58 protein-coding genes and 2 tRNA genes (2 of these 60 cut by a window edge) are annotated in these 57,412 nt (G+C 54.1%); 17 read left to right on the top strand and 43 right to left on the bottom strand.

Translation table 11 applies throughout. The annotated features are described in order from the left end of the window. The 12 genes from truB to rlmE all read right to left on the bottom strand — a co-directional run. Positions 1-54 carry the 5' portion of a tRNA pseudouridine(55) synthase TruB gene (gene truB / locus WG891_RS02710; RefSeq protein WP_337261442.1) on the bottom strand. Its footprint begins 891 nt before the window's first position, so 54 of the gene's 945 nt are visible here — the first part of the coding sequence; its start codon is at positions 52-54; its stop codon lies off the left edge, out of view. Then, positions 54-464, bottom strand: a complete 411-nt coding sequence (gene rbfA, locus WG891_RS02705) for a 30S ribosome-binding factor RbfA (RefSeq protein WP_337261443.1) — start codon at positions 462-464, stop codon at positions 54-56. The genes truB and rbfA overlap by 1 nt, the downstream gene beginning before the upstream one ends. A 69-nt stretch (positions 465-533) precedes the next feature. After that, a complete protein-coding gene (gene infB, locus WG891_RS02700; RefSeq protein WP_337261444.1) occupies positions 534-3,221 on the bottom strand; it encodes a translation initiation factor IF-2 in 2,688 nt (895 codons plus the stop codon). Positions 3,222-3,245: 24 nt separating this feature from the next. Beyond that, a complete protein-coding gene (gene nusA / locus WG891_RS02695; RefSeq protein ID WP_337261445.1) occupies positions 3,246-4,754 on the bottom strand; it encodes a transcription termination factor NusA in 1,509 nt (502 codons plus the stop codon). A gap of 21 nt (positions 4,755-4,775) precedes the next feature. Then, complete coding sequence (rimP, locus tag WG891_RS02690) at positions 4,776-5,228, bottom strand: ribosome maturation factor RimP (RefSeq protein ID WP_143555411.1); 453 nt, start codon at positions 5,226-5,228, stop codon at positions 4,776-4,778. A gap of 217 nt (positions 5,229-5,445) precedes the next feature. Next, a tRNA-Met gene (locus WG891_RS02685) sits at positions 5,446-5,522 on the bottom strand. 60 nt (positions 5,523-5,582) lie between these two features. Beyond that, positions 5,583-5,669, bottom strand: a tRNA-Leu gene (locus tag WG891_RS02680). A 69-nt stretch (positions 5,670-5,738) separates the two neighbouring features. Continuing rightward, positions 5,739-6,074, bottom strand: a complete 336-nt coding sequence (secG, locus tag WG891_RS02675) for a preprotein translocase subunit SecG (protein WP_076943019.1) — start codon at positions 6,072-6,074, stop codon at positions 5,739-5,741. A gap of 246 nt (positions 6,075-6,320) precedes the next feature. Beyond that, the gene (glmM, locus tag WG891_RS02670) at positions 6,321-7,658 is read right to left on the bottom strand and encodes a phosphoglucosamine mutase (RefSeq protein ID WP_337261446.1); all 1,338 of its coding nucleotides are present in this window, start codon (positions 7,656-7,658) and stop codon (positions 6,321-6,323) included. A 7-nt stretch (positions 7,659-7,665) separates the two neighbouring features. Next, complete coding sequence (folP, locus tag WG891_RS02665; RefSeq protein ID WP_337261447.1) at positions 7,666-8,499, bottom strand: dihydropteroate synthase; 834 nt, start codon at positions 8,497-8,499, stop codon at positions 7,666-7,668. A 162-nt stretch (positions 8,500-8,661) separates the two neighbouring features. Next, the gene (gene ftsH / locus WG891_RS02660; RefSeq protein WP_076943022.1) at positions 8,662-10,599 is read right to left on the bottom strand and encodes an ATP-dependent zinc metalloprotease FtsH; all 1,938 of its coding nucleotides are present in this window, start codon (positions 10,597-10,599) and stop codon (positions 8,662-8,664) included. A gap of 56 nt (positions 10,600-10,655) precedes the next feature. After that, positions 10,656-11,285 (bottom strand): 23S rRNA (uridine(2552)-2'-O)-methyltransferase RlmE, encoded by a 630-nt coding sequence (gene rlmE, locus WG891_RS02655; protein WP_076943023.1) that lies wholly within the window; start codon positions 11,283-11,285, stop codon positions 10,656-10,658. Positions 11,286-11,429: 144 nt separating this feature from the next. Between rlmE and yhbY the strand changes: the two genes are divergently transcribed. Beyond that, positions 11,430-11,723 carry a ribosome assembly RNA-binding protein YhbY gene (gene yhbY, locus WG891_RS02650; protein WP_076943024.1) on the top strand — a complete coding sequence of 98 codons (294 nt, stop codon included), beginning with the start codon at positions 11,430-11,432 and terminating at the stop codon, positions 11,721-11,723. 116 nt (positions 11,724-11,839) lie between these two features. Here yhbY and greA read toward each other — a convergent pair whose 3' ends face one another. Next, complete coding sequence (gene greA / locus WG891_RS02645; RefSeq protein WP_076943025.1) at positions 11,840-12,316, bottom strand: transcription elongation factor GreA; 477 nt, start codon at positions 12,314-12,316, stop codon at positions 11,840-11,842. A gap of 255 nt (positions 12,317-12,571) precedes the next feature. Between greA and dacB the strand changes: the two genes are divergently transcribed. From dacB to pmrB, 3 genes are read left to right on the top strand one after another with little or no spacing between them, the layout of a single operon-like run. Continuing rightward, on the top strand, positions 12,572-14,005 hold the full coding sequence (dacB, locus tag WG891_RS02640; RefSeq protein WP_337261448.1) for a serine-type D-Ala-D-Ala carboxypeptidase: 1,434 nt from the start codon (positions 12,572-12,574) through the stop codon (positions 14,003-14,005). A gap of 12 nt (positions 14,006-14,017) precedes the next feature. Beyond that, complete coding sequence (gene pmrA / locus WG891_RS02635) at positions 14,018-14,680, top strand: two-component system response regulator PmrA (protein ID WP_337261449.1); 663 nt, start codon at positions 14,018-14,020, stop codon at positions 14,678-14,680. Next, entirely contained in the window at positions 14,677-15,741 is a 1,065-nt protein-coding gene (pmrB, locus tag WG891_RS02630; RefSeq protein ID WP_337261450.1) for a two-component system sensor histidine kinase PmrB, read from the top strand. The genes pmrA and pmrB overlap by 4 nt, the downstream gene beginning before the upstream one ends. Before the next feature lie 45 nt (positions 15,742-15,786). On the opposite strand, the gene cgtA is transcribed toward pmrB, so the two are convergent. The 4 genes from cgtA to rplU form a co-directional block, all read right to left on the bottom strand. Next, complete coding sequence (gene cgtA / locus WG891_RS02625; protein ID WP_076943029.1) at positions 15,787-16,959, bottom strand: Obg family GTPase CgtA; 1,173 nt, start codon at positions 16,957-16,959, stop codon at positions 15,787-15,789. A 16-nt stretch (positions 16,960-16,975) separates the two neighbouring features. Further along, entirely contained in the window at positions 16,976-17,947 is a 972-nt protein-coding gene (locus WG891_RS02620) for a DMT family transporter (protein WP_076943030.1), read from the bottom strand. 100 nt (positions 17,948-18,047) lie between these two features. Beyond that, complete coding sequence (rpmA, locus tag WG891_RS02615) at positions 18,048-18,305, bottom strand: 50S ribosomal protein L27 (protein WP_004933559.1); 258 nt, start codon at positions 18,303-18,305, stop codon at positions 18,048-18,050. A gap of 17 nt (positions 18,306-18,322) precedes the next feature. Next, positions 18,323-18,634 carry a 50S ribosomal protein L21 gene (rplU, locus tag WG891_RS02610; protein WP_037396379.1) on the bottom strand — a complete coding sequence of 104 codons (312 nt, stop codon included), beginning with the start codon at positions 18,632-18,634 and terminating at the stop codon, positions 18,323-18,325. A 269-nt stretch (positions 18,635-18,903) separates the two neighbouring features. Between rplU and ispB the strand changes: the two genes are divergently transcribed. Further along, entirely contained in the window at positions 18,904-19,875 is a 972-nt protein-coding gene (gene ispB, locus WG891_RS02605) for an octaprenyl diphosphate synthase (protein ID WP_076943031.1), read from the top strand. A gap of 260 nt (positions 19,876-20,135) precedes the next feature. On the opposite strand, the gene WG891_RS02600 is transcribed toward ispB, so the two are convergent. Next, complete coding sequence (locus WG891_RS02600) at positions 20,136-20,489, bottom strand: DNA-binding protein (RefSeq protein ID WP_337261593.1); 354 nt, start codon at positions 20,487-20,489, stop codon at positions 20,136-20,138. Between the two features lie 181 nt (positions 20,490-20,670). Between WG891_RS02600 and WG891_RS02595 the strand changes: the two genes are divergently transcribed. Then, complete coding sequence (locus WG891_RS02595; RefSeq protein WP_072010944.1) at positions 20,671-20,931, top strand: helix-turn-helix domain-containing protein; 261 nt, start codon at positions 20,671-20,673, stop codon at positions 20,929-20,931. Positions 20,932-20,994: 63 nt separating this feature from the next. On the opposite strand, the gene mdh is transcribed toward WG891_RS02595, so the two are convergent. Then, positions 20,995-21,933 (bottom strand): malate dehydrogenase, encoded by a 939-nt coding sequence (gene mdh, locus WG891_RS02590; RefSeq protein ID WP_076943033.1) that lies wholly within the window; start codon positions 21,931-21,933, stop codon positions 20,995-20,997. Positions 21,934-22,398: 465 nt separating this feature from the next. Between mdh and argR the strand changes: the two genes are divergently transcribed. The 3 genes from argR to yhcN (WG891_RS02575) all read left to right on the top strand — a co-directional run bounded on the left by argR (position 22,399) and on the right by yhcN (WG891_RS02575) (position 23,920). Next, positions 22,399-22,869 (top strand): transcriptional regulator ArgR, encoded by a 471-nt coding sequence (argR, locus tag WG891_RS02585; protein WP_076943034.1) that lies wholly within the window; start codon positions 22,399-22,401, stop codon positions 22,867-22,869. Between the two features lie 406 nt (positions 22,870-23,275). Continuing rightward, positions 23,276-23,539, top strand: coding sequence for a peroxide/acid stress response protein YhcN (gene yhcN / locus WG891_RS02580; RefSeq protein ID WP_337261451.1), 264 nt, complete (start codon positions 23,276-23,278; stop codon positions 23,537-23,539). Between the two features lie 117 nt (positions 23,540-23,656). Then, entirely contained in the window at positions 23,657-23,920 is a 264-nt protein-coding gene (yhcN, locus tag WG891_RS02575) for a peroxide/acid stress response protein YhcN (RefSeq protein ID WP_156292741.1), read from the top strand. A gap of 341 nt (positions 23,921-24,261) precedes the next feature. On the opposite strand, the gene mpl is transcribed toward yhcN (WG891_RS02575), so the two are convergent. Further along, positions 24,262-25,641 (bottom strand): UDP-N-acetylmuramate:L-alanyl-gamma-D-glutamyl-meso-diaminopimelate ligase, encoded by a 1,380-nt coding sequence (mpl, locus tag WG891_RS02570; protein WP_337261452.1) that lies wholly within the window; start codon positions 25,639-25,641, stop codon positions 24,262-24,264. Positions 25,642-25,812: 171 nt separating this feature from the next. Here mpl and fbp point away from each other — a divergent pair, with 171 nt between their 5' ends. Next, positions 25,813-26,817, top strand: a complete 1,005-nt coding sequence (gene fbp, locus WG891_RS02565; RefSeq protein WP_337261453.1) for a class 1 fructose-bisphosphatase — start codon at positions 25,813-25,815, stop codon at positions 26,815-26,817. A 71-nt stretch (positions 26,818-26,888) separates the two neighbouring features. On the opposite strand, the gene WG891_RS02560 is transcribed toward fbp, so the two are convergent. Next, positions 26,889-27,476 (bottom strand): tyrosine-protein phosphatase, encoded by a 588-nt coding sequence (locus tag WG891_RS02560; protein WP_337261454.1) that lies wholly within the window; start codon positions 27,474-27,476, stop codon positions 26,889-26,891. A 241-nt stretch (positions 27,477-27,717) separates the two neighbouring features. On the opposite strand from WG891_RS02560, the gene ppa reads away from it, so the two are divergent. After that, entirely contained in the window at positions 27,718-28,245 is a 528-nt protein-coding gene (gene ppa, locus WG891_RS02555) for an inorganic diphosphatase (RefSeq protein ID WP_037396357.1), read from the top strand. A gap of 47 nt (positions 28,246-28,292) precedes the next feature. On the opposite strand, the gene WG891_RS02550 is transcribed toward ppa, so the two are convergent. The 3 genes from WG891_RS02550 to tamA are packed head-to-tail and all read right to left on the bottom strand — an operon-like array spanning position 28,293 to position 34,153. Beyond that, positions 28,293-28,643: a gamma-glutamylcyclotransferase family protein gene (locus tag WG891_RS02550; RefSeq protein WP_156292744.1), complete on the bottom strand. Its 351-nt coding sequence runs from the start codon at positions 28,641-28,643 to the stop codon at positions 28,293-28,295. Positions 28,644-28,646: 3 nt separating this feature from the next. Further along, positions 28,647-32,420, bottom strand: a complete 3,774-nt coding sequence (gene tamB / locus WG891_RS02545; protein WP_337261455.1) for an autotransporter assembly complex protein TamB — start codon at positions 32,418-32,420, stop codon at positions 28,647-28,649. Further along, positions 32,417-34,153: an autotransporter assembly complex protein TamA gene (gene tamA, locus WG891_RS02540; protein ID WP_076943042.1), complete on the bottom strand. Its 1,737-nt coding sequence runs from the start codon at positions 34,151-34,153 to the stop codon at positions 32,417-32,419. The genes tamB and tamA overlap by 4 nt, the downstream gene beginning before the upstream one ends. 227 nt (positions 34,154-34,380) lie before the next feature. Between tamA and msrA the strand changes: the two genes are divergently transcribed. Beyond that, positions 34,381-35,019, top strand: a complete 639-nt coding sequence (gene msrA, locus WG891_RS02535; RefSeq protein ID WP_337261594.1) for a peptide-methionine (S)-S-oxide reductase MsrA — start codon at positions 34,381-34,383, stop codon at positions 35,017-35,019. A 177-nt stretch (positions 35,020-35,196) separates the two neighbouring features. Then, positions 35,197-36,528: a hemolysin family protein gene (locus WG891_RS02530; protein WP_156292747.1), complete on the top strand. Its 1,332-nt coding sequence runs from the start codon at positions 35,197-35,199 to the stop codon at positions 36,526-36,528. Between the two features lie 98 nt (positions 36,529-36,626). On the opposite strand, the gene WG891_RS02525 is transcribed toward WG891_RS02530, so the two are convergent. Beyond that, positions 36,627-36,833: a DUF1107 domain-containing protein gene (locus WG891_RS02525; protein WP_076943045.1), complete on the bottom strand. Its 207-nt coding sequence runs from the start codon at positions 36,831-36,833 to the stop codon at positions 36,627-36,629. A gap of 329 nt (positions 36,834-37,162) precedes the next feature. On the opposite strand from WG891_RS02525, the gene WG891_RS02520 reads away from it, so the two are divergent. Next, the gene (locus WG891_RS02520) at positions 37,163-37,717 is read left to right on the top strand and encodes a YtfJ family protein (RefSeq protein WP_337261456.1); all 555 of its coding nucleotides are present in this window, start codon (positions 37,163-37,165) and stop codon (positions 37,715-37,717) included. Between the two features lie 38 nt (positions 37,718-37,755). Here WG891_RS02520 and cysQ read toward each other — a convergent pair whose 3' ends face one another. Continuing rightward, the gene (gene cysQ / locus WG891_RS02515; protein WP_337261457.1) at positions 37,756-38,496 is read right to left on the bottom strand and encodes a 3'(2'),5'-bisphosphate nucleotidase CysQ; all 741 of its coding nucleotides are present in this window, start codon (positions 38,494-38,496) and stop codon (positions 37,756-37,758) included. A gap of 254 nt (positions 38,497-38,750) precedes the next feature. Between cysQ and WG891_RS02510 the strand changes: the two genes are divergently transcribed. Then, complete coding sequence (locus WG891_RS02510; RefSeq protein ID WP_337261458.1) at positions 38,751-40,703, top strand: bifunctional 2',3'-cyclic-nucleotide 2'-phosphodiesterase/3'-nucleotidase; 1,953 nt, start codon at positions 38,751-38,753, stop codon at positions 40,701-40,703. A 44-nt stretch (positions 40,704-40,747) separates the two neighbouring features. Here WG891_RS02510 and fklB read toward each other — a convergent pair whose 3' ends face one another. Then, a complete protein-coding gene (fklB, locus tag WG891_RS02505) occupies positions 40,748-41,368 on the bottom strand; it encodes an FKBP-type peptidyl-prolyl cis-trans isomerase (protein ID WP_076943048.1) in 621 nt (206 codons plus the stop codon). 537 nt (positions 41,369-41,905) lie between these two features. Between fklB and WG891_RS02500 the strand changes: the two genes are divergently transcribed. Continuing rightward, a complete protein-coding gene (locus WG891_RS02500; RefSeq protein WP_337261459.1) occupies positions 41,906-42,598 on the top strand; it encodes an OapA family protein in 693 nt (230 codons plus the stop codon). Here the strand turns inward: WG891_RS02500 and WG891_RS02495 are convergent. The 6 genes from WG891_RS02495 to yjfP all read right to left on the bottom strand — a co-directional run bounded on the left by WG891_RS02495 (position 42,595) and on the right by yjfP (position 45,480). Beyond that, entirely contained in the window at positions 42,595-42,954 is a 360-nt protein-coding gene (locus WG891_RS02495; RefSeq protein WP_337261460.1) for a DUF488 domain-containing protein, read from the bottom strand. The genes WG891_RS02500 and WG891_RS02495 overlap by 4 nt on opposite strands. A 109-nt stretch (positions 42,955-43,063) precedes the next feature. Then, positions 43,064-43,516, bottom strand: coding sequence for a 50S ribosomal protein L9 (rplI, locus tag WG891_RS02490; protein ID WP_076943051.1), 453 nt, complete (start codon positions 43,514-43,516; stop codon positions 43,064-43,066). Positions 43,517-43,555: 39 nt separating this feature from the next. Further along, positions 43,556-43,783, bottom strand: coding sequence for a 30S ribosomal protein S18 (gene rpsR, locus WG891_RS02485; protein ID WP_000135199.1), 228 nt, complete (start codon positions 43,781-43,783; stop codon positions 43,556-43,558). A gap of 4 nt (positions 43,784-43,787) precedes the next feature. Continuing rightward, on the bottom strand, positions 43,788-44,105 hold the full coding sequence (gene priB / locus WG891_RS02480; RefSeq protein ID WP_076943052.1) for a primosomal replication protein N: 318 nt from the start codon (positions 44,103-44,105) through the stop codon (positions 43,788-43,790). 8 nt (positions 44,106-44,113) lie between these two features. Beyond that, a complete protein-coding gene (rpsF, locus tag WG891_RS02475) occupies positions 44,114-44,509 on the bottom strand; it encodes a 30S ribosomal protein S6 (RefSeq protein WP_037404458.1) in 396 nt (131 codons plus the stop codon). A 218-nt stretch (positions 44,510-44,727) separates the two neighbouring features. Continuing rightward, positions 44,728-45,480: an esterase gene (gene yjfP / locus WG891_RS02470; protein ID WP_337261461.1), complete on the bottom strand. Its 753-nt coding sequence runs from the start codon at positions 45,478-45,480 to the stop codon at positions 44,728-44,730. Positions 45,481-45,581: 101 nt separating this feature from the next. Here yjfP and bsmA point away from each other — a divergent pair, with 101 nt between their 5' ends. Next, a complete protein-coding gene (gene bsmA, locus WG891_RS02465; RefSeq protein ID WP_337261462.1) occupies positions 45,582-45,884 on the top strand; it encodes a biofilm peroxide resistance protein BsmA in 303 nt (100 codons plus the stop codon). A 4-nt stretch (positions 45,885-45,888) separates the two neighbouring features. Here the strand turns inward: bsmA and WG891_RS02460 are convergent, their stop codons facing one another. The 10 genes from WG891_RS02460 to hfq form a co-directional block, all read right to left on the bottom strand. After that, the gene (locus tag WG891_RS02460; protein WP_337261463.1) at positions 45,889-47,517 is read right to left on the bottom strand and encodes an isovaleryl-CoA dehydrogenase; all 1,629 of its coding nucleotides are present in this window, start codon (positions 47,515-47,517) and stop codon (positions 45,889-45,891) included. A 250-nt stretch (positions 47,518-47,767) separates the two neighbouring features. Next, positions 47,768-48,499 carry a 23S rRNA (guanosine(2251)-2'-O)-methyltransferase RlmB gene (rlmB, locus tag WG891_RS02455; protein ID WP_337261464.1) on the bottom strand — a complete coding sequence of 244 codons (732 nt, stop codon included), beginning with the start codon at positions 48,497-48,499 and terminating at the stop codon, positions 47,768-47,770. 60 nt (positions 48,500-48,559) lie between these two features. Then, the gene (gene rnr / locus WG891_RS02450; RefSeq protein ID WP_337261465.1) at positions 48,560-51,046 is read right to left on the bottom strand and encodes a ribonuclease R; all 2,487 of its coding nucleotides are present in this window, start codon (positions 51,044-51,046) and stop codon (positions 48,560-48,562) included. Positions 51,047-51,105: 59 nt separating this feature from the next. Further along, positions 51,106-51,531 carry a nitric oxide-sensing transcriptional repressor NsrR gene (gene nsrR, locus WG891_RS02445; protein WP_337261466.1) on the bottom strand — a complete coding sequence of 142 codons (426 nt, stop codon included), beginning with the start codon at positions 51,529-51,531 and terminating at the stop codon, positions 51,106-51,108. A gap of 203 nt (positions 51,532-51,734) precedes the next feature. After that, positions 51,735-53,033 carry an adenylosuccinate synthase gene (locus WG891_RS02440; RefSeq protein ID WP_337261595.1) on the bottom strand — a complete coding sequence of 433 codons (1,299 nt, stop codon included), beginning with the start codon at positions 53,031-53,033 and terminating at the stop codon, positions 51,735-51,737. A gap of 97 nt (positions 53,034-53,130) precedes the next feature. Further along, positions 53,131-53,331: a DUF2065 domain-containing protein gene (locus WG891_RS02435; RefSeq protein WP_337261467.1), complete on the bottom strand. Its 201-nt coding sequence runs from the start codon at positions 53,329-53,331 to the stop codon at positions 53,131-53,133. 59 nt (positions 53,332-53,390) lie between these two features. Next, positions 53,391-54,401 carry a protease modulator HflC gene (hflC, locus tag WG891_RS02430; protein ID WP_337261468.1) on the bottom strand — a complete coding sequence of 337 codons (1,011 nt, stop codon included), beginning with the start codon at positions 54,399-54,401 and terminating at the stop codon, positions 53,391-53,393. A 3-nt stretch (positions 54,402-54,404) separates the two neighbouring features. After that, complete coding sequence (gene hflK, locus WG891_RS02425) at positions 54,405-55,670, bottom strand: FtsH protease activity modulator HflK (RefSeq protein WP_076943059.1); 1,266 nt, start codon at positions 55,668-55,670, stop codon at positions 54,405-54,407. Positions 55,671-55,761: 91 nt separating this feature from the next. Beyond that, positions 55,762-57,042: a ribosome rescue GTPase HflX gene (gene hflX / locus WG891_RS02420; protein WP_076943060.1), complete on the bottom strand. Its 1,281-nt coding sequence runs from the start codon at positions 57,040-57,042 to the stop codon at positions 55,762-55,764. Between the two features lie 98 nt (positions 57,043-57,140). Continuing rightward, on the bottom strand, positions 57,141-57,412 hold the 3' portion of the coding sequence (gene hfq / locus WG891_RS02415) for an RNA chaperone Hfq (RefSeq protein ID WP_076943061.1). It continues 37 nt past the right edge of the window; only the last 272 of its 309 coding nucleotides appear in the window; its start codon lies beyond the right edge, outside the window; the stop codon is at positions 57,141-57,143.

Here is a 57,412-nt window from a genome sequence, read left to right as displayed (position 1 = left end):
ATCCAGCAACAATACGCCGTGGATATCACGGCCACGGCGGCGCGGGCGACTCATTAAGCCTCCTCGTCATCACCTGATGCAGAACGGCGTTCAGCATCATTCTTCACCACGTTGGTCACCAGGTTAGACATACGCATGCCTTCAACCAGTGAGTTATCGTAGGCGAAAGTTAGTTCAGGCACCACACGCAGGCGCATGGCTTTACCCAGCAGCGTGCGGATATAGCCGGAAGCGTCCTGCAACGCTTTGATGCCGTTGGTCACCAAGTCCGGTTCGTGATTTTCAGTCAATACGTTCAGGAAAGTGACATAAACTTTGGCGTACGCCAAATCGCGAGACACTTCTACACCTGAAACGGTTGCCATGCCGATACGCGGATCTTTGACTTCACGCTGCAAAATGATCGCAATCTCTTTTTGCATTTCTTGTGCCACGCGCTGGCCGCGGCTGAATTCTTTTGCCATTTGAGTATCCTCCAGACAAATCGGGGGGCCACGTGGCCCCCCAGAACAAAGTTAAGCGTTATACCAAGCTTAAGCGATAGTGCGCTGGATCTCGATAATTTCAAACACTTCGATCATGTCGCCAACGCGCACGTCGTTGTAGTTCTTAACACCGATACCACATTCCATGCCGTTACGGACTTCGTTGACGTCATCTTTAAAGCGGCGCAGGGATTCCAGCTCGCCTTCATAGATAACCACGTTGTCGCGCAGAACGCGGATTGGGTTGTGACGTTTAATCGTGCCTTCGGTAACCATACAGCCAGCAACAGCGCCGAACTTAGGTGATTTGAACACGTCACGCACTTCAGCCAGACCGATGATCTGCTGTTTGTACTCAGGCGCCAGCATACCGCTCATCGCCTGCTTCACTTCGTCGATCAGGTTATAGATCACGGAGTAGTAACGCAGATCCAGGCTTTCTGCTTCGATCACGCGGCGCGCAGAAGCATCGGCACGCACGTTGAAGCCCAGGATGATGGCGTTGGAAGCGGCAGCCAGAGTCGCGTCGGTTTCGGTGATCCCACCTACGCCGGAGCCGACAATCTTCACTTTCACTTCGTCGGTAGAGAGTTTCTGCAGTGAGTCAGAAATCGCCTCACACGTCCCCTGTACGTCAGTTTTCAGTACGATGTTCAGTTCAGAAACTTCACCTTCGGTCATGTTGGCAAACATGTTTTCCAGCTTAGATTTCTGCTGACGCGCCAGTTTGACTTCACGGAACTTGCCTTGGCGATACAGCGCAACTTCACGCGCTTTCTTCTCGTCACGCACCACGGTCGCTTCATCACCCGCCGCAGGAACGCTAGACAGGCCCAGGATCTCAACCGGGATAGAAGGACCCGCTGAAGTCACTTCGCGGCCCAGCTCGTCACGCATCGCACGTACGCGGCCATATTCAAAGCCACACAGCACGATGTCGCCTTTGTTCAGCGTACCCTCCTGAACCAGCACGGTAGCCACTGGGCCACGGCCTTTATCCAGGAAGGATTCGATCACCACGCCGCTCGCCATACCACTGCGAACCGCTTTCAGTTCGAGAACTTCAGCTTGCAGCAGGATGGCGTTCAACAGTTCGTCGATACCGGTACCGGCTTTTGCCGATACGTGAACGAACTGCGCTTCACCGCCCCACTCTTCTGGCATAACGCCGTACTGGGACAGCTCTTGCTTAACGCGATCCGGATCGGCTTCTGGTTTATCAATTTTGTTAACCGCAACCACCAATGGCACTTTCGCTGCCTGAGCATGCTGAATAGCTTCGATGGTTTGTGGCATCACGCCGTCGTCGGCTGCGACAACCAGAACCACGATATCGGTCGCCTGGGCACCACGGGCACGCATAGAGGTAAAGGCTGCGTGGCCTGGGGTATCCAGGAAGGTGATCATACCGTTTTCGGTTTCTACGTGGTAAGCACCGATGTGCTGGGTAATACCACCGGCTTCACCCACCGCCACCTTGGTGGAGCGGATGTAGTCAAGCAGAGAGGTTTTACCGTGGTCAACGTGGCCCATGATGGTCACAACCGGCGCACGCGCCTCGGCTGCAGCACCGGTATCACGATCGCTCATCAGCGCTTCTTCCAGCTCGTTCTCACGACGCAGGATCACTTTGTGGCCCATCTCTTCGGCAACCAGCTGAGCGGTTTCCTGGTCGAGGACCTGGTTGATAGTGGCCATAGCGCCCAACTTCATCATCGCTTTGATGACCTGGGAGCCTTTCACCGCCATCTTGTTTGCCAATTCAGCAACGGTGATGGTTTCGCCGATGATCACGTCACGGTTCACCACCTGAGCAGGCTTGTTAAAGCCTTGCTGCAGGGTACTTGGCTTACGCTTGCCTTTACCACCACGGGTTACCGCACGGGCTTCTTCGCGATCGGCTTTAGACTCGGAGAGCTTGTTGCCTTTCTTCTGCTTGGTGGCTTTGCCACCGCGAGTGCGGCTGCGGCGTTCACCTTCAACTTTGGCGTCGTTTTCATCTTCGGCTGCACGGGCGTGCTGAGAAGTGGTCACGTGGTAATCGGCTGTTTCAACCGCAGCGCTTGCTGCTTCAGCTTCTGCCCACTTCTCACCATTCTCTTCGGCCATACGGCGCGCTTCTTCCGCTACGCGTTTGGCTTCTTCCTCAACTTTACGGCGCACTTCCTCTTCCGCTTTACGTTTCAGTTCAGCGGCTTCGGCCTCACGGCGTGCTTTTTCTGCCTGAGCTGGCTTGGTCATTTCGTCGGTACGTTGATTGGTCACTTTTTCTTTTTCCGCTGAATTACGCTTAGCAATCTCCGCGGCCTCACGTTTGGCTTGCTCTTCGGCTGCGCGCTTCGCTTCTGCTTCGCGTTTCGCTAGCTCTTCCGCTTCGCGCCGTGCCTGCTCTTCCGCTTCACGCTGTGCCTGCTCTGCCGCTTCAGCCTGTTGAGCTTCTTGCGTATCGCGATTTACATAAGTGCGTTTCTTGCGGACCTCAATTTGCACCGATTTACTTTTACCGCCGGTGCTCGGAATATTCAAGGTGCTACGCGTTTTGCGCTGCAACGTGAGTTTACCTGGTGCACTACCGTGTTCACGGTTCAAGTGCGCCAGCAAGGTTTCTTTCTCATGCTGGGTCACAGAGTCAGTTTCTGACTTGTTGATCCCAGCATCAGCAAACTGCTGTACCAGGCGATCAACTGGAGTCTGAATCTCTGCTGCCAGCGATTTTACGGTTACATCTGTCGTCATGCTGTTCCTTCCTGCTACAGTTTATTACGCGTTGTCGCCAAACCAACAGATATTACGGGCGGCCATAATCAGCTCGCCGGCCTGCGCATCGCTAAGCCCTTCAATATCAGCCAGATCGTCAACACCCTGCTCGGCAAGATCTTCCAGCGTACAAACCCCACGCGCGGCCAGTTTAAAGGCCATGCCGCGCTCAAGCCCTGGGAGGTTGAGCAAATCATCAGCAGGTTTTTGGTCGCCCAGGCTTTCTTCCTGAGCCAGAGCCAGCGTGGTCAATGCAGCTTTGGCGCGATCGCGCAACGCTTCAACGGTATCTTCATCCAGTCCGTCAATTTCCAGCAGCTCTTTGATCGGTACATAGGCCAACTCTTCTAGCGTTGAGAAGCCCTCTTCGACCAAAACGGTAGCGAAATCTTCGTCGATATCAAGATACTTGGTGAAGGTATCAATGGCGGCATGAGCCTCGGCCTGATGCTTGGCCTGCAGATCGTCCGCCGTCATCACGTTCAGTTCCCAGCGATCATCATCACGATGCTGTTTCAACAACTGGGAAGCTAAACGCACGTTTTGGCCATTACGGCCGATCGCCTGTGCCAGATTGCTGGCTTCAACGGCGATATCCATCGTGCACCGGTCTTCATCCACCACGATCGAGGCAACATCTGCCGGAGCCATGGCGTTGATGACGAACTGTGCAGGGTTATCATCCCAGAGGATGATATCAATACGTTCCCCGCCAAGCTCGCTCGAAACGGCCTGGACGCGGGCACCGCGCATACCTACGCAAGCACCGACCGGATCGATACGCTTGTCGTTGGTCTTCACAGCAATTTTTGCACGGGAGCCAGGATCGCGGGCTGCCGCTTTAATCTCAATCACTTCTTCACCGATTTCCGGCACTTCGATGCGGAACAGTTCTTTCAGCATATCCGGGCTGGAACGGCTGACGAACAGTTGCGCGCCACGCGCTTCAGGGCGCACGGCGTACAGCACACCGCGGATACGGTCACCCGGGCGGAAGTTTTCGCGCGGCAGCATGTCTTCACGGCCAATCACCGCTTCGGCGTTGCTGCCCAGATCCAGCGCGATGCTGTCACGGTTAACCTTTTTCACCACGCCGGTGACGATCTCACCTTCGTGTTCACGGAAAGCATCCACCACCATCGCACGTTCGGCTTCACGCACTTTCTGTACGATAACCTGTTTTGCGGTTTGGGTTGTGATGCGGTCAAAGGTGACGGATTCGATTTGATCTTCGATATAGCCACCCAACTCAATGGATGGATCTTCGTACTGCGCCGCTTCCAGCGTGATTTCACGCGTTGGCTGCGTCACTTCATCGACGGCAACCCAACGGCGGAAGGTATCGAAATCGCCGGTTTTGCGGTCAATGCTGACACGCACGTCGATTTCCTGCTCATACTTTTTCTTGGTTGCGGTGGCTAATGCGGTTTCCAGCGCTTCAAAAATCTTCTCACGCGGAAGGGATTTTTCATTGGAAACAGCTTCAACAACAGCCAGAATCTCTTTGTTCATCCTAGTTGCCTCATCCAAACTTTAAAAGTGGGGTACCAGGTTCGCTTTCTGAATGTTGCTCAGCGCGAACACTTCATCTTTCCCTTCCACAGTAACCGTGATCATCTCGCCTTCGACAGACTTGATAATGCCCTGCCATTTGCGGCGGTTTTGTATCGCCATGCGCAGAACCACGCTGACTTCTTCACCGATAAAACGTTGGTAGTGTTCTGCGGTGAACATAGGACGATCAAGGCCAGGAGAGGAGACTTCCAAGTTGTAAGCGACCGTAATCGGATCTTCGACGTCCAATACAGCGCTGACCTGGTGGCTGACATCAGCGCAATCATCAACATTGATTCCGTTCTCACTATCAATATAGATGCGTAGCGTCGATTGGCGCGCCCGAATAAATTCGATACCTACGAGCTCAAAGCCCAACGCCTCTACCGGTGCGGAAATCATCTCTGTTAACTTTTGCTCTAATGTGGACAAGCCCACCCCCAAGACATAAAAAAAGGGCTTAATAGCCCAGTGATTCTGTTGCCAAATAACAAAAAACCCCGAAAATTCGGGGCTTTATGCAACTGGACCCTGTTTGCCGCAAAGCGGCTTCGGTACAACTTTCTAACAAGTGTCATTTTCAAATGTCGTTCGAGAAAAGCGGATTTCAATCGAAAAGTGTATTTGAAAATAAACACTTAAAGGAAAGTGGTTGCGGGGGCCGGATTTGAACCGACGACCTTCGGGTTATGAGCCCGACGAGCTACCAGGCTGCTCCACCCCGCGTCCGAAAACGTGGCAAATACTACGCCGATAATCGCAAAAAAGCAAGTTATCTCTGGGATTTGGTACCGAGGATGGGACTCGAACCCACAAGCCCGTTAGGGCACTACCACCTCAAGGTAGCGTGTCTACCAATTCCACCACCTCGGTACAGATTCTTACTGCTAACGGCTGTTTTTACTGCCTGTGTACCAACAACCGTTTTCAAACTTTTACTGCTTAGCGCGGGATATCGCTGCTCGGCTTGGCTGGTGCTGCCGGTGCGGTAGTCTGCTCAGTTTTCACTGGCTGACCCAGGTTTTCCCACTCGCTGCCTTTCTGGTTCTTGTTGCTGCTCAGGTTACCCAGGATCAGGCTAATGACGAAAAACAGCGTCGCCAAAATAGCCGTCATGCGGGTCATAAAGTTGCCTGAACCGGTCGAGCCGAACAACGTTCCAGAAGCACCTGCTCCGAATGAGGCTCCCATATCAGCGCCTTTGCCTTGCTGCAACATAATCAGAGCCACTAGCCCGATTGAGATCAGCAAGAAAATTACCAGAAGAGCTTCGTACATAGTTGTACCTGTATCCTTGCGGGTTCACCGCGTGCCAAATGCTTCACACCCCAGATGCTTCTATTTCGAAGTCGTGGCATGTCACTAAACAGCCCACTGAAGCGGGTGTGAATACTAACCAAAGCCGCCAGGCCACGCAAGGGCAATTTGCTGCTGCCGATGCGTTTGCAGAAAAAAACATCAAAAACTGACGTAATCTGTGATCTACGCAGGCACGGTAGCCCATGCCTGCGTGAAAACAAGATGTTAGCCTGCCAGTTTCACCGCATCGGCGATGCGGTGCGCCAGCATCTCAACCTGTTTTTCGTCCTCGCCTTCCACCATCACGCGGATAAGCGGTTCGGTACCCGATTTACGCAGCAGAACGCGGCCATGACCAGCCAGTTCAGCCTCGACCTGTGCGGTCACTGCACGTACGGCTTCTGATTCCAGTGGGTTATGCTCGCCAACAAAACGCACGTTAACCAGGATTTGCGGCAGCAGCTTCATGCCACTGCACAGATCGTGCAGGCTCATGTTATTACGCACCATGGCAGTCAATACCTGCAACCCAGCCACAATACCGTCACCGGTGGTGGTTTTATCCAGCAGGATCACGTGACCGGAGTTTTCCGCCCCGATACGCCAACCCAGCTCCTGCAGTTTTTCCAGCACATAACGATCGCCCACTTTCGCGCGGGCAAACGGGATACCGAGTTGCTTCAGTGCCAATTCCAGGCCCATATTGCTCATCAGCGTACCAACTGCACCGCCGCGCAACTGGCCCTGACGCAGACCTTCACGGGCAATGATATAGAGGATCTGATCGCCATCCACTTTATTGCCCTGATGATCCACCATCATCAAGCGATCGCCATCACCATCAAACGCCAAACCAACATGTGCCTGCTCTTCCAGCACCCGCGCCTGCAGTTGGCGCACATCAGTGGCACCGCACTCTTCGTTGATATTCATACCATCTGGTTCACAACCGATGGCAATCACCGTCGCACCGAGTTCACGCAGTACGCTTGGCGCGATGTGGTAGGTTGCACCGTTCGCACAATCCACGACAATTTTCAGGCCATTCAGGCTGAGTTCGCTTGGGAAAGTACCCTTGCAGAATTCGATATAGCGCCCCGCCGCATCAACGATGCGGCTGGCTTTACCCAGTTCGGCTGACTCAACGCAGGTGAGCGGTTTTTCCATTTCGGCTTCAATGGCTTCTTCCACCTCATCCGGCAGCTTGGCACCATCAATGGAGAAGAACTTGATACCGTTATCATAAAACGGGTTGTGCGAGGCAGAGATCACGATCCCGGCCTCTGCCCGGAAGGTGCGTGTCAGATAGGCCACTGCCGGCGTTGGCATCGGGCCGGTAAATGAGGCAGACAGCCCAGCGGCGGCCAGCCCGGCCTCTAACGCGGACTCCAGCATATAACCGGAGATACGGGTATCTTTACCGATGATGATCTTACGCGAGCCATGGCGTGCCAGCACCTTACCGGCAGCCCAGCCAAGCTTAAGCACGAACTCCGGGGTGATCGGGCTGTCACCGACTTTGCCACGAATGCCATCGGTACCAAAATATTTGCGCTCGCTCATGTCTCTACTATCCCTTCGCTGAAAGTGTTGCCTCGACGACACGCATCGCCTCGACGGTTTCTTTTACATCATGCACTCTGACAATCTGCGCCCCTTGCATTGCGGCGATCACCGCACAAGCAACGCTGCCAATAACCCGTTGATTAGGTGGCACATTCAACAGTTGTCCAATCATCGATTTGCGCGACATACCCACCAACAGCGGCAAACCAAATTGATGAAATTCCGACAACCGGGCCAGAAGCTGATAATTATGCGCCAAATTCTTACCGAAACCGAAGCCCGGGTCGAGCAACAATTTCTGTTTTTCGATTCCGCCAGCGATGCAACGGTCAATATGCTGCTGGAAAAACGCCTTTACGTCACCCATCAGGTCGTCGTAATGCGGCGCCTGCTGCATGGTGCGTGGCTCGCCCTGCATATGCATCAGGCAGACCGGTAGGCCACTTTCGGCCGCGGCTGCCAACGCTCCCGGCTCCTGTAATGAGCGAACGTCATTAATCAAGTGCGCTCCGGCGCGGGCAGATTCGCGGATCACAGCCGCTTTCGAAGTATCAACTGAGATAAAGACTTCAAACCGCTGGGCCAACGCTTCCACCACCGGCACCACACGATCGAGCTCTTCCTCTTCACTGACCTCAGCGGCTCCGGGACGGGTCGACTCACCGCCAACATCGATCATCGTCGCGCCAGCAGAAATCAGAGCATGAGCATGCAGCAAGGCTGCATTCAGCGAATTATGTTGGCCACCATCGGAAAAAGAGTCTGGAGTAACGTTAAGTATCCCCATCACCTGAGGATGATTGAGATCGAAAATCTGGTCGCGCACGGTTAGCTGCATGATTAATTCACCTTAATGTTGCCTGCCGGAAGTTGATTTTGAACGTTGCGGGCAACGGCACAACCCTACCTTTTAAACAGGCTACAACGCGGCTATTTCAACTGTGACGGGGATAAAAAAACCCCGGACTCGCCGGGGTTCGATTTTATTACACAGCCGACGTTATTTGTCGAGCTGTTGCTGTTCAGACATTGGGTTGCCTGGGGTTGGCGTATGCGGTTCATCAACCGGCGTCGGGGCTTTTGGCGTGCCACCGTTGTCGGAGTTGTTGCTCTTGGCCGCGTCGTCCCAACCGGCTGGCGGACGCACATCTTTACGGTTCATCAGATCGTCGATCTGCGGCGCGTCGATGGTTTCATATTTCATCAGGGCATCTTTCATTGAATGCAGGATGTCCATATTTGCCATCAACAGCTCACGTGCACGCGTGTAATTACGCTCGATCAGGGATTTCACTTCCTGGTCGATGATACGTGCTGTTTCATCTGACATGTGTTTCGCCTTGGCCACAGAACGGCCCAGGAACACCTCGCCTTCTTCTTCCGCGTACAGCAGTGGCCCAAGCTTCTCAGAGAAGCCCCACTGGGTCACCATGTTACGGGCAATCGAAGTGGCGACTTTGATGTCGTTTGAAGCACCGGTAGACACTTTTTCCGGCCCGTAGATAATCTCTTCCGCCAAACGGCCACCGTACAGCGTGGAGATCTGGCTCTCCAGCTTCTGACGGCTGGCGCTGATCGCATCCCCTTCCGGCAGGAAGAAGGTCACACCGAGCGCACGGCCACGAGGAATAATCGTGACTTTGTGCACCGGATCGTGCTCAGGCACCAGTCGGCCAATGATCGCATGGCCAGCTTCGTGATACGCGGTGGATTCTTTCTGCGCTTCGGTCATCACCATGGAGCGACGTTCCGCTCCCATCATGATCTTATCTTTGGCTTTTTCGAACTCAACCATTGATACCACACGCTTGTTACCACGCGCGGCAAACAGTGCTGCTTCGTTGACCAGGTTAGCCAGATCGGCACCGGAGAAGCCCGGTGTACCACGCGCAATCACAGAGGCATCAATATCCGCTGCCAATGGCACACGGCGCATATGCACTTTCAGGATCTGCTCGCGGCCACGCACGTCTGGCAGGCCAACCACCACCTGACGGTCGAAACGGCCTGGGCGCAGCAATGCAGGGTCAAGCACGTCGGGGCGGTTGGTTGCCGCAATCACGATGATGCCTTCGTTGCCTTCAAAGCCGTCCATCTCAACCAGCATCTGGTTCAGCGTTTGCTCACGTTCATCGTGACCACCACCCAGCCCAGCGCCACGCTGACGCCCTACGGCGTCGATTTCATCAATAAAGATGATGCACGGTGCCGCTTTTTTAGCCTGTTCGAACATGTCACGCACGCGGGAAGCACCCACACCGACGAACATTTCAACGAAGTCAGAACCGGAAATGGTGAAGAACGGTACTTTCGCTTCACCGGCGATCGCTTTCGCCAGCAAGGTTTTACCGGTACCCGGTGGGCCAACCATCAGAACACCTTTCGGGATCTTACCGCCCAACTTCTGGAAACGGCTCGGCTCACGCAGGTAATCCACCAGCTCGCTAACCTCTTCTTTTGCTTCATCACAACCTGCAACATCAGCAAAAGTGGTTTTTATCTGGTCTTCCGTCAGCATACGGGCCTTGCTTTTGCCGAAGGACATCGCGCCCTTGCCGCCGCCGCCCTGCATCTGCCGCATAAAGAAGATCCAAACCCCGATCAGCAACAACATCGGGAACCAGGAGATAAAGATCGAAGCCAGCAAACTCGGCTCTTCCGGTGGTTCACCGACGACTTTGACGTTCTTGGTTAACAACGTATCCAGCAGTTTCGGATCGTTGACGGGGATGAAGGTCGTGTATTTGTTACTGTCTTTACGAATAACATTGATTTCACGTCCATTAATTCGTGCTTCACGAATCTGATCTTGGGTCAGTTCGGACATGAAGGTAGTGTAATCCACCCTACGGCCATTAGACTCGCTGGGCCCAAAGCTCTGGAATACAGACATCAATACTACCGCGATGACTAACCAGAGAATTAGGTTTTTCGCCATGTCACTCAAGGGATTAACCTCATATTACAACTGTGTTAACAAACAGCGTTAGGGTACTACAGTTTCCGCCCTGTCGCTACAATGTACACTTCACGCGAACGTGCGCGGGAAGCGTCTGGCTTACGAATCTTAACCTTCGTAAACAGGGAGCGAATTTCCCGTAGGTACTCGTCAAAACCATCTCCCTGGAACACCTTCACCAGGAAACTACCGCCTGGAGCGAGGACATCACGACACATTTCCAGTGCTAATTCCACCAGATACATCGATCTCGGGATATCGACCGCCGGGGTGCCACTCATATTCGGCGCCATGTCAGACATGACAACCTGAACCTTACCTTCACCTACACGTTCCAACAGTGCTTTGAGTACCAGTTCATCACGAAAATCGCCCTGAAGGAAATCGACACCAACGATAGGATCCATTGGCAAAATATCACAGGCAATGACACGCCCGTTACCACCAATCTGAGTGACGACATATTGCGACCATCCACCCGGTGCCGCCCCCAGATCCACTACCGTCATTCCCGGTTTAAACAGCTTGTCACTTTGCTGTATTTCATCAAGTTTAAACCAGGCGCGGGAGCGCAGCCCCTTTTTCTGCGCCTGTTGCACATATTTATCGCTAAAGTGTTCTTGTAGCCAGCGACTGGAGCTAGCCGAACGCTTTTTATTAGCCATCTCGTTTTCCAACTATCCTAAAAGAGAGTCTTATGTCAGGTTCGCTGCTCACGTAGACGCCATTCGGTGCAGACCGATTTGGTGATATACATGAGATGGCGGTAGAATGACCCGTTTTCAATCCCAACTTAAGCAAAAAAGACAATGAATCTGAATAATAAACAAAAACAGCACCTGAAAGGCCTGGCGCATCCGTTAAAACCGGTTGTCATGCTGGGTAATAACGGTCTCACCGAAGGGGTGCTGGCTGAAATTGAGCAGGCTCTGGAGCATCATGAGCTGATCAAGGTAAAAATTGTGGCCGAAGATCGTGAGACTAAAACCCTGATCGCCGACGCTATCGTGCGTGAAACGAATGCCTGCAATGTGCAAGTGATCGGCAGTTCGCTGGTTCTTTACCGCCCATCCAAAGAGCGCAAGATCACTTTGCCACGCTAATCCACCGTCTGTTTGACGGAAAAGGTGCCATGCACCGAGCTCAGATAAAAGGCCGCTTGCGGCCTTTTTCCTTTCTTTACAAATCCCCGCTGAATATCTGACCAATTCACCCAGAATTACAGATATTCCACTTTCAGGATCTCATACTCAACATCGCCACCCGGCGTTTTAATGACGACGACGTCATCCTGTTCTTTGCCAATCAGGCCACGCGCCATCGGCGAATTGACTGAAATGAGGTTCTTCTTAAAGTCAGCTTCGTCGTCACCCACGATCCGGTAAGTGACTTCATCTTCCGTTTCCAGATTCATGATCGATACGGTTGCACCAAAAATCACGCGGCCAGTATTAGGCATTTTGGTGATATCAATCACCTGCGCGTTAGACAGTTTGGCCTCGATCTCCTGGATGCGCCCTTCGCAGAACCCCTGCTGCTCACGCGCGGCGTGATATTCAGCATTCTCTTTCAAATCACCGTGTTCACGCGCATCCGCGATATCGGCGATAATTTTCGGGCGACGTACACTCTTCAGATATTCAAGTTCTTCGCGCAGTTGCTCTGCGCCAAATAAAGTCATCGGAATCTGTTTCATCGTTTCAATACCTCTAAATCTTTCCTGTTCAAATAGCCGTCATCCTGACGTGTTCGTATGAAAATACGGTTGGCTCTGCCTTCCGTCTCCAGGCGATAAACAAAAGAAACCTGACTCGGAATTTTCTCCCAAGTCGGGATCGATTTTGTATTTTGAGAGGTATTTTAGCCTAGAGTTCCTTAAGGGTCATCGTTTACTTTCTCCCTTAATGCACCGTAGTATGACAGCACGTTACCTAGCTGTTACCCCGAGATTATGCGTTTTTCACGAATTGTCAGTGCATTGGCCTGCGTATGTGTTCTTAATGCAAATGCGGCCCCGGTCGAAGATTACACACAATATCTGCCTGATGGGGCCAACCTTGCCCTGATAGTTCAGAAGATAGGCGCCACTACGCCGACGATCGACTATCATTCGCAGCAGATGGCACTACCGGCCAGCACCCAGAAAGTGCTGACAGCGCTGGCGGCATTGTTACAGCTCGGGCCTGACTACCGCTTTAACACCACGCTGGAAAGCCAGGGCAATATCACTGATGGCGTATTACGCGGCAATCTGATCGCCCGTTTCAGCGGTGATCCTACGTTCAAACGCCAGAATCTGCGCAATATGGTGGCAGTGCTGAAAAAACAGGGCGTGCGTGAGATCAGCGGCGATGTTCTGGTTGATACCTCGGTATTTGCCAGCCACGATAAAGCCCCCGGCTGGCCATGGAACGATCTGACGCAGTGTTTCAGCGCACCGCCAGCAGCAGCGATTGTCGATCGCAACTGCTTCTCGGTATCGCTCTACAGCGCGCCGAATCCCGGCGAAATGGCCTTTATCCGCGTCGCATCCTTCTATCCAGTGAATATGTTCAGCCAGGTGCGTACGCTGGCCAAAGGCTCGGCGGACGCGCAATACTGTGAGCTGGACGTAGTGCCGGGCGAGCTAAATCGCTTTACACTGACCGGGTGCATGACGCAACGCAGCGAACCACTGCCCTTAGCCTTCGCCATTCAGGATGGGGCCAGCTACGCCGGTGCGATCCTGAAAGATGAACTGACGCAGGCCGGGATCCAGATTAGCGGCCATTTGAAGCGCCAGACCATACCGGGCCTGAGCGGAACGGTGATTGCTCAGACACAGTCTGCCCCGTTGCATGAATTATTGAAAATCATGCTGAAAAAATCTGACAATATGATCGCCGACACCGTCTTCCGCACCATTGGCCATGAACGTTTTGGCGTTCCCGGCACCTGGCGGGCCGGTGCCGATGCCGTGCGCCAAGTGCTGCGCCAGAAAGCCGGGGTAGATTTGGGTAACAATATTCTGGTGGATGGTTCTGGCCTGTCGCGCCACAATCTGCTCACCCCGGCGACCATGATGCAGGCACTGCAATATATCGCCCAGCACGACAGTGAGCTGAATTTCATCGCGATGCTGCCGCTGTCCGGCTACGACGGCACCCTGCGCTATCGCGGCGGCCTGCATGAAGCAGGCGTCGATGGCAAGGTTTCCGCCAAAACCGGTGCATTACAAGGGGTCTATAATCTCGCGGGCTTTATCACCACCGCCAGCGGCCAACGCTATGCCTTTGTACAATTCTTATCGGGTTATGCGGTGCCACCGGAAGATCAGAAGCAGCGCCGTATCCCATTAGTCCGTTTCGAAAGCAGGTTGTATCGCGATATTTATCAGAACAATTGAGGGTCAATCGGCATGAAACTACTGATTGTTGAGGATGATGAACTGTTGCAACAGGGCCTGGCATTGGCGTTATCCCACGAAGGCTACGCCTGCGACTGCGCCAGCACGGCGGCAGAAGCCAACAGCTTGATCGTCAGCAGCCAATACAGCATGGTGATTTTGGATCTTGGCCTGCCGGATCTCGACGGTGCCAGCCTGCTGCGCCAGTGGCGCCGTATGCAGATCGGCATCCCGGTGCTAATCCTCACCGCCCGTGATGCCCTGGAAGATCGCGTTGACGGCCTGGATGCCGGTGCCGACGATTATCTGATCAAACCCTTTGCCTTGGCTGAACTGCAAGCCAGGGTGCGAGCGCTGATCCGCCGTTATCAGGGCCACAGCGATAACCTGCTGCAGCAGGACGATCTGACGCTGAACCTGTCCAGCCAGCAGGTGTATCTGCAGCAGCAAGCGATCGATATCACCCCCAAAGAGTTCGCCATCCTGTTACGCCTGATAATGCGTGCCGGTCAGACCGTTAATCGTGAACTGCTGCAACAGGATCTCTATACCTGGAATGACGATCTGGGCTCGAACACCCTCGAAGTCCACGTTCATAACCTGCGTCGCAAGCTGGGCAAAGATCGTATCCGCACCGTACGTGGTATTGGCTACCGTCTGGAACCCGCATCATGATTAGTATGCGCCGCCGTCTGTTGCTGATGCTGGCGCTGATCCTTCTGGTCACACAGTTGATCAGTGCATTTTGGCTATGGCATGAGAGCCAGGAGCAAATCAGCTTCCTGGTGGATGAAACCCTGTCTGCAAAAATGCGCAATGAGCGGGTCGATACCGAAATTACCGAGGCCATTGCCTCATTGCTTGCCCCGTCGCTGATCATGATGATGGTGACGCTGCTGGCCTCTTTCTGGGCCATCAGTTGGATTACCCGCCCACTTAATCAATTACAAGAACGGCTGGCAAAACGCTCTGCGGATAACCTGACCCCCTTGCCCATGAGTAACGACAGCCTGGAAATGGTCGCGGTGACCAGCGCGTTGAATCAACTGTTTTCACGTCTCGATCACACCATCCAGCAGGAGCGTCTGTTTACCGCCGATGCCGCCCATGAGTTACGCACGCCGCTGGCCGGTATCCGCCTGCATCTGGAGTTAATGGAGCAGCAAGGCATTAAAGAAAGCCGGGTACTGATTGCGCGTATTGATCAACTGATGCACGTCATTGAGCAATTACTGATGCTGTCGCGCGCTGGCCAGAATTTTGCCAGTGGTCATCATCAGCAGTTTGACTGGGTCAGCCAAGTTATCCAACCGCTGCAGGAAGAGCTGGGTGAACTGGCGGCGCAGCGCGGGCAGAAATTACGTTGGCAACTACCTGCGCAAGCCGTTACCCATGGCGATCCGGTCTTATTGCGCCTGATGCTGCGTAATCTGGTGGAAAATGCCCATCGCTACAGCCCAGAAAACAGCACTATCTATGTGCAGCTCACCCCGCAGGAGCGCGGGCAGCGTTTGCAGGTGACGGATGAAGGGCCAGGAATTAAGCCAGAAAATGCAGGGGAGATAACGCAGGCTTTTCGCCGGATGGATCAGCGTTATGGCGGCAGCGGGCTTGGGTTGAACATCGTGAGCCGCATCGCGCAACTGCACCGCGGTTGGCTGCGGCTTGAAAACCGCACTGAGATCCGTGGCCTGAACGCCCAATGCTGGATACCCGATAACCTCCTGAACTCATGAAAAGGGCCCAGCCATCGCTGAGCCCTCTATCACACCAACACAGAATTACTTCTGATAGATGATTTCGACGCCTTCGTCGTCATCTTCGTCCCAGTCATCATCCCAGTCGTCTTCCGCTTCGGCTTCCACTTCGGCGATCTGCTCACGGTGGTAGTCATCCCACATGAACTCGACTTTCTCTGGCGCGCTTTCTTCAATCGCCATGGTCTTCGGCTGGGTATTGATAAAGTTCATCACGTCCCAGCACAGCGCATTAACGCCTTCACGGTTAGCGGCGGAGATCATGTAGTACTTACCTTCCCAGCCCATGCCCTCTACGATCGCCTTGGCGCGTTCGGCGGCCTCTTCGGCATCCAGCAGGTCAACTTTGTTGAACACAAGCCAGCGTGGCTTCTGCGCCAGATTCTCGCTGTATTGATTCAGTTCATTGATGATGACTTTGGCATTCTCTACCGGATCGGATTCGTCGATCGGAGCAATATCCACCAGATGCAACAGCACACGGCAGCGTTCCAAGTGCTTAAGGAAACGGATCCCCAAGCCGGCACCGTCCGACGCACCTTCAATCAATCCAGGGATGTCAGCCACCACGAAGCTCTGCTCGCTGTCCATGCGCACCACACCCAGGCTCGGCACCAGCGTGGTGAACGGGTAGTCAGCCACTTTAGGTTTGGCAGCAGACACCGCACGAATAAACGTCGATTTACCGGCATTCGGCAACCCTAACATGCCCACATCGGCCAACAGCAACAGCTCCAGCAGGATATCGCGCGTTTCACCCTTGGTACCCAAGGTTTTCTGGCGCGGGGCGCGGTTTACTGAGGATTTGAAACGGGTATTGCCCAAGCCGTGCCAACCGCCTTTGGCTACCATCAGGCGCTGCTGATGGCGAGTCATGTCACCGAGGATCTCGCCGGTGCCCTGATCTTGCACACGCGTGCCCACAGGCACCTTAATCACAATGTCTTTACCACGCTTGCCGGTACAGTCGCGGCTCTGGCCGTTCTGGCCTCGCTCGGCACGGAAAGATTTTTCAAAGCGGTAATCGATCAGGGTATTCAGGTTTTCATCTGCCAGCAGGTAAACGTCACCGCCGTCACCGCCGTCACCGCCGTCCGGCCCACCGTTCGGGATGTATTTCTCACGGCGGAAGCTGACGCAGCCGTTACCACCGTCACCTGCAACAACCAGGATCGTCGCTTCATCTACAAACTTCATTTACCGTCTCCGTAAATCATTCACCGGACTGCTTCAAAGAAACAATCAGGTTGGGTTCTGCCCGTCGCGGCCACCAACGGTGGCCAATTGCGGAAAACATAGCGCCTGCTACCACCACGAAAGCACCAACATAGCCGACGACATTCAATGTCGGGGCGGCGAATACTTGCGGCCATGCCAGCGCCAATAAATCTGAAAACATCAGGGTGAATAACGGCGTGAGCGTCACTACCGCACTCACCTGTGCCGCCTGCCAACGCGCCATCGCTTCCGCCAGCGCGCCGTAACCAATTAGCGTATTCGCGCCGCAAAACAGCAAACAGGCCAATTGCCAGTTGCTGAGTTGGAAAATCACCGCAGGTTTAGCCAGCGGGAATAACGCGATTGCACATAAAGTGTACAATATGACCAGGATCTGTGGCGACGCCAATCGGCGTAGCAGCACTTTTTGAGCCACTCCATAGGTCACCCAAACCATCGCTGCACACACGCCCAGCAAAACACCTAGGGTGTAATCCGTCAGTCGGGTAAAAATTTCAATCAGGCTAACGTTAAAAAACAACATCAACCCGCAAATCAGCATCAATGCCCCAATCACCTGGGTGATTCGCATCCTTTCTTTCAGGATCAGTACGCTGGCGAACATCATGCCAACGGGTGATAACTGGCCAATCACCTGTGATGCCGTTGGGCTCAGGTATTTCAGCGAAGAACTGAAAAACACAAAATTGCCCAGCAACCCTGCGGTGGCAATAATCAGCAAGAGTAGCCAGCGCGGTTGGCGAAATATTTTCACCGATGGCAGACGCCCACGCACCGCCAGAATCATACCCAGACCGATAGCAGCGAAGGCAAAACGGTACCAGACGACGGTAAATGGCTCCATCACCTTCAGCACTTCTTTCATCGCGATCGGCAGCGCCCCCCAGCAAATTGCGGTGGTCAGCGCCAGGAAAATCCCCATACCGGCCTGCTGTTTCGTTTCCATATTTCCTGATACCTGCGGGCCTGAACCCAGGCGCCCCATAAATGTAAAAAGCCCCGCAACGAATTGCGGGGCTTACATCTATTTCGTAAGGCTCGAAAAATTATTCAGCTTCGATGCTGATGAATTTACGATTGCTCGGGCCTTTAACTTCGAATTTGACTTTACCGTCTTTCAAAGCAAACAGAGTGTGGTCTTTGCCGCAACCCACGTTGGTACCCGCGTGGAATTTGGTGCCGCGCTGACGAACGATGATGCTGCCTGCCAGTACTGCTTCGCCGCCAAAGCGTTTTACGCCTAGACGTTTAGCTTCTGAATCGCGACCGTTACGAGTCGAGCCGCCAGCCTTTTTGTGTGCCATTAATCCGCTCTCCTAACTTAAGCGCTGATGCCGGTGATTTTAACGTCAGTGAACCACTGACGGTGGCCCTGCTGCTTACGGTAGTGCTTACGGCGACGAAACTTAACAATCTTGATTTTTTCGCCACGACCGTGAGCAACGACTTCAGCTTTGATCTTGCCGCCATCGACGTAAGGAACACCGATTTTGATATCTTCGCCATTAGCGATCATCAGAATCTGGTCAAACTCAACCGCTTCACCAGTTGCGATGTCCAGCTTTTCCAAGCGAACGGTTTGACCTTCGCTTACTCGGTGTTGTTTACCACCACTTTGGAAAACCGCGTACATATAAAACTCCGCTTTCCGCGTGCCCAACTGTTCAGTACAGAGCGCGCTATAAATATTCACAATAGGGCGCGAATTCTACGCAATAATCCCGCACATGACAAGTACAGAATGGGGGCGGAAGGTGAAAAAAGAAGAAAAAAACCACAGTTTCTTTCATGGCGTTTATCTATGCCGTTTTTCAAGTACAATCAAAGGTGACAGTGACCGCCCTATACCGATGTGAGCAGCGATCTCATCGCGGTGAACAGAAACACAGCTGAAAAAACACAATGAACCTAGAACAAATTACTGAGTTAACCGCGCAAGATATGGCGGCCGTGAACGCAACCATTCTCGAACAGTTGAATTCCGATGTCACGCTCATCAATCAACTTGGCTATTACATTATCAGCGGTGGCGGTAAGCGCATTCGTCCGATGATCGCCGTGCTGGCGGCGCGGGCGCTGCACTATCAAGGGGATAAACATATCACCGTGGCTGCCCTGATCGAGTTCATTCACACCGCCACGCTGCTGCATGACGATGTGGTGGACGAGTCCGATATGCGGCGTGGCAAAGCCACCGCCAATGCGGCGTTTGGCAATGCAGCCAGCGTACTGGTGGGTGACTTTATCTATACACGCGCTTTTCAGATGATGACCAGCCTGGAATCGCTGCGCGTGCTGGCGCTGATGTCTGAAGCCGTCAACGTGATTGCCGAAGGTGAAGTGCTGCAGCTGATGAATGTGCACGATCCCGACATCACTGAAGAAAGCTACATGCGGGTGATCTACAGCAAAACTGCGCGCCTGTTTGAAGCGGCGGCTCAGTCATCGGCGATCCTTTCCGCTGCGACTGAAGCAGAAGAGAAGGCCCTGCAGGACTATGGTCGCTACTTGGGCACCGCCTTCCAGCTGATTGACGATCTGCTCGATTACAGTGCCGACGGAGTGACACTGGGTAAAAACACCGGTGACGATCTCAATGAAGGCAAACCCACCCTGCCTTTATTGCATGCCATGCATCATGGCGATGCGCAACAGGCGGCAATGATCCGCACGGCCATTGAACAGGGAAATGGCCGCCATCTGCTGGAGCCCGTCTTGGCCGCAATGCAGGCATGCGGTTCGCTAACCTACACCCGCCAGCGCGCGGAAGAAGAAGCAGACAAAGCGATCGCAGCCTTGCAGGCGTTACCGGAATCGCCATACCGTGCGGCGCTGGAAGGATTAGCCCATCTGGCTGTTCAACGCGAGTTTTAAGAAATTACGCTTTCCAAATATTCAAATAGGTCTGGATTCCAGACCTACAAATTCTCTGCACTAATGAGTTCCCGTGGAACTAACGATTAATGCCTTTCCGTTAGTCAGACCTTTTACTATCTCATTGCCGTGTAAGAAAATTACCCAGCGATAACTCAAGGCAAGCTTATTAACCAAAAGAAGGTAAAAACGAAAACCACGCTGAAAATGTTTAGCAGCAGGAATGCTATTTTGTGAAACACTGAGCACAACGATGCGCGCTACTTGTTCTGTTCGCCGATCCACGTCAGTAAACTGCCGACGCCCTCACGCATCAGAAATGCCATAACCTGTGCCCGCTCGCTGTCTGACAGGTGGTAGTAATATTCGATCCACACCGCCAAAGTATCCTGCCGTTCTACCTCATAGACCGCCGGTTCTTCACGCAGTATCAACAGTTTTTTCACGCTGGCGGGCAAGCTGTCGACATGGTATTCCAACGCCTTTCCCTGTACGCCTTTACGACGGCGGCTAACCCAGCCTTCGCGCCGGGCCATGAGGTTGATTCCCTGTGTCGAAGAAGGTAATCCTGCGATGCCTGTCAGCTCCTTGGCAGCAAACCACTCGTTTTTCATAGCCATTATCTCTGGACAATAGTGTGGCAAGATAAATTTTTCAGAAACCATAAGATGTTTTTTAGAAACTTAGTGGTATTCTGGTTTCCGAATAAACGCTTCATGTTGTTCAAACGATTAATTCTGACCTGTTAGTTATACCACTAACAGAACTTTCTCTAATCAAAAAAGGAATGTAAACATGAATTCACGGAACCCAGACTGGCATCCGGCAGACGTCATAGCGGCATTGAAGAAGAGAGGTACAACGTTGGCAGCGGTTTCACGCCAGGCAGGATTAAGCTCATCCACCCTCGCCAATGCGCTGTCACGCCCTTGGCCGAAGGGAGAATGGCTGATTGCCGACGCATTGAATGTTCATCCTGCGGAGATTTGGCCAAGCCGGTATTTTGATCCGCACACCCAGCGTCTGCTGGATCGAAAGAGTCGTATCAAATCATGAGACGAAAAAAAGCCGCCGGACTGTTGTTCCGGCGGCTTTTACAGGCTTAACGCACTGGCGCTATCAGTTATTGATAAACTTTTCGCCCAGCTCGATATCTTTGTGCAGTACGTCCAGCATTTCGTTCAGCGCTTGCTGTTCGAACGCGCTCAGCGAACCGATGTCTTTACGTTCTTCAACACCGTTTTTGCCCAACAGCAGTGGTTGTGCGAAGAAGCGGGCATATTTGCCATCGCCTTCAACGTAGGCACATTCCACAATGCCTTTCTCGCCGCTCAGTGCGCGCACCAGAGACAAGCCGAAACGAGCCGCCGCCTGGCCCATAGACAGGGTTGCGGAACCGCCACCGGCCTTGGCTTCAACCACTTCGGTACCCGCATTCTGGATGCGTTTGGTCAGGTCAGCCACTTCCTGCGCGGTAAAGCTCACGCCAGGGATCTGCGACAACAGTGGCAGAATGGTCACGCCAGAGTGGCCACCGATAACCGGCACTTCCAGCTCTTCCGGCTTTTTGCCTTTCAGCTCCGCCACAAAGGTGTTGGAACGGATAATGTCCAGCGAGGTAACGCCAAACAGTTTGTTCTTGTCGTAAACACCGGCTTTCTTCAGCACTTCAGCAGCAATCGCCACCGTGGTATTCACCGGGTTGGTGATAATCCCGATGCAGGCTTTCGGGCAGGTTTTAGCCACTTGCTCGATCAGGTTGCGCACGATACCGGCGTTCACATTAAACAGGTCTGAACGATCCATGCCTGGCTTACGTGCAACACCGGCAGAAATCAGCACCACATCAGCACCGTGCAGCGCAGGAGTCGCATCTTCACCGCTGAAGCCTTTGATTTTCACTGCGGTTGGAATGTGGCTTAGGTCAACGGCAACGCCTGGGGTAACGGGGGCAATATCATAGAGGGTGAGTTCAGAACCTGAAGGAAGCTGGGTTTTGAGTAGAAGGGCGAGGGCCTGGCCGATACCGCCAGCAGCACCGAGAACTGCAACTTTCATCCTATACTCCTTTATTATCTTAAATATAAAAGCGCCGTGAATTCTTTGGCTCGGACCTTAATTTATTACACCTTTAAAAACAACCTATTAACAGTCGGTTTTAGAGCTGGCGCAATAAAATGGCCGATGTCGCGATCATTTTAGATTAAATAGCTTACGCATTAAGGGCATAGCGCACACTAATCGAAAATTGTGCGAGGATCTTCACTGGCGAGTTAACCGACCGTTACATTACACCCTTACATAACATCAGAACAACATCATTTTAATAACATTTTCTTTACCGCAAAGCTGACTCGTTTCCTGCGTCAAAAGGGCATATTCATGAGGTGCGGACTTTGTTAAAATGCCGCCCTCTCCTGATTTTCCCTGCCCTGTTCCATGGCGTTCCTGATTGCAACATTGCATAAAAATTCATTTATATGCATAATAATAATCTCTATTCTCAACATTCCACGGTGCAAAATGCGTAATCCCGCAAAGCAGGAAGACCTGATCAAGGCGTTTAAAGCGTTATTGAAAGAAGAAAAATTCAGTTCTCAAGGCGAGATCGTTTTAGCGCTGCAAGAAGAAGGCTTCGAAAACATTAACCAATCCAAAGTGTCTCGCATGCTGACCAAGTTCGGCGCAGTGCGCACACGCAATGCCAAAATGGAGATGGTTTACTGCCTGCCGGCGGAACTCGGGGTGCCTACCACCACCAGCCCGCTGAAGAATCTGGTACTGGATGTCGATCACAATGACGCCATGGTGGTGATCCATACCAGCCCAGGCGCCGCACAGTTAATTGCCCGCTTGCTGGATTCATTGGGCAAATCCGAAGGTATCTTGGGAACGATCGCCGGTGATGATACGATTTTCGTGACCCCCGCCAGCACATTTACCACACGCCAACTCTTTGAAGCCATTCTCACGCTGTTCGAACAAGAACTATGATGCATGCCGTTAACAAAATAGGGCTGGCGCAGGCCGTATTTTGTTAACGTTTTCTAGACATAACGCTCGCCCCTCAACATTCCCCCCCACGTTTAAAACTGCTTATTTGCCGACTTACAGCATATCCCAATGACAATTGCGTGTGGGCAATCAGTAGTATCTGTGATGTTCCGCACTTTTAGTCAAAAGCACTCATCCCATTGAAGTTACATAAATTTAACATTAACAGCTCATTTAATCATCGATTTTTATTCCATTGCGCTATTAAAAACAGCAATGAACAAATAAAGTTTCACTAGAAATTGTTAGCTGACTATTAATTTTCTCAGTTACTAGATGTATACTCATTTCGTGATGTAAATCACAGTTCATTGGATCTAATAAAAGAATACCAAGAGGCCAAATCATGAAAATTAAAACCACCCTTGCAGCGTTCAGCCTTCTCTCCGTGCTTTCTTTTGGATCATTTGCAGCACAATCCATTGATGCACCTCAGGCCGAAAAACTGCATTCTGTAGGAACCATCACCGTGAGTGGCGTTGGTACAGCACCTTCAGATATCCGTCAGGCGCTGTCTGCCAAAGCGGATGCCAAAGGTGCCACCGCTTATCGTGTGATCGAAGCGCGCAGCGAAGGCAACTTCCACGCCACCGCAGAAATTTATAAATAACACAATGTATTACGTGCTAATGCGTAATCACTCTGCCCGGATAACGGTCTTCAAGTATAAAAAACGCTGTAAAGCCCTTCCAGACTGTTATCTGTAAACAATTAAGGAGTTAACCTCATGAACATGAAAACAACCATCGCTGCGCTTAGCCTGCTCTCTGCCGTTTCTTTCGGCGCTTCTGCCGCTAATCTGGTGAATGATGCCCAAGCAAGCGCTCTGCAACCTGTAGGCACCATCAGCGTGAGCGGCGTAGCCGGTGCACCTTCTGATATCCGCCAGGCACTGTCTGATAAAGCCGATCAGCAGGGTGCCAAAGCCTATCGCATCATCGAAGCCTATGAAAATGGCAACTGGCACGCGACAGCAGAAATTTACAAGTAATCACTAAGAGAGCGCATTTACTGAACTACCCTCGTCATTGCCACTGCCGAGTTCCAAGATAAATGCCTATTTCCTAGAAAACCTCGTCGTTTTATGCGACGAACATTATTGCCCTCGCTTGCGAGGGCTTTTTTATCCCGATAAAAAAGGCCGCATTCGCGGCCCCAGACTGCTGACAAAGCCCGTTATTAGGGAGAGCGTGCCGAAGGGGTCGTAGCGGCGTAAGCCGCCGGAGCGCCCCTCGGTGCGCTAGGCCCGAGTATCTCGGGTTTAAAAGCTACTTTGTCATCAACCTCAGGCCGCATTCGCGGCCTAAGGTTGCTAGATGGCAGGCAAACCTCTCAGTAATCCTCTTTCGGCTCGGCCTTTTTTGCCAACGCCGCCAACAGTTTGTCATGAATACCGCCAAACCCACCGTTGCTCATCACCAGAATATGGTCACCCGGCTGTGCCGTTTTAACAATCATCTCCATCAGCGTATCGAGATCGGCGCTCCAATGCGCTGGTTGCACACAGGCATCGGCCACTTCGGCTACCTGCCAGGGGATGTGGTGTGGTTGGAACAGGAACACTTCATCAGCGCGGCCCAGCGAAGGTGCCAGCTCGTTTTTACTGATCCCCATCTTCATGGTATTGGAACGGGGCTCCAATACGGCCAGAATTCGCGCCCTGCCCCCCACTTTGCCGCGCAGTGCGGCCAGCGTGGCAAGAATGGCGGTCGGGTGATGAGCAAAGTCATCATAAACAGTCACACCGTTGGCTTCGCCACGCAGTTCCAGGCGGCGGCGAGCATTAATGAAATCACCCAACGCGCGGCAGGCATCGGCGGGTTGCACGCCAACGTGGCGGGTGGCCGCGATCGCCATCAGGCCATTATGCATATTGTGTTCACCCACCAGCGCCCAGTTCACCTCGCCGACCTTATCACCATCGAGGAAAACCTCATAATGGCTGGCATCCGGGGTCAGCTTGTGCGCACGCCAGGCTCCCTCATCACCCACCAGTTCCTGCTCGCTCCAGCATCCCATCGCCATCACCTGTTTCAGATGCGCGTCATTGTCCGGCAGAATGATTTTGCCCTTCCCCGGCACCAGGCGCACCAGATGGTGGAACTGCTTCTGGATCGCTTTCAGATCGTCAAAAATATCAGCATGATCGAATTCCAGATTGTTCATGACCAGCGTACGCGGGCTGTAATGCACAAACTTGGAGCGTTTATCGAAGAAGGCACAGTCATACTCATCAGCCTCAATCACGAAGAAGGGGCTGCCACCGAGACGAGCAGAAACATCAAAGTTACCCGGCACGCCGCCGATCACGAAGCCCGGTTGGTAGCCACAGGCCTCCAGGATCCAGGTCGCCATCCCGGCGGTAGTGGTTTTACCGTGCGTCCCGGCCACTGCCAGCACCCAACGATCGCGCAACACGTGATCGTGCAGCCACTGCGGGCCAGAAACGTAAGGAATGCCGAGTTCTAACACCGCTTCCACACAAGGATTACCACGGGTCATCGCATTGCCGATAATCACCAGATCCGGTGCGGGATCCAGTTGTGCAGGATCGTAACCCTGGATCAGATCGATCCCCTGATTTTCCAACAGCGTGCTCATCGGAGGATAGACGTTGGCATCTGAGCCGGTAACCTCATGCCCAAGCGAACGCGCCAGCATTGCCAACCCGCCCATAAAGGTGCCGCAGATCCCAAGAATATGTATGCGCATTAGGTTTCTCATTTAAGTGCATCGATTTAGTGCTTATTCTAACGCTCAGAATCGCCGAGAAGAAATGGATTTGCCTATGAATGGCGTAATGCTTTGGGCTACACTGGCTAGCGAAAACGTTGGCGGTTTGTTAACAAACCGCTATCCATCCGTAGATTCAGGGATTGTGTCATGAAAACGTTAGGCGAATTTATCGTCGAGAAACAGCACGACTTCTCTCACGCCACCGGCGAGCTGACTGCGCTACTTTCTGCAATTAAACTGGGTGCCAAAATCATCCACCGCGATATCAACAAGGCCGGTCTGGTTGATATTCTGGGCACCAGCGGCATTTCCAACGTACAGGGCGAAGTTCAGATGAAACTGGACCTGTTCGCCAACGAAAAGCTGAAAGCCGCATTGAAAGCACGCGGTGAAGTTGCCGGCATCGCTTCAGAAGAAGAAGACGATATTGTCATATTTGACGGCGAACGTGCTGAAAATGGCAAGTATGTAGTGCTGATGGATCCGTTGGACGGTTCGTCCAATATTGATGTCAACGTCTCTGTCGGTACCATTTTCTCGATCTATCGTCGTATCACACCGGTTGGCGTGCCTGTCACCAAAGAAGATTTCCTGCAGCCTGGCAACGCTCAGGTTGCTGCCGGTTACGTGGTGTACGGTTCCTCCACCATGCTGGTGTATACCACCGGTTATGGCGTACATGCCTTCACTTACGATCCGTCCCTGGGGGTGTTCTGCCTCTCTCACGAGAAAGTGCGTTTCCCGGAAAAAGCCTGCATGTATTCCATCAACGAAGGTAACTACATCAAGTTCCCGCTCGGGGTGAAGAAGTACATCAAATACTGCCAAGAGCAGGATGAAGCGACGCAGCGCCCTTATACCTCACGTTATATCGGTTCACTGGTTGCCGACTTCCACCGCAATCTGCTGAAAGGCGGCATCTACATTTATCCCAGCACCGCCAGCCACCCCAATGGCAAGCTGCGCCTGCTGTATGAGTGCAACCCGATGGCGTTCCTGGCCGAACAGGCCGGTGGCAAAGCCAGCGATGGCAAAAGACGCATTCTGGATATCATGCCGGAACAACTGCACCAGCGTGCGCCGTTCTTCGTCGGCACCAAATCCATGGTAGAAGATGCAGAACGCTTTATTGCCGATTTCCCAGACGAATAAGCCCGTTCCGTTTCTCCTGGCAGCGAGAACTTCGCTGCCAGGATTAATCGCCTTACCCGCTAAAAACGCTGTCAGCCTGCCGGGGCGCTGAAGACACGCTGCTGTATCCGGTTAACATCCACATCGCGCACGTAGCGCGCAATACCGCCATAATAGCTTTCGTGATAGCCGTATTCCGGCTTGCGCAATTCGGCTAGCACGTCCGTTTTAGCGGCATGTTCAAATACCAACCGATACATCGCCACTATCAGCCCGGTACGATCGCTACCGTGCCAGCAGTGAACCAGCATCGGCTTCTGGGCAAAGCGAATTTCCCGCAGCGCACTGACCACGACGTCATCATTGATGACCGCAGCGTTCATCGGCACCCGACGCAGTACCAGCGTTGTCCCCTTTGCCTCACTGTCATCATCATTCCACTGGCGCAGGTTAAGAACCGTTTTGATGCCGCTCTGCTCCAACGCCCGCATTTGCGCTGAATCAGGCTGGGCTGAACGGTATAAATCCGCAGAAACCTGATGGTAGTTCTGAGGCAGCCCCAAAACCGTGGCATGAACGGCCAGGCTACACATCAACAAGGCTGACACTGCCAGTAATTGCACTTGATAATATAAGGCCGAACTTCTTTTCTTCCCGCTGCGCTGCAACCTATCAATCATGACCAAACTTCCTTATCAGTTCTGAGGAGGCTTAATATACCTATACCCGGCGTATTTAATAGAGGGCGGCGGTATGGCAAGCCGTCGGTTAATGCCATCTTCCCCCTCGTCTACGGGCCGAATAAGGCCTTGGCAGCTTAACCCGTGCCGCTGGTTGTGCCTGAAAAATCGCAGTACTTTAAGAGCGTTTTGGCTATAATTAGCCACCACTCCCTTTCTGGTTTGATTAAAGGAAACCGACATGAGCTTGAATCTGGTCCCTGCTGGCAAAGACCTGCCGGAAGACATCTACGTAGTTATCGAAATCCCGGCTAACGCCGATCCGATCAAATATGAAATCGACAAAGACACCGGCGCACTGTTCGTTGACCGTTTCATGTCGACGGCGATGTTCTACCCGTGCAACTACGGCTACATCAACAATACGCTGTCTCTGGACGGTGACCCGGTTGACGTTCTGGTGCCTACACCCTACCCGCTGCAGCCTGGTTCAGTGATCCGTTGCCGCCCGGTTGGCGTGCTGAAAATGACTGACGAAGCCGGTGAAGATGCCAAACTGGTTGCCGTACCGCACAGCAAGCTGACTAAAGAATACGATCACGTAAAAGACGTGAACGATCTGCCAGAACTGCTGAAAGCACAGATCACTCACTTCTTCGAGCACTACAAAGATCTGGAAAAAGGCAAATGGGTGAAAGTGGACGGTTGGGCTGATGCCGCCGCCGCTAAAGCTGAAATCGTTGCCTCTTTCGAACGCGCCAAGAAATAATTCTTGCCCGTTGAGATGAAGAACGCCGCTCATTGAGCGGCGTTTTTTTATTGCTTTTCGTCCAAACGCTTCAGCCAGTCACCACACTCGATCCGTGGAAAACCCTCTACGCTGTGCTTATACAGGTAGATCCACGCACTCCCATAAGGTGTCTGAATCAGTTCGCGCTTATAGTCCCTGGTATTACTTTTCAATTCGTCCAGCTCTGCCAGAATCGATGAGTTAATACGATACACTTCGCAATGTATTGTACCCTCTCCAGGGATTGCAGCAGGGTAATGGCCCAGATTATAAATCTGATAACCATCGAGCTCATGTTCGCCCAACCATTGGGCGTTAGTCATCCAATGGCTGTTCCCCTGCTTGCGTCGTAAACTGCCGTAAACAATGATTCGCATAGCTTAAAACTCAAACTGATAGAGCACATCCAGTGCTTGGTCAATACCAGACACTGCTTCCAGATACAACCTAGGCATCAGGCGGTATCGCAACGTCAGCGTGGCCAATGAGTCGAATATCCCCACCCCATATTTTACTTGTAAGCCGGGGAGGACATAGCCGCTCACCACTACCTGGGAGCTGTCGCCAACTCCTTCCGTATCCAGGGCCAAATTACTTACGCCAAACGCCTCGCCGATTTTACCCACAAGTTGACCACTTTGTGCAACCCCCATGCCAATTAACATTGAGGTCATGGCGTTGCCATCAGCCCCGGTACTGCCCAAACCTTGGCCCCGCAGCAGGTAAGAAAGCGCTTCCTGCTGAGATAGCGTCGGATCCGAGAACACCTCAAGCCTTGGCGCATCGGCCATGCCGGTCACCCGTACCCCGGCGGTCACACCGTCCTGGGTGGCGTCTGGGTTACGCACCGCTTCGATATTCAGCAGAGGCTGATCGGGCGGGCCAGAGAATAGCAGTTGGCCTTTGCGTACGATCAGATCCTGCCCGTAAGCGTGGAAACGCCCCGATGGAATATCAATCTGCCCGTTCAGCCCCAGGCCGTTGCGATCCTGTACCACCCGCAGGTTACCACGCAGCATGGCTTTCAGGCCGAAGGCATCCAGCCGCACGTCGTTGCCGATACGCACCATCAGGTTACTGTTGATCGGGATCGCTGCCGTGGCCGGTTGAATCGGCTTCAGTTGATTGTCGAGCATCACTTCGTCACGGGAAACACCCACGGCACTCTCCGGCAGCTCCTGCACCGTGATGCGCGCCCATGGGATATCGACCGAACCGTTGAGTGAAAACAACTGTGGCGTTGCCTCAAAGACCAGATCCGGCGAAACATCAATGCGCACCATCGGCGGTATCGTTACCCGCAGTTGATTGCCTTTGGCAGCAATGCGCGCACGCCAGGCATTGATATCGTGCCAGTCGGCATCGCCCGCCAGATTCAGTTGCCCATGCGTAGTGTTGAGCAACCCTTCCAGCGTCGATGTCATACCGTTGAAGTTCACCGCCAGGCGGCCTTCGGTCATGTCAAACGGCATCCAGTGGCCGGTGATTATCGCTTTATCCAACGCCAAACGGCCAAATACCAGCGGCCTTTGCGCGCTGCCGCCCAACTGCAGATTGGCATTCAGCATTCCCGAGGCTTTTTCGCCCTGCGTCAACATCGGCTTCAGCAGATCCATCGAGATATTGGTGATATTCACATTGCCGCTGATATTACGGCGCACCTGCGGATCGGCAATCTGAATATTGCCGTTGAACTGCCCATTGTTGACCAGCTTGATCAGCCAGTCAGCCTGTACGCGACCATTGTTCATGCCGGCGTTGAGATTGAGCGTCTCAAAAGCGATCGGCAGTGCGCTGCCCTGCATCTGCTGCACCACTTTCACGCCGTTGCCCGCCAGCGAAACTCGCGCCTGTGGCAGCGCACCGCCCGGTTGCCAACTGACGTCCGCCCGGCCGCTGAAGACGCCACTCAGCGCAGTATCCGGCTCGATAAATGGCTTAATCATTGCCAGATCAAAACGGTTAAGCACCACGCTGGCCTGGCCGCTGGCCCCGGCTTCAATGGTTCTCGGCACACACAGCTCGGCATTCGGGTTCTGCCAGCAGTGTGGCCCAACGCTGATTCTCTGCTGCGCATTCAGGTAATCCAGCGCGATAGAGCGAGTCAGACGCCATTCACCGACTGGCGTATCAAAGCGGGTATTGTTGAGATCGCCGCGCCAACGCTGCTGCTGGCGATCAAAGCTGCCCGTCAACTGAAGTTGCCCGGAAACCGGATTACCCTCAACATTCAGTTGCAGCCGATGCTGGCGTTCGCTGCCACGCGCATCCAGCGTCAGTAAGTTGAGCTGCAGTGCATCCTGCTTCAGTTGTTCAACCCGTACGGTCAACTGCCCTTGGATCTGGTCGGCAGAGCGCACATCCCCGTCCACTTTCACCCGATTGATATGCAGCGCTTGCCATTGCAACCCCAGCGCCGTCAGATCGGCCAGCAACTGCGGTGCCTGCAGGTTGCCACGCAGCCTAAGCTGGCCCCTGACCGTTCCCCCCAGCCCCGGCAGAGCGCCATCCAGGTGTGGCGCATCAATGTTGGCATCCAGATTCCAGTCTTTCTCATCAAGCTGGCCTTTGGCGCTAAGCGTATTGCGCCCCAACGCCAGTTCGATACCGGGTATGCGCCACTGCCCGGCGGCATTACCGCTGAGCGTGCCACGAGCCGAGACTTTGTTTTGCTTCACATTGCCATCGAGCTGCAATACCGGTACCTGCAGTTGCCAACTGCCGCCGTGCAAGCTGCCACGGGTGGTGATTTTGCCATCCAGCCGTGCTGGCCACTCCGGCCATTGCTTAGCGATATTAATGCCGCTGAGCGTCAGCTGCGACGTCCAGCTTATCGCCTTGCTCCAGTCCACCAGCGCGGTGAGATCGGTATTCCCCTGCAGCGCCGCCACGCGCAGGCGTTCGAGCCTGAACTGTGCCAGATTGCCTTTACCGTCCAGCGTCAACGCCGCCGGTGGCAGATCCTGCCCCTGGAGATTCGCCCGGGTCGATAGCGCGTAATCGGCGGCTGTGCCGTTGAGGCGCAGGCGTAAATCGTTCACCTGATACTGTGCTTCACCGGCCAGTGGCCACTTCAACTGCTTGCTTTGCAGCGTCAGAGCCAGCGGCAAGCCGGCTGTTACCAACCGGGTTTGCGCATCAAGCTGCGCACTCACTGGGCCAGAGAGATTCAACGTCGCTTTCAGCTCTTCACGCAGCGCGCCGTCGATGTTCAGCTTCACCTTTTCGCCTTTCAGCGGATCGATGTTCAACGCACTGTTGACCGCAATAGCCACTGGCCAACTGCCGGTCAGCGTTGCCTGGCCTTTGGCTGAAAGGGAACCCTGCGGCGATTTCACGTCGAAACTGTCGAGCTGAATGTGCTGATCCAGAGTGCTGAGTTGCAACAGCAGGCTGGTGATCAGCACGTCGTTATCACCGGTCAAACGCCACTGTTCACCGCTGATTTTTTCAACTGTGATATCAAGCGGCAGGTGGATTTCCGGTAATTCGGGTAGCAACGGTTTGCTGAACAAGGCTTGCAGGGTTTCCGCCAAGGGTTTTTCAGCAGACGCGGGCTCTGCCACCTTTTTCACCGGCGCATCAGCGACGGGTTGGGCCGGGCTTTTCGGCAAAGCAATCAGCAAAGAACGGATTGAGGTGGGCAGCAAAGTCAATGCACGCTGCTGCCACTGGGCACCAGAGCGGAACTCTCCGAGCGAAATAGCAGTATCATCCACGCTGACCTTGACGTTATTCAACGCCAACAGGCGCAGCGTAATCGGGTACGGCGTGCTGAGGTTGGTGAGTGGCTCGCTGGTTTCCGGCACCGGAGCGGCAGGAGCCATGTCAGCGGTTTTCACCACCACATCCACATCTTGCGCGCTTAACGCATTGATACACAATGAACTGTGTTTGAGGCAGGAGAGATCAAGCGACAAATGGAACTGCCCGGCATTAACCGCGACGCCTGGCATCTGGTACTTCACGCCTTTCAGCGTCAAATCACGCCAGCCACCGCTGACGGCGGCAATATCCAACCCCGGAACCCAGCGCACCGCCCCGTTGATCACCATATGCAGGCCGGTCGTCGTCCCCAACAGGAATGCCACTGTCCCCACCAGCAGGAACAACAGGATCAGGAACCCCAGACAAATCTTTTTTACCAGGCTCATAGTTCAGGCCCCAAACCGATATAGAACTGCACGCCGTGGGTTTCTTGATCCCCAATCGGTGCGGCGATATCCAGCTTCACCGGCCCCACCGGCGACTGCCAGCGCACGCCAACGCCCGCGCCGGTTTTGATATCACGCTGCCTGATATCATTCACTGCCTCCCCCGAATCGACAAACATCGCCCCCCACCAACGGCCGGTGACGTTGTACTGATACTCCAGCGAGCCCGTCAGCATTTTAGAGGCGCCGGTCAGCTTGCCACTGTCATCACGCGGGGAGATCCCCTGGAATTTGTAACCACGGATACTGCGATCGCCGCCGGCGAAAAAACGCAGGTCAGGCGGTATTCTGTCGAAGTTGTTAGTTTCAATCCACCCCACCTGGCCGCGCACCACAAACCGGTGTTTCTCCGCCAGAGTGCGGATCCAGACGTTCTGCGCCTGCAGCAGCGCGAAATCGGCGTCGGACCCCCAGGTGGTGTCGGAAATATCAATGGAATAACGTTGGCTATCGCCCCAGACCGGCATCAGGCCGCCGCGTGAGCGCGTACGGTTAACCGTAGCCCCTGGGTAAAGCAGCATGGTGGTATCGGTGACCAGCCCTTGGGTAAAGTGGTCCAACCGCCAGCTCATCGTTAACGCTCGCTGCCAGCCGCTGGAGAGATCCCAGTTACGGGAAACCACCATTTTGGTACTGTCCGATTGAGTATCGTTCAGATCGGTACGTTTGAAACCGCCCTGCAGCAGGTAATACTGTTCAAGCGGGCTTCTCAACAAGGGAATGCGATAGGTTAAATCCAGCTGTTGCTCCGGTGCCGAAATACTGGCACCGGTGGTCAGGCTCTGGCCGCGGTCATTCAACCACGGCTTGCGCCAGGTTCCTCTCACCCGCGGGCCAATGTCGGTAGAAAAACCACCCCCCAGCTCCACAATATTACTGTTACGCGGCGTCACCAGCGCATCCAGCGGTAAAATCCGGCTCTCTTTGGCGTCGTGGAAATCAGGGGATACCACCACGGAGTTAAACCAGTTGGTCGCGGATAAACGGCGGTTCAGCTCGGCGAGATCGTTCGAGCTGTAATAATCCCCCTGATGGAAGGGCACCAGATTTTGCAGGTAGTCATCACGGATTTGCGAGCCCTGAAATTTCACCTTACCGAAGTGGTAGCGCTCGCCGCTGTCGAAATCGATATCCCAAAAAGCCTTGTGCAGTTCCTGCGCAACACCAAGCTGGCTCTTGACCATATTGGCATCGAAGTAACCCTTGCGCAGTGCCAGCCCGGTCAGGGCATTTTTAAAGCTGTCATACTGGCCGTGGTTAAGGATTTCACCCACGGTCGGGCGGCTGCTCTTAACCAGGTTGAGATAATCTTCATCGGTGCGCGCGCCGCCTTCCAGGTTGATATTCACCCCAGCAATCCGTACTGGCTCACCAGGATCGACTTTGGCATACAGCACCGGGCGCGAAAGCGTCGGGCGATCGTCCAGCGTGAACTCAATCGTCGGCTCATAGTATCCCAGCGGCCGTAAGCCCTGACGGATAGCCGCATCCACGCGTGCGCGAAAGCGCCCCTCGGCGCTGACCTCTTCCGGTGTGATCCCCGAAAGACGCACGCGGACGTTGCTTTCCAACTCCCCACTCAGGCCTTGAACCTGCAGCCGCAAATTCGCCGCAAATACCGATGGCACAGCGAGCAGCACACATAAAACGCAAAGGACCGGGTATCGTGGCACACGTTCTCCTTAATTGATTTATTTCCTGCCAATACCTTTGCTCTGGAGCCAGGCATTTTCTTGTTAGCGAAAACAAGACGCATTCTTGGCTTTTTGCGCTCAAAATACTGCGTTAAGCTTATACATAAACACAACATAGACTTATTGTGGGCAAAGAAGTGGCCAGTTACAACTGACACACGCCACTCTTAGGTCAATTCTTACTGCAGCTACAGGAGTAAACCGTGGTGCAATTCTTTGATAAGTCTCAAACCGTTGATCAAGCAAACGCGTTACCTGGCCGTACCACGCCGATGCCGGTGGCAGCAACCAACGAAGTGACTGGCCATTCCATGACGGAGGTTCCCGCCGGGATGGAAGTCGCCATCTTCGGCATGGGCTGCTTCTGGGGCGTCGAGCGCCTGTACTGGCAACAGCCAGGGGTTTACAGCACCGCCGCCGGTTACAGCGGCGGATTGACACCAAACCCTACCTACCGCGAAGTGTGCAGCGGCCAGACCGGCCATGCCGAAGTGGTGCGCGTGGTGTTCGATCCGCAAATCACCAGTTATCAACACCTGCTGCAGGTCTTCTGGGAAAACCACGATCCGGCGCAGGGGATGCGTCAGGGCGGGGATATCGGCACGCAATATCGCTCCGCCATCTACTTTTTATCGCCAGAGCAGCAGGCAGCAGCGCAACACAGCCTGCAGCGTTTCCAGCAGGCGATGAATGAGGCGAAGGATAAACGCACTATCACCACCGAAATCGCGGCCGCACGGCCATTCTATTACGCTGAGGACGATCACCAGCAGTATCTGCACAAGAATCCCGCAGGCTATTGTGGCCTGGGTGGGATCGGGGTTTGTCTGCCACCACAGGGTTAATCCGTTGACCAGCGGTAAATTTTTAACCGCTGGCGGCCTTCACAGGGCTACTGCTATACTATGCAGGCTGCGTTTGCAGCCTGATAGCTTCCCTTCTGGTTGTTATCACTACTTTTTTCACAATATATACCCCCTCCGAAAAAGCGCCGTCATCCCGTCGGCACGAATGGATAGATTATGTTAAACAGTATTTTACTGATTCTTTTTCTGATTGCGGTGAGTGCGTTTTTCTCACTTTCAGAAATTTCTCTGGCTGCATCACGCAAGATCAAGCTCAAGCTGATGGCCGACGAAGGTAACGTCAATGCCGCCAGAGTGCTTAAACTGCAGGAAACACCCGGTATCTTCTTTACCGTGGTGCAAATCGGCCTTAACGCCGTGGCCATCCTGGGCGGTATCGTCGGCGATGCGGCCTTTTCCCCCACCTTCAAAGTGTTATTCGATCGTTTTCTGCCGCCGGAACTGTCGGAGCAAATCAGCTTCATGTGCTCGTTTGTGCTGGTGACCAGTATGTTCATCCTGTTCGCAGATTTGACCCCGAAGCGCATCGGTATGATTGCACCAGAGACGGTCGCCGTCCGGATCATCAACCCGATGCGTTTCTCGATCATGATTTGTCGGCCGCTGGTGTGGTTCTTCAACGGCATGGCCAACCTGATCTTCCGCCTATTCAAACTGCCGATGGTGCGTAAAGACGACATTACCTCCGATGATATTTATGCCGTGGTGGAGGCGGGTGCGCTGGCCGGGGTGCTGCGCAAGCAGGAGCATGAGCTGATTGAAAACGTGTTTGAACTGGAATCACGCACGGTGCCGTCGTCGATGACCTCCCGTGAAAGCGTGATCTATTTCGATTTACGTGAAAGCGAAGACAGCATCAAAGAGAAGATTTCCACCCACCCACACTCCAAATTCCTGGTGTGCGATGGCCACATTGATCAAGTGGTCGGCTATGTCGACTCCAAAGACCTGCTGAACCGCGTGTTGGGCAACCAGAGCCTGGTGCTGAGCAGCGGCGTGCAGATCCGCTCAGCGCTGATCGTACCGGATACCTTAACCCTGTCAGAAGCGCTAGAAAGCTTTAAAACCGCAGGGGAAGACTTTGCGGTGATCCTCAACGAATATGCGCTGGTGGTGGGGATCATTACCCTGAACGATGTGATGACCACGCTGATGGGCGATCTGGTCGGCCAAGGGCAGGAAGAACAGATTGTGGCACGCGATGAAAACTCATGGCTGATTGAAGGCGGCACGCCGATCGATGACGTAATGCGCGTACTGCACATTGATGAATTCCCGCAGGCCGGTAACTATGAAACCATCGGTGGGTTTATGATGTACATGCTGCGTAAAATCCCCAAACGCACCGATTTCGTCAAGTATGCGGGCTACAAATTTGAAGTGGTGGATATTGATAGCTACAAGATTGACCAGCTACTGGTCACTCGCCTGAGTGACAAACCCACCACCCTGCTGCCGAAAACCCCGGATGAATCCCCTCAGGCCTAAGTGACCGGCACCAGAAACATCAGCGGCCCCGATTGGGGCCGCAACTATTTGCAGGTTTACTCCTCAATACCGGCTTGCAAGACGCCGGGGATAGCGTATCAACCCATTTCGGCTTGCAGTAGCAACACCTGACGGTTGACCTCTGACATCACGCTGAAATGGCGTTTGTCACGCACCTTCGGTATCAGAATTTTGCCTTTGTCGAATTCGAATGCCCCTACATCTTTGATGTACAACCGCCCTCGGAACAGGGTTTTTACATATTTCGCCACTTTCAGTGGGTTATAACGCTGGAAGATTCTCATTGTTTTACTCTCCTCCCATTGGAGCTCTACGTTCAGCGAGCTGCAAAGCGGCGGCCTCGAAACCTGAAACGCAACTTATACTTGCTGTCTAGTAGACCTAGTAAAGACTATTTTGTTCCACTTCGCCTGGTTTTCTGCGCTGGATTTACACTTTTTGACAGAATTGTATGGAATTATTTATGGCTTTTTCAGTATAACCATTCAAAAAACGCATGATAGTAACCAGAAGGGAAAACTGCGATCCGGCTAACAGGACAGACCTCTGACAACCACCTATGCTTTAGGCACCTGCGTATCATTGATAATAATTTCCCCTTTCAGGAGAAAGCATGAAAAAAAGTAGCCTGCTAATAGTATCGCTGCTGTTGGCCCCAATGCTGGCCTCAGCACACAATTTCCAGCTCCAACAGCGCGTCGCCCCTATCGGCGTCAGCGACAAAGGTGAGTTGGATTACGATAACGATAAGTTTAGCTATAAAAGCTGGAATAGCGCGCAGCTCAGTGGAAAAGTCCGTGTCGTCCAGCATATTGCTGGCCGCACCTCCGCCAAGGATCTGAACGATCCGCTGATTGAAGCCATCAAGGCCGCTAAGCTACCGCACGATCGTTACCAGACGACGACCATCGTCAATACCGACGATGCCATCATCGGTACCGCCATGTTTGTGCGCAACAATATTGAAGACAGCAAAAAAACCTTCCCTTGGTCGCAGTTTATTGTCGACAGCAATGGCATCGTCAAAAAAGCCTGGGATCTGCAGCCGAAGGGCTCAGCGATTGTGGTGCTGGATCACGAGGGCAAGATCCAGTTTGCCAAAGATGGCGCACTGACGCCGCAAGAGGTGCAGCAGGTGATAACGATGCTGCACCAGTTGCTGAAATAATAGGTAGGAGCCCCGCCGTGGTTGTTGGCGGGGCCGTACTAAAACAGCGAAACCCGGAAGCCGGGGTTAAGAAAAGATTCACGCGGTGTATACAGCAGCGGCTTGCCCTGCCAATCGTGGATCTGTGCCCCGGCGGCCACCGCCACCGCATGCCCTGCCGCAGTATCCCAGATATTGGTTGGCCCAAAGCGCGGATAAAGCTGTGCTTTGCCTTCTGCCACCAGGCAGAACTTCAGCGATGATCCCACCGCCACCGTATGGTGCTCTCCCAACTGCTTCAGGTAATCTTTTAATTCATCGTCGCTATGGGAACGGCTGACCACCACCAGAGGCGGCTGCGCGTTTCTGACGCCGATCGCACGGCGTTGACCATGCTCTTCCTTCCAGGCTTTACCGCGTTCGGCCAGATACAAAACATCCATTGCAGGCGCATACACCACGCCCATCACCGCTTCCCCCTCTTCGATCAGGGCAATATTGACCGTAAACTCGTCGTTGCGGTGCAGGAACTCTTTGGTGCCATCCAGGGGATCGACCAACCAGTAGCGCGTCCAGTGGCGGCGCACGTCCCAAGCGGGTGGATCTTCTTCCGACAGCAGCGGTATGCCCGGCGTCAGCGCGGCCAAACCCCGTTGGATAATATGATGCGCGGCCAGATCGGCGGCGGTAACCGGTGAATCATCTTTTTTTTGTGCAACATCAAGCGGTTGTTCACCGCTGTACACCGCCATAATCGCCGCCCCCGCCTCGCGGGACAACTGGCAAATTTGCTCTAACATCATCCACCTCTGAAACTCAGTTTCTCGGGAAATTCCCCATGGCTATAGCTAGCAGCCTAGTTTTTTTTCTATCGAATATCCATCCCAACCACTTAACTCGCGGTATTTCCTCAAGTCTTACGGGTCACAACTTTGCACTTCGCTGCGTTACATTCGGCAATTTTCTGCCAAACTTCACAGTTTGATGATACACCCAATGATAATTACATATTCCTTTGCGATACCTCTCGAATATTAATGGAATGGAGACAGCCATGATAAAACGGCCACTAAAATTATCCGCCCTGGCTCTGCTGGTTTGCGCTTCCGCACAGGCCGCAACGGTCGATTTACGCGTGCTGGAAACCACCGACCTGCACAGCAACATGATGGACTTTGACTACTACAAGGATAAACCCACCGATAAATTCGGCCTGGTGCGCACCGCCAGCCTGATCCAGCAAGCACGGCAGCAGGTAACCAACAGCGTACTGGTGGACAACGGCGATCTGATCCAAGGCAGCCCGCTGGCCGACTACATGTCTGCCAAAGGCTTAAAACCTGGCGATATTCATCCGGTTTATAAGGCAATGAACACCCTGGATTACGCGGTGGGCAATATCGGTAACCATGAGTTCAACTACGGCCTCGATTACCTGAAGAACGCCCTCGCTGGTGCTAAATTCCCCTACGTCAATGCCAACGTCATTGACGCAGCAACGCAAAAACCGTTGTTCACTCCCTACATCATTGTTGATACCCCGGTGAAAGATCGTGATGGCAAAGCACATACCTTACGCATCGGCTATATCGGCTTTGTTCCGCCGCAAATCCTGAGCTGGGATAAGGTCAATCTGCAAGGCAAGGTCAGCGTCAACGACATCACCGAAACCGCCAAACGCTATGTCCCTGAGATGCGCCAGCAAGGGGCCGATCTGGTGGTCGCCATTCCCCATTCAGGCCTTTCCAGCGAGCCTTATAAGGCCATGGCAGAGAACTCGGTGTATTACCTCAGCCAGGTGCCGGGTATCGATGCCATCATGTTTGGCCATGCCCACGCGGTATTCCCGAGCCAGGATTTCGCCAAGATTCAGGGGGCTGACATCGATAAAGGCCTGCTGAATGGCGTGCCAGCGGTGATGCCAGGCCAGTGGGGCGATCACCTTGGCGTGGTGGACCTGCAACTGAATAACGACAGCGGCCGTTGGCAGGTCACTTCCGCCAAGGCAGAAGCCAGACCGATCTACGATAAAGAGAATAAAAAGTCGCTCGTGGCAGAAGATGCCGATCTGGTGAAAATTTTGGAGCAGGATCATAAAGCCACGCGCGAATTCGTCAGCAAGCCGATTGGCAAGTCCGACGGCAATATGTACAGCTATCTGGCACTGGTACAGGACGATCCGACGGTGCAGATCGTCAACAACGCGCAAAAAGCGTATGTCGAACACTACATTCAGGGCGATCCGGATCTGGCGGATCTGCCGGTCCTCTCCGCTGCGGCTCCGTTTAAAGTCGGCGGGCGCAAGAACGATCCCGCCAGCTTTGTCGAAGTGGAGCAAGGCCAGCTCACCTTCCGTAACGCCGCCGATCTTTATCTCTACCCGAACACCCTAGCGGTGGTCAAAGCCAGCGGGCAAGAGGTGAAAGAGTGGCTGGAGTGTTCCGCCGGGCAGTTCAATCAGATCGATCTCAACAGCAGTAAAGCGCAGGCGCTGATTAATTGGGATGGGTTCCGCACCTATAATTTCGATGTCATCGACGGGGTGAGTTATCAGATCGACGTCAGCCAACCGGCGCGCTATGACGGTGAATGCACGCTGATCAACGACAAAGCACAGCGTATCACCCACCTGACCTTCAAAGGTAAACCGATCGATCCTCAGGCGACCTTCCTGGTGGCGACCAACAACTATCGCGCCTACGGCGGCAAGTTTGCCGGAACCGGCGATCGCCATATCGCCTTTGCCGCACCGGATGAAAACCGAGCAATATTGGCGGCCTATATCAGCGCAGAAACCCAGAAACACGGCGCGGTCCACCCACAGGCGGATAATAACTGGCGTCTGGCCACGTTGCGCAGCACGCAACCGCTGGATATCCGTTTTGAAACCTCACCCAGTGAGAAAGCCGCCGCATTTATCAAAGAGCATGCGCAGTACCCGATGACGTCGGCGGGTAGTGATAGTCTCGGCTTCGCCGTTTATCAGATTGATTTATTGCAGAAGTAAAACGAACAGGGCGCCGTGAGTGGCGCCCTGTTATGCAGCATGACTTACAGAATTTCCAGCAACTCGACCTCAAAGATCAGCGCGCTGAATGGCGGGATAGATGCACCAGCGCCACGCTCGCCGTAGGCCAGATCGTGCGGAATATACAGCTGCCATTTGGAACCGACGGGCATCAGCGTCAGCGCTTCGATCCAGCCGGGGATCACGCCGCTAACCGGGAATTCCGCCGGTTGGCCACGCTCAACAGAGCTGTCGAAAACGTCACCGTTAATCAGGCGGCCGGTGTAATGCACACGCACGCGATCCTGGCGGGATGGGATTGGGCCATTACCCTGTTCCAGCACGGAAAACTGCAGGCCAGATTCGGTTAACGTCACATCATCACGCTTGGCGTTATCTTCCAGGAAGCGCTGGCCTTCAACGGCCATCGCCTGCTGACGCTCACGACGCACGGCATCCGCACGTTCATGGATCTCACGCAGTGCGCGATGCACCACATCAACCGGAACCGCCGGGGCATTCCCTTCCAGCGCATCACTCAGGCCCGCCAGCAACGCTTCCGGTTGTAAACCTTCCAGACCGGATTCTTGCAACTGCTGGCCGACCTGTAAACCAATCCCGTAGCTTGCTTGCGCTTCAACGCTGTCAAAAGAAGGGGTTGTCATTGGGATTTTTCCTTTAGTCTCTAAAAAGTCGAAAGTGCAGCATAACAGCGCCGCCAAGCCGGGTAAAATCTTGTGTCGAGAATGATGACTTTTGTCGTGGAAAAAGAAACAATAACTTTCTTTTAACGTTCTTGGTTGTTGAACCCTTCACCGCCTTCCACCTCAAACAGTTAGCGGGCTATTATATCAACCGCTTTGAAGGGTATATACCCAAAATAATTCGAGTTGCTTGTAGGCGGCAACTGAGCGACAAATCGGTCTTTGACCGATTTGAACAGCGCTTGCGCTGGCCCGCAGGGTGAGCCTCTCTGAGGCTCATAACCCCCAGGAGCTTACTCAAGATCGTTCCTGGGGTGAGTGACAAATCTGCGCAAGCAGATTTGAACGCTGCTTGCAGCGGCCCCGAAGGGGCGAGGCCCAATATGGGCCGAGTAACGCAGCCAACACCCAAGCAACTTGAAGTATGAAGGGTATACTGTTATTAACAGTAACCCATTATGTACAGTGGCATTTTTACGCAGTTGAAGAGAGGTCACCATGGGCAGAATCGCGCCCAGGAGAAGGAAAACCACCCGAGTCTACCAGCCGCTGCTGCGTAGCTGGCTGAATCTGAATCTGAGCCTGCGCCTGAAACCCGGCACGGCACCAAAGACAGAGCTCCCGGAAACGCCAGAAGAGACGGACTTGCAGCCACCCGCGCCAAACGGCAAAGGGCAGCAGCTCAAAGCCCTGTGGCTGAAAGTATGGCATCTGCCAGACAGTTTCCACTGGATGGAGCCACTGCCCAATTTTCACCGCCGCTGGGTGCTCGTTTTTGGCGCCATCCTGCTGCTTGCTTTGCTATGGCCGTATTCTGACGATAACGCCCCACGCCAGTTCCCGGTGACTCTCCAAGAGAACAACATACCGTTGCAGGCGGAACTGATGGGCAATAACGCAGAACAAACGGCCACACGGCCTGAAAGTGGCAACTGGCAGCGCTATCAGATCAAACCAGGCCAGACCTTGGCGCAACTGTTTCGTGACAGCAGCCTGCCCGTGAGTGACGTGTTTGCCATGGCGCAGGTTGAAGGCAGCGATAAACCGCTCAGCAATCTCAAAGCCGGGCAGGAAGTGCGTATCGAACGTGATGCCAACGGTGTGATAACCGCGCTGTCCGTCACTGCGGCCGATAACAGCGAAGCCCTGTTCCGCCGCCAGCCCGATGGCAGCTACCGCCGCCTGCGTTAGCCCCCCATCTGATCCAACAGGAAATCACGCAGTACAACGCCCTGGTTGTGCTGTGTATCCTTGCTGCCATACAACAACGTTAAGGATGCGCCTTGCCGTAATAACGCCACCAGCGGCTGCCAGGCGTCGTTTTCTGCCAATTGCTGACGGTAACGCCGCTCGAACTCATCCCACTGGTCGGTATGCTGGTGAAACCACTGGCGTAATGCATTATCCGGTGCAACCTGCTTCAGCCAGACCACGCCCTGCAACCTTTCCTTACTGACGCCACGCGGCCACAGCCGATCGATCAGGTAGCAATACTCCGGTGCCGGAACGCTAAAATCATAAACTCGCTGTAGGTTGATTTCTGCCATGTTGCGCTTCTCCTTGCCAACGGATGGCACAGAGTAGCGCGTTTTGCCCAGCGCAGAAAAGCAAAACGCCAGCACAAGGCTGGCGTTTTAACTTGGCTCACAGTCGCGATTAAGCTTCTGCAACCACCACTACATTCAGCTGTGCGAACACGTCGCTGTGTACCTGGAAGTGCACTTCGTGCTCACCCGTGGTACGCAGAACGCCGTTCGGCAGACGAACTTCACTCTTGGCAACTTCAACGCCTGCCGCAGTGACTGCGTCAGCGATGTCGCGGGTGCCGATAGAGCCGAACAGTTTACCTTCGTCGCCTGATTTAGACGCGATGGTGACTGAACCCAGTTCGTTGATCTTGGTTGCGCGAGCTTCGGCAGCAGCCAGAACGTCAGCCAGTTTGGCTTCCAGTTCAGCACGGCGTGCTTCGAAGAACTCTACGTTTTTCTTGGTAGCAGGAACAGCTTTGCCCTGTGGTACCAGGAAGTTACGGGCATAACCCGCTTTAACGCTAACTTGATCACCCAGGCTGCCCAGGTTTGCTACTTTATCAAGCAGAATAACTTGCATTACCTTATCCTCTCAAAGTCGTTAATGGACAGTGGCCGATTACTGATGACGATCAGTGTACGGCAACAAAGACAGGTAGCGCGCGCGCTTGATAGCACGGGCCAGCTGGCGCTGATATTTTGCACGAGTACCGGTGATACGGCTCGGGACAATCTTACCACTTTCAGTGATGTAGTTTTTCAGCGTAGCGATGTCTTTATAGTCAATCTCTTGAACGCCTTCCGCGGTGAAACGGCAGAACTTGCGACGACGGAAATAACGTGCCATTTGGCTAGTCTCCAGAATCTATCAATTCAATCTGCTCGGCATGCAGGACCAATTTGTTCAGCCCGTTGCGCCCTTGATGGCAACTAACGAAGCCTTGAACGGTTACCTGACTGCCGACCGTTAATCTTTGAGTTAAAGCTTGTGACTGTTGTCCGCTGACAACCACGGGCATTCTGCACCAGGCTTGTCTGCTGAATCCGGCTTCTACCTGTGCTGAGCGGTGCTCAAGCACAAATTGGCAGTGGGGTATGCCGGAAGGACTCACTTTTCGCACCGGCGTTTTGCACACTGTGCCAGACAACACCAGACGATTAGCCGTCACAGCGGCAATTACTCTTCAGAATCCCCAGCATCATCATCAGCGGTTTCGCTAGCGAAATCATCGCGGCGATCGCCACGGCGTTCGTCTTTCGCTTTAACCATTGGAGATGCTTCAGTTACCGCGTGCTTAACGCGCATAACCATGCTACGGATAACGGCGTCGTTGAAGCGGAAGTTAGTTTCCAGCTCATCGATCGCTTCCTGCGGAGCTTCAACGTTCAGCAGAACGTAGTGAGCTTTGTGCAGTTTGTTGATCGGATAAGCCAGCTGACGGCGGCCCCAGTCTTCCAGACGGTGAATCTGACCTTGCGCGTTAGTGATAGTCGCACTGTAACGCTCGATCATGCCCGGAACCTGTTCGCTTTGGTCAGGATGGACCATAAAAACGATTTCGTAATGACGCATCGAATTGCTCCTTACGGATTATTCAGCCTCCTGTCAGGGTCAACCGCGGCCCATGGAAGCAAGGAACGTGTATGTGTGTGCGGCTGAAAAATGACGCGTAATCATACTGGCGCAAGGGGGGAAACTCAAGGAGAGAGTGGGATTTATTGCAGCCCTCGGGGCAAATAGCCGTATTTACCCGTAGGAAAAGCCATATTGCCCCTCTTCCAGTGGCGAGTTTACAGTGAGCGCTGGAAAAAGGTGACCGTGGCAGCCAACGCACCGGGCGTAATGCGATGCCGAACGCCCGCTTCGGTAAGATAGGTTAACCGCTGGCTCACCCCGTGCAGACGCAGATCGCTGGCCAAACGCTCACTTTCCGCCGCTGGCACCACATCATCCGCTTCGCCGTGCCAGAGCAACAGCGGCCGCCCGGCGATATTCTCCCAATGATGTTCAACACTATAATCGGCCAGCGGCGCGATGCGTGCTGCAAAGGTGGCTTCGTCCAACGGCTGGCCTTGATCATCCAAAGGGGGATACAGCGTCTGGGCCAGCGAAGTGAAATAGCCGGATCCCATCAGGCTGGCGGCGGCCCTGATCCAAGGATAACGAGTGAACGCCCCCAAGGTAGTCATGCCGCCCATTGAAGCGCCAGCCACACCGACACGCTGCCCGGCAATCAACCCACGTTGCGCAAAACACGCGTGGAGCTCAGGCAGTTCATCGACGTTAGTTTTCAGGATCTGCCAAAAATGTGCCAACCGCCGCGCTTCGTTGCCGTCAAAACGCTCGCCGTGCATCTCGCAATCCGGCACTACCGCACGGAAACCGGCTTTTGCCAGCGCATAAGCGAAATAGGCATACACCTCTTTCGAGGAGGTATAGCCGTGATAGAAAAAGACTGTCGGTAACGGTTGCTCATACTGCCCTGCAGGCACCGCGTGGATCACAGCGATATCCCCTGCTCGTTCATCATGCATCTCTACCATTTATTCTCCCCTTAGAATCCATTGGGTGTTGCCAAGCATAGAGGGTATAACAAATGATTGCGTTACACTGAATAACTGAAGAGGATTTTCCGAGGCCTGCCATGAATCTTTCCCGTGCCGTAATACCCCTGCTGCTGATCAACCTGCTCGCAAGCTGCAGCCAGTCTAACGCCACGCCCAAGCCGACACCCACCGGGCAGGCGCAGCAAATTACCCGAATGCAAAGCGCTGGGCTGGAAAAAATGGCTACCATCAGCACGCAGCTGCGCGGCAGCCCGATGGACGTGGAAGCCGAGATCCAGCGCAAAGCTAACGCCAGCGGCGCACGTTATTACCTGATCATCATGAACAGCGATACCATCGTGCCTGGTCAATGGTACTCACAGGCGATTCTTTATCGTTGAATCTTTATGCCCCCATCGCTCGGTTCAGCAGCGTATCGCATACGTTATTCGGCAACAGGCTCTCGCCGCGATGATCCAGCGTTAAATGGCACCAGGCCTCGGCAACAGGCGGGGGGCTATGCTGCAACAACTGTGCAGCACAGCATAAGTCGAACAGTTGCTGGGTCAGCAAACGCCCCATTTCTTCACGTGGCTGGCGCATACGCTGCTGCCACTGCCGCCAGGCGTGATCGAACAGGCGATTCTGCCCACGCACGGCGGCAAGCTCATGCTGCAACACCTCGCGCGCGCCCGGTAATTTATGCAGGCTGCGCAAAACGTCCAGGCACATAATATTGCCGGAGCCTTCCCAAATGCTGTTGACCGGCATTTCACGATACAGCCGTGGCAATTCGTTGTCCTCGCAATAGCCGATTCCCCCCAGCACTTCCATCGCTTCAGCGATAAACGGCGCACCTTGGCGACAGAGGCTGTATTTGGCGGCTGGCGTCAACAGGCGGCTGTAAATCGCCTCCCCCTCGTTGTTGCGGGTTTCCCAGGCACGCGCCAGCCGGAACAGCAACGCCGTGTGCCCTTCAAGGCGCAATGCCATACCGGCGAGCACCTGACGCATCAGCGGTTGTTCAATCAGCGTTTTACCAAACGCCTGTCGCTGTAGCGTATGATACAACGCTACCGACAATCCCCGCCGCATCAGGCCATGGCTACCCAGCGCGCAATCAAAACGCGTCATTCCCCCCATTTTGAGGATGTGCCGCACGCCGTCACCTTCATCCCCCAGCAGCCAAGCGGTGGCATCTTGAAACTCCACTTCACTGCTGGCATTGGAGCGATTACCCAGTTTGTCTTTCAATCGCTCTAACCGCACCGCATTGCGCGTGCCATCCGGCAGAATACGCGGCAGGAAAAAGCAAGACAGCCCACCTTTTGTTTGCGCCAGCACCAGATGGGCGTCGCTTTGCGGTACTGAAAAAAACCATTTGTGCCCCACCAATCGATAGGCTTCACCGTTACCCCGCCCGCCAAGCGGCACTGCGGTCGTGGTATTACTCAGAACATCCGATCCCCCCTGCTTTTCGGTCATCCCCATACCAATCAGCAAACCGCGTTTTTGCCCTCCCGCCAGCAAATGGGGGTCATAACGATCGGAGAGCAGCGGGGCCAGCCAAGGTTGAAAGGCCGACGGCAGCGAGCGCTGCAATAAGGGAATGGCACCAAAAGTCATGGTGATGGGGCAAAGCGTTCCGGCCTCAACCTGCGCATGCAACACAAAACGCGCCGCGCGGGCAACAAAAGAGCCCAGGCGCGCATCTTCTTGCCACGGCAGATTATGAACCCGATTAGCCACCAGCCCTTGCATCAGAATGTGCCAGGCAGGGTGAAAACGCACATCATCCAGGCGCTGCCCGGTGGCATCGTAGCGCAGCAGCTCCGGCGGGTTGGCGTTAGCCAATCGCCCCAACTCCAACGACTCCTGTGTGCCTAACTGTTGGCCGAGAGAGGCCAGAACGTCAAGATCCCAGTTGGCCTGCTCACGTTGCACCGCTTCACGCAGCGGCGTATCAGAAAGAAAAAGATTACTGTTGCCCAAGGGCTTGGGCTGGTTGAAAACCGTATGCGTATTCCAGACCATTGTTTGACTCCCTGATTAACTATCAAGGTCATTATGGTCGTTGAGGGGATTTCTGCCGGAGACGGGATCACAAGATGGAAGATTGGAGATAGAGGCGGAGAATCCCCGCCCCTGAGATAACGTTATACTCTAAATAATTCGAGTTGCATGTAGGCGGCAAGTCCGAGAGTCGCCAGGAGCATAGCTCACTATGTGACTGGTGCGAACGGACGCAGCCAACACCCAGGCAACTTGAAGTATGACGAGTATATCAGCTACGCTGACGCACCGCTTCAAACAGACAGATCCCGGTAGCCACCGAAACGTTGAGCGAAGAAACCGTGCCCGCCATCGGGATACTGATCAGTTCATCGCAATGCTCGCGGGTCAAACGACGCATACCTTCACCTTCAGCCCCCATCACCAGCGCCATCGGCCCGGTCATTTTGCTTTGGTACAGCGTATGGTCGGCCTCACCGGCAGTCCCCACGATCCAGATATTCATCTCTTGCAGCAGACGCAAAGTACGCGCCAGATTGGTGACGCTGATCAACGGCACGTTTTCCGCCGCACCGCAGGCCACTTTCTTTGCCGTCGCGTTCAGTTGCGCAGAGCGATCGCGCGGGACGATCACCGCATGCACTCCGGCCGCATCGGCGCTGCGCAGACAGGCACCGAGGTTATGCGGATCGGTCACGCCGTCCAGCACCAGCAGGAAGGGGGTTGCAACGCTTTCCAGCAGGCCCGGCAAGTCGTTTTCCTGATATTTGCGCCCTTCACGCACCCGCGCGATGATTCCCTGATGAACCGCGCCTTCCGCCTTTTCATCCAGCCATTGGCGGTTAGCCACCTGGATCACAATGCCGGTCGCTTCCAGTTCGGCAATCAGCGGTTGCAGGCGACGATCGTCGCGCCCTTTGAGAATAAACACTTCCAGGAAGCGTTGTGGATCGCGCTCTAACAGGGCTTTGACGGCGTGAATACCGTAAATAATTTCGCTCATGATGCTCTTTTAACTGTGCGGCCGGGGGAAACCCGGCCGGGGATAATAACGTGCTGCCGGTTAACCCTGCGCAGCACCTTTGCTCTTGCTGGCGCGTTTGGCTTTGGTCGCTGCCGCTATCTTTTTGGTTTTTTCAGACGGTTTTTTGGCTTTCGCCTTTTTGTCTTTCTTCACCTTATCGGCAGGTTTGGCCCCTTCTTTGCGAAAGGCACTGTCCGGCTCAAAGTTGGCCGGTGGTTTGCCGCCACGGCGCTTTGGCTTGGCCTGAGAACGCCCCGCACCGGCACCATCACGCAGGGTACGCTGGCCACCGTTTTTGGCGCGCTCGCGTTCAGTTTTGCCTTCACCACGCGGTTTACGGGTACTGGAGACCAGTGCGAAGTCGATCTTGCGCTCGTCCATATGCACCGCATCAACGCGGATCTCTACCGTATCCCCCAAGCGATAAACCACGCCTGAAGACTCGCCGATCAGCCGCTGGCCAATATTATCGTAGCGATAGTAATCGTTATCCAGCGTCGATACGTGCACCAAACCGTCGATAAACAGATCGTTCAAGCGGACAAAGAAGCCAAAACCGGTGACGCTGGCAATAATGCCGCTGAACACTTCACCGACATGATCCTGCATGAAGTCACACTTCAGCCAGTCGGCTACGTTACGCGTGGCTTCATCCGCACGGCGCTCGGTCATCGAGCAATGTGCGCCCAGTTGCAGCATCTCTTCAAAGTCGCTGTGCCAGCCGCCGGTCGGCGTCCAGCGCTCTTTCTGCTCACCATGTTCTTTAGCCAGCAGGTACTTGATGGCACGGTGTAATGACAGATCCGGATAACGGCGGATCGGTGAAGTGAAGTGGCCATAAGACGCCAGCGCCAAGCCAAAGTGACCACGGTTTTCTGGATCGTAGATCGCTTGTTTCATTGAACGCAGCAACATGGTTTGCAGCATTTCACGATCCGGGCGATCCGCCACTTCATCCATCAGGGTGGCGTAGTCTTTCGGCTGCGGCTTCAAACCCCCGCCCAGCGTCAGGCCCAACTCACTCAACACGCTACGCAGCGCGGTGATGTGATCGTCACTTGGGCGATCGTGCACGCGGAATAGCGCCGGTTCGCCGTTCTTTTCCACAAAACGCGCGGCAGCGATGTTCGCCATGATCATACATTCTTCGATCAGCTTGTGCGCGTCGTTACGTACCGTAGGCTCCACGCGCTCAATGCGCCGCTCGGCGTTGAAGATAAACTTGGCTTCTTCAGTTTCGAAGGCAATACCACCGCGCTCGGCGCGCGCCTGATCCAATACTTTATACAGCGCATGCAGTTCCTGCAGATGCTTAACCAGCGGATGATACTGCTCACGCAGATCCTGATCGCCCTGCAGAATATGCCAGACTTTGGTATAGGTTAAACGCGCATGGGAACTCATCACCGCTTCGTAGAATTTGTGCGAAGACAGCCTGCCCTGAGCGGAGATGGTCATCTCACACACCATGCACAGGCGATCGACCTGCGGGTTCAGCGAGCACAGGCCGTTGGACAGCACTTCCGGCAGCATCGGCACCACTTCAGACGGGAAATAGACCGAGGTGCCACGGGCACGGGCTTCGTCATCCAGTGCGGTACGCGGGCGCACGTAATAACTGACGTCGGCAATGGCCACCCACAGGCGCCAGCCGCCACCGCGTTTTTTCTCACAGAACACGGCATCATCGAAGTCACGGGCATCTTCACCGTCGATAGTCACTAGCGGCAGATGGCGCAGATCGACACGCCCTTTCTTGGCAGCCTCTGGTACTTGCTCGCTGAGATCGGCCACCTGTTTTTCCACCTGTGGTGGCCAGGTATGGGGGATCTCATGGGTACGCAGTGCGATATCCACCGCCATGCTGGTGCCCATTTTATCACCCAGAACTTCGACTATCTTGCCAACCGCTTTGGTACGGCGCGTTGGACGCTGGGTCAGTTCCACCACCACCATATAGCCCATGCGCGCACCGCTGATGGAATCGGCAGGGATCAGGATATCGAAGCTCAGGCGGCCATCATCCGGCACCACAAAACCGGTACCGGCATCGGTAAAGTAACGGCCAACGATCTGGCTGGTCTTTGGCACCAGCACGCGCACGATACGCGCTTCGCGGCGGCCTTTGCGATCTTCACCCAAGGGTTGTGCCAGCACCACGTCGCCGTGGATCGCCATTTTCATCTGTTCAGCGGAGAGATAGAGATCGTCTTTGCGGCCATCAACGCGTAGGAAGCCGAAGCCGTCGCGGTGCCCAATCACGGTGCCACGCAGCAGATCCAGGCGCTCCGGCAGCGCATAGCACTGGCGGCGGGTAAACACTAACTGCCCGTCACGCTCCATCGCCCGCAGGCGACGACGCAACGCTTCCAACTGTTCTTCACCGGACAAATTCAGTTCATTGCCCAACTCTTCGCGGCTGGCCGGCGTTTCACGTTTCGCCAAATGGGCCAGGATAAATTCACGACTCGGGATTGGGGATTCGTATTTTTCTGCTTCTCGTTCCAGGAATGGATCTTGTGACATTGAGGTTCCTCCGTTGTCATCAGCAGGGTGTCGCTGAGCCTTGTGTTCTCAGCGACGCTTTATTCAACAAGCAACAGCTTGTAGAGCGGCGGATTTTCCTCAACCATATCGGCCAAAGTATGCTTATCCAGCTCTTCAAGGAAATTTTGTACGCTCTGGTAGAGCACCTGCTTCAGGCGGCAGGCTGAGGTGATATGGCAAAACTCGCGGCTGCAGTTAACCAGCGAAAGCGGTTCCAAGGCGCGCACCACATCGCCAAGGCGGATGGTTTCAGCCGGTTTACCCAACCGGATGCCACCGTTTTTGCCACGCACGGCGGTGACAAAGCCTTCGCGGCTCAACTGGTTGATGATTTTTACCATATGGTTGCGTGAAACGCCGTACACCTCCGTCACTTCCGAGATGCTGGTCATTTTGTCCGCTGGCAATGATGCCAGGTAGATCAATGCCCGCAGGCCATAATCAGTAAAACTTGTTAACTGCACGTCTACCTCTGGGTATCAGGTTACTTGACTGATTTGGGATGACTCCCTTGGATAATAAACCAGCCGGAGAGTTCGCAGCTAATTATTTAGCGCTGGGAAGGCTCTTAACTAGCAGAATGAAAGGATTTTTTGATGTGGAACCACTATCGCAGAGAAAAACAAACCGGGACAGTGCCCGGTTTGTGTGATGGGGTAGCAAATGATTACGCGTCGAATGGGTCACGCAGAATCATGGTTTCACTACGATCTGGGCCGGTCGAGATAATATCTACCGGTACACCCGTCAGTTCTTCAATGCGCTTGATGTAGTTCAGCGCTGCCTGTGGCAGTTTGCTGTGCTCTTGCACACCAAAAGTGGTCTCACTCCAGCCTGGCAGGGTTTCGTAGATCGGCTCAATGCCTTCCCAACCTTCTGCGGCCAACGGCGTGGTGGTCATTTCGCGGCCATCTGGCATACGGTAAGCCACACAGATCTTCACTTCTTTCAGGCCGTCCAGCACGTCCAACTTGGTCAGGCAGAAGCCGGACAAGGAGTTGATCTGCACCGCACGACGCACCGCGACCGCATCCAGCCAGCCGGTACGACGGCGACGGCCGGTAGTGGCGCCAAATTCGTTACCCTGCTTGCACAGGTATTCGCCGGTTTCGTCGAACAGCTCGGTTGGGAACGGGCCTGCGCCTACGCGGGTAGAATAGGCCTTCACGATGCCCAGCACGTAGTCCACATAACGCGGGCCAATGCCTGAACCGGTAGCCACGCCACCTGCGGTGGTGTTGGAAGAGGTGACGTACGGATAGGTACCGTGATCGATATCCAGCAGCGTGCCCTGCGCGCCTTCGAACATGATCAGATCGCCACGCTTGCGCGCACCGTCCAGCAGTTCGGAAACATCAACCACCATCGCGGTCAGGATGTCGGCAACCGCCAGCACGTCGTCCAGCGTTTTCTGGTAGTCGACGGCGTCTACTTTGTAGTAGTTAACCAACTGGAAGTTGTGATAATCGATGATGTCTTTCAGCTTCACAGCGAAAGTGGCTTTGTCGAACAGATCGCCCACGCGCAGGCCACGGCGAGCCACCTTATCTTCATAAGCCGGGCCGATACCACGACCGGTGGTGCCGATCGCTTTCGCGCCGCGTGCTTTTTCACGCGCGTTATCCAGCGCAACGTGATAAGGCAGGATCAGCGGGCAGGCTTCGGACAGTAACAGACGTTCGCGTACCGGGATGCCGCGCGCTTCGAGTTCACCCATCTCCTTCATCAACGCATCGGGGGCCAGAACCACACCGTTGCCGATGATGCTGGTGACGTTTTCACGCAAGATGCCTGAGGGAATTAAATGAAGAACGGTTTTTTCACCGTTGATAACCAGAGTGTGGCCAGCGTTATGGCCACCTTGGTAGCGCACAACATATTGAGCCCGTTCAGTCAGCAGGTCTACGACCTTACCCTTACCTTCGTCACCCCATTGGGTGCCCAGTACGACGACGTTCTTACCCATTTTCAAAATCACCGATTGCTTAAAAATGGATTCTACCATCGTAATTCTTGAGTTTCAGCACTTTTAGCATACGATTGCATACTTTTTCGGCTAAACTTTAAACCCCTACGCGGCTACGCAACATGTAGTAGATCACACAGCCTGCAACCACTATTCCACCGCCAAAACGCCGCAGTGTGGAATCTGGTAACTGCGTCATCGCCAGGATCATTTTGCGCCAAGCCTGTGGAAACAGCATCGGTCCCAACCCTTCTAATACCAAAACCAGCCCGAGCGCCAGCCAGATCGTCGAATTCATATCTTCCCCCAATAAGAAGGGCCCGCGATTAACGGGCCCCTGATATCACTATGCTGGCATTATCTGTTGCGCGTAGGTTCCGGCGATTTCATGTAGCGGAAGAAATCGCTGTCCGGGCTCAGCACCATCACGTCCTGGTTGCCTGGGCCAAAGCTGGCCTCATAAGCACGCAGGCTACGGATGAAAGCATAAAAATCCGGATCCTGGCTGAAGGCTGCGGCGAACAGTCTGGCCGCTTCTGCATCACCGGCACCGCGGGTGATACGTGCCTGCCGTTCCGCTTCCGCGATCGTACGGGTCACTTCGTAGTCGGCAGTGGCGCGCAGCTTCTCGGCTTCTTCCTGGCCTTGCGAACGGTGACGACGGGCTACCGCTTCACGCTCTGCACGCATACGCTGGAAGATCGCATCAGACACTTCAGCCGGCAGGTTGATCTGCTTGATCCGCACGTCAACCACTTCAATCCCCAGTGCCGCCATGCTGTTCGGGTTAACGGCTGGTTGCTTGCCCGTGGTTTCCCGCTCAACGCGCGCTGCGGCAGTAGCGATAGCATCATCCGCTTCCGTGGTCACGGCTTCTTCACCGTCACCAACGGTACCGGTGTTCAGCGCATCACGCACGTCGGCCATCAGGCGGCCGCGTGAGTCGGTGACGATATCACGCACGTCCAAACGACCAATCTCAGAACGCAGACGGTCACTGAACTTACGTTTCAGCAGCACTTCCGCCTGAGAAACATCACCACCACCGGTGGCCAGGTAGTAGCGGCTGAAATCGCTGATACGCCATTTCAGGTAAGAGTCGACGATCAGGTCTTTCTTCTCGCTGGTAACGAAGCGATCGGCCTGGTTATCCATGGTCTGGATACGTGCATCCAGCCTTTTCACGGTTTCAACGAACGGGATCTTGAAGTGCAGACCCGGCGCATACACCCGTGGTTTGTTTTCGTTGTCGCGCAGTACTTTGCCGAAACGCAGCACGATACCACGCTCGCCTTCCTGTACCACAAACATTGAGGTATAGAGTGCTACCAGCACCACAGCGACGATAACTATGAAAGACTTACGCATTGATTATTCTCTCCCTACGCGAGTGTTGTCGCTACGCTGCGTATTTGCCCGGCGTTGGTCCATGATCGAACCTGCGCTGGTGCTACTGGTGCCCGCATCTGCCGTATTGCTGGTAGAAGGAGCTGGGTTGAGACGAATCAGGCTGGTATCTTTACTGCCTTCGGTCGCCGCTTTACCGGTCTGGCCACGCAACATCTGATCCAGAGGTAACACCATCAGATTGTTATTACCTTTGTCATTCACCAGCACCTTGCGGGTATGGCTCAGGACTTTTTCCATGGTTTCGATATACAGACGCTCGCGGGTAATTTCCGGTGCAGATTTGTATTCCGGCAACAGTTTGGCAAAGCGCGCCACTTCACCCTGAGCTTCCAGAACCGTACGGGCTTCATAGGCTCTGGCATCTTCTAACAGACGCTGCGCCTGACCGTTAGCACGCGGCTGAACTTCGTTAGCGTAAGCTTCCGCTTCACGGATGTATTGCTGTTCGTTCTCACGTGCGGCAATCGCATCATCAAACGCGGCCTTCACTTCTTCCGGCGGACGTGCAGCCTGGAAGTTGACGTCCAGCAGAGTGATCCCCATTTTGTACGGCCGAATGGTTTCTTCCAGTACACGCTGAGTGTCGCTACGCACGATGGTACGGCCTTCGGTCAGGATCTTGTCCATGGTGTATTTGCCGATAACGCCACGCAGCGCACTGTCAGTGGCCTGCCTCAGGCTGTCATTGGCATCGGTCACGCTGAACAGATAAGCTGCCGGATCGGTCACGCGGTACTGCACGTTCATTTCTACGCGCACCACGTTTTCGTCGGACGTCAGCATCACGCCGGAGGCTGCCAGTTCACGCACCGATTCCACGTTCACCGGACGTACTTCATCAATGAAGGTCGGTTTCCAGTTCAGGCCCGGCTGTACCAGATGGCTGAACTTACCAAAGCGTGTTACCACACCGCGCTCGGCTTCTTTGATGGTATAGAAACCGCTTGCGGCCCAGATCACTACCGCCGCAACCGCAGCAATACCGATAATTCGGCCACTGAAGTTTGGCCCGGCAGAACCCGTGCCACCGCTGTTATTGCTGTTGGAGCCTTTGCCCCCGCCCAAGCTGCTCAATTTCTTGCTCAGCTTGCGGAAGATATCATCTAAATCCGGTGGCCCTTGATCGCGACCGCCTTTATTGTTACCGCCAGAGTTGCCGCCATTGTTATTGCTGCTCCCCCACGGGTCGCGGTCCTGTCCGTTATTACCGGGCTGATTCCACGCCATGTTTTAGCTCCATTATTCTGTGATTGGGTACTTCAGGCTAACGCTTAATCCACGCGGCATTAAGCGAGCACTCAAATGTAACAGTATATGATCATACGATAAAGTTAATCAGATCCTGTTCCTGCTTACAGAGGCGACGCCATTCAACGATCGGCATGCGTACCACCACACCGATACTGCCGTCCTCTTCATTCCATTCTTTTTCGATTGCCTGAAGCTGATAGAAACGGCTACGAAGACGGCCCGCCTGCGGAGGTAAACGCAGTTCATAATGCGCGATTTCCCCCGATAAGCGCTCCGTCAACGCCTGAAATAGCAACGGGATACCTTCTCCGCTGGCGGCGGACAGCCACACGCGAATCGGTAAGTTTTCATCGTTGCGATCGATACGCGGGACAAAATCATCCAACATATCTATTTTGTTCATCACGAGCAGTGATGGGATCTCATCCGACTCAATCTCTGCCAATACGGTATTCACCGCTTCGATGTTCTCTTCCACCCGGGTATCCGCAGCGTCGATCACATGTAACAGCAGAGAGGCCTGGCGTGTCTCCTGCAGCGTCGCTTTAAATGCGGCAACAAGATCGTGCGGCAGGTGCCGGATAAAGCCTACGGTATCCGCCAACACGGTATCGCCTACGTCCGCTACGTCAATACGCCGCAGGGTAGGATCCAGGGTGGCAAATAGCTGATCTGCCACATAAACCTCGGCAGATGTCATTCGGTTGAACAGCGTGGATTTACCGGCGTTGGTGTACCCCACCAGCGATACGGTCGGCACATCGGCACGGGTGCGGGCTCGCCGCCCCTGCTCGCGCTGCTTCTCCACCCGCTCAAGGCGCTTGAGAATCAGGCTGATGCGATCGCGCAGTAAACGACGGTCGGTTTCTAGCTGGGTTTCCCCCGGTCCGCGCAGGCCAATCCCCCCTTTCTGACGTTCAAGGTGTGTCCAGCCACGAACCAGACGGGTGGCAATATGGCGCAACTGCGCCAGTTCTACCTGCAGCTTACCTTCATGAGTACGGGCACGCTGGGCAAAGATATCTAAAATCAACCCGGTGCGATCGATCACCCGGCATTCACACAGACGTTCGAGATTTCTCTCCTGCGCCGGGGAAAGGGAATGATCAAACAGGACAACAGACGCGCCACTGGCTTTCACCGCATCTGCAATTTCTTCGGCCTTTCCTTCACCGACAAAGTATTTGGGATGCGGCGCTTTGCGGCTACCCGTCACCACTTGCAAAGCCTCGACGCCCGCAGAGGACACCAGCGATTCGAACTCACTGAGATCTTCTGTATCTTTGTCTTGCGAGAAATAGATATGAACCAGGACGGCCTGCTCACCGGCTTCATAACGGTCAAACAAGCGTGCAACCTCTCAAGCGGACAAAAACCGCGAGTTTGGGGGGCATAAACAGCACTTTACTGTTTATGCTCCCCGTCATGGTTGACTCGCAACGCGCCTTATTCAGCGTCATCGCTTTCCTGCTGCGGCTGTTGCGGCGCAGACGGGTTGTTACCATGGTGATAGTTACTGGTGCCGCTGCTCGGATTGTTGCTGTGGTGCGATACCGGGCGTGACGGGACAACGGTAGAGATAGCGTGCTTATAAACCATCTGGCTCACCGTGTTCTTCAACAGGATGACAAACTGGTCAAAAGACTCAATCTGGCCTTGCAGCTTAATACCATTCACCAAATAAATAGAAACCGGAACACGTTCACGACGCAATGCGT

This window comes from Serratia sp. MMO-28 (assembly GCF_037199905.1).
Classification (GTDB): Bacteria; Pseudomonadota; Gammaproteobacteria; order Enterobacterales; family Enterobacteriaceae; genus Chania; species Chania oryzae.
The sequence above is the reverse complement of the archived record's forward strand: the minus strand, read 5'-3'. Positions and strand labels throughout refer to the sequence as shown.

Coding starts and splice junctions, on each gene's coding strand:
- rbfA (WP_337261443.1), bottom strand. CDS start 464: ATGGCAAAAGAATTCAGCCGCGGCCAGCGCGTGGCACAAGAAATGCAA.
- infB (WP_337261444.1), bottom strand. CDS start 3,221: ATGACGACAGATGTAACCGTAAAATCGCTGGCAGCAGAGATTCAGACT.
- nusA (WP_337261445.1), bottom strand. CDS start 4,754: ATGAACAAAGAGATTCTGGCTGTTGTTGAAGCTGTTTCCAATGAAAAA.
- secG (WP_076943019.1), bottom strand. CDS start 6,074: ATGTACGAAGCTCTTCTGGTAATTTTCTTGCTGATCTCAATCGGGCTA.
- glmM (WP_337261446.1), bottom strand. CDS start 7,658: ATGAGCGAGCGCAAATATTTTGGTACCGATGGCATTCGTGGCAAAGTC.
- folP (WP_337261447.1), bottom strand. CDS start 8,499: ATGCAGCTAACCGTGCGCGACCAGATTTTCGATCTCAATCATCCTCAG.
- ftsH (WP_076943022.1), bottom strand. CDS start 10,599: ATGGCGAAAAACCTAATTCTCTGGTTAGTCATCGCGGTAGTATTGATG.
- rlmE (WP_076943023.1), bottom strand. CDS start 11,285: ATGGCTAATAAAAAGCGTTCGGCTAGCTCCAGTCGCTGGCTACAAGAA.
- yhbY (WP_076943024.1), top strand. CDS start 11,430: ATGAATCTGAATAATAAACAAAAACAGCACCTGAAAGGCCTGGCGCAT.
- greA (WP_076943025.1), bottom strand. CDS start 12,316: ATGAAACAGATTCCGATGACTTTATTTGGCGCAGAGCAACTGCGCGAA.
- dacB (WP_337261448.1), top strand. CDS start 12,572: ATGCGTTTTTCACGAATTGTCAGTGCATTGGCCTGCGTATGTGTTCTT.
- pmrA (WP_337261449.1), top strand. CDS start 14,018: ATGAAACTACTGATTGTTGAGGATGATGAACTGTTGCAACAGGGCCTG.
- pmrB (WP_337261450.1), top strand. CDS start 14,677: ATGATTAGTATGCGCCGCCGTCTGTTGCTGATGCTGGCGCTGATCCTT.
- cgtA (WP_076943029.1), bottom strand. CDS start 16,959: ATGAAGTTTGTAGATGAAGCGACGATCCTGGTTGTTGCAGGTGACGGT.
- WG891_RS02620 (WP_076943030.1), bottom strand. CDS start 17,947: ATGGAAACGAAACAGCAGGCCGGTATGGGGATTTTCCTGGCGCTGACC.
- rpmA (WP_004933559.1), bottom strand. CDS start 18,305: ATGGCACACAAAAAGGCTGGCGGCTCGACTCGTAACGGTCGCGATTCA.
- rplU (WP_037396379.1), bottom strand. CDS start 18,634: ATGTACGCGGTTTTCCAAAGTGGTGGTAAACAACACCGAGTAAGCGAA.
- ispB (WP_076943031.1), top strand. CDS start 18,904: ATGAACCTAGAACAAATTACTGAGTTAACCGCGCAAGATATGGCGGCC.
- WG891_RS02600 (WP_337261593.1), bottom strand. CDS start 20,489: ATGAAAAACGAGTGGTTTGCTGCCAAGGAGCTGACAGGCATCGCAGGA.
- WG891_RS02595 (WP_072010944.1), top strand. CDS start 20,671: ATGAATTCACGGAACCCAGACTGGCATCCGGCAGACGTCATAGCGGCA.
- mdh (WP_076943033.1), bottom strand. CDS start 21,933: ATGAAAGTTGCAGTTCTCGGTGCTGCTGGCGGTATCGGCCAGGCCCTC.
- argR (WP_076943034.1), top strand. CDS start 22,399: ATGCGTAATCCCGCAAAGCAGGAAGACCTGATCAAGGCGTTTAAAGCG.
- yhcN (WP_337261451.1), top strand. CDS start 23,276: ATGAAAATTAAAACCACCCTTGCAGCGTTCAGCCTTCTCTCCGTGCTT.
- yhcN (WP_156292741.1), top strand. CDS start 23,657: ATGAACATGAAAACAACCATCGCTGCGCTTAGCCTGCTCTCTGCCGTT.
- mpl (WP_337261452.1), bottom strand. CDS start 25,641: ATGCGCATACATATTCTTGGGATCTGCGGCACCTTTATGGGCGGGTTG.
- fbp (WP_337261453.1), top strand. CDS start 25,813: ATGAAAACGTTAGGCGAATTTATCGTCGAGAAACAGCACGACTTCTCT.
- WG891_RS02560 (WP_337261454.1), bottom strand. CDS start 27,476: ATGATTGATAGGTTGCAGCGCAGCGGGAAGAAAAGAAGTTCGGCCTTA.
- ppa (WP_037396357.1), top strand. CDS start 27,718: ATGAGCTTGAATCTGGTCCCTGCTGGCAAAGACCTGCCGGAAGACATC.
- WG891_RS02550 (WP_156292744.1), bottom strand. CDS start 28,643: ATGCGAATCATTGTTTACGGCAGTTTACGACGCAAGCAGGGGAACAGC.
- tamB (WP_337261455.1), bottom strand. CDS start 32,420: ATGAGCCTGGTAAAAAAGATTTGTCTGGGGTTCCTGATCCTGTTGTTC.
- WG891_RS02530 (WP_156292747.1), top strand. CDS start 35,197: ATGTTAAACAGTATTTTACTGATTCTTTTTCTGATTGCGGTGAGTGCG.
- WG891_RS02525 (WP_076943045.1), bottom strand. CDS start 36,833: ATGAGAATCTTCCAGCGTTATAACCCACTGAAAGTGGCGAAATATGTA.
- WG891_RS02520 (WP_337261456.1), top strand. CDS start 37,163: ATGAAAAAAAGTAGCCTGCTAATAGTATCGCTGCTGTTGGCCCCAATG.
- cysQ (WP_337261457.1), bottom strand. CDS start 38,496: ATGTTAGAGCAAATTTGCCAGTTGTCCCGCGAGGCGGGGGCGGCGATT.
- WG891_RS02510 (WP_337261458.1), top strand. CDS start 38,751: ATGATAAAACGGCCACTAAAATTATCCGCCCTGGCTCTGCTGGTTTGC.
- fklB (WP_076943048.1), bottom strand. CDS start 41,368: ATGACAACCCCTTCTTTTGACAGCGTTGAAGCGCAAGCAAGCTACGGG.
- WG891_RS02500 (WP_337261459.1), top strand. CDS start 41,906: ATGGGCAGAATCGCGCCCAGGAGAAGGAAAACCACCCGAGTCTACCAG.
- WG891_RS02495 (WP_337261460.1), bottom strand. CDS start 42,954: ATGGCAGAAATCAACCTACAGCGAGTTTATGATTTTAGCGTTCCGGCA.
- rplI (WP_076943051.1), bottom strand. CDS start 43,516: ATGCAAGTTATTCTGCTTGATAAAGTAGCAAACCTGGGCAGCCTGGGT.
- rpsR (WP_000135199.1), bottom strand. CDS start 43,783: ATGGCACGTTATTTCCGTCGTCGCAAGTTCTGCCGTTTCACCGCGGAA.
- rpsF (WP_037404458.1), bottom strand. CDS start 44,509: ATGCGTCATTACGAAATCGTTTTTATGGTCCATCCTGACCAAAGCGAA.
- yjfP (WP_337261461.1), bottom strand. CDS start 45,480: ATGGTAGAGATGCATGATGAACGAGCAGGGGATATCGCTGTGATCCAC.
- bsmA (WP_337261462.1), top strand. CDS start 45,582: ATGAATCTTTCCCGTGCCGTAATACCCCTGCTGCTGATCAACCTGCTC.
- WG891_RS02460 (WP_337261463.1), bottom strand. CDS start 47,517: ATGGTCTGGAATACGCATACGGTTTTCAACCAGCCCAAGCCCTTGGGC.
- rlmB (WP_337261464.1), bottom strand. CDS start 48,499: ATGAGCGAAATTATTTACGGTATTCACGCCGTCAAAGCCCTGTTAGAG.
- rnr (WP_337261465.1), bottom strand. CDS start 51,046: ATGTCACAAGATCCATTCCTGGAACGAGAAGCAGAAAAATACGAATCC.
- WG891_RS02440 (WP_337261595.1), bottom strand. CDS start 53,033: ATGGGTAAGAACGTCGTCGTACTGGGCACCCAATGGGGTGACGAAGGT.
- WG891_RS02435 (WP_337261467.1), bottom strand. CDS start 53,331: ATGAATTCGACGATCTGGCTGGCGCTCGGGCTGGTTTTGGTATTAGAA.
- hflC (WP_337261468.1), bottom strand. CDS start 54,401: ATGCGTAAGTCTTTCATAGTTATCGTCGCTGTGGTGCTGGTAGCACTC.
- hflK (WP_076943059.1), bottom strand. CDS start 55,670: ATGGCGTGGAATCAGCCCGGTAATAACGGACAGGACCGCGACCCGTGG.